The 44,162-nt window shown below is 55.3% G+C and carries 65 protein-coding genes and 1 pseudogene; 54 read left to right on the top strand and 12 right to left on the bottom strand.

What is annotated here, in order from left to right; translation table 11 throughout:
* Positions 1 to 137: 137 nt before the first annotated feature.
* The 5 genes and pseudogenes from ACN08Y_RS10485 to ACN08Y_RS10465 form a co-directional block, all read right to left on the bottom strand.
* Positions 138 to 1,274, bottom strand: coding sequence for a tyrosine-type recombinase/integrase (locus ACN08Y_RS10485; protein ID WP_419112670.1), 1,137 nt, complete (start codon positions 1,272 to 1,274; stop codon positions 138 to 140).
* 14 nt (positions 1,275 to 1,288) lie between these two features.
* The gene (locus ACN08Y_RS10480; protein WP_419112669.1) at positions 1,289 to 2,383 is read right to left on the bottom strand and encodes a hypothetical protein; all 1,095 of its coding nucleotides are present in this window, start codon (positions 2,381 to 2,383) and stop codon (positions 1,289 to 1,291) included.
* 68 nt (positions 2,384 to 2,451) lie between these two features.
* Positions 2,452 to 2,859 carry an ImmA/IrrE family metallo-endopeptidase gene (locus tag ACN08Y_RS10475; RefSeq protein WP_419112668.1) on the bottom strand — a complete coding sequence of 136 codons (408 nt, stop codon included), beginning with the start codon at positions 2,857 to 2,859 and terminating at the stop codon, positions 2,452 to 2,454.
* On the bottom strand, positions 2,843 to 2,995 hold the full coding sequence (locus ACN08Y_RS10470) for a hypothetical protein (RefSeq protein ID WP_419112671.1): 153 nt from the start codon (positions 2,993 to 2,995) through the stop codon (positions 2,843 to 2,845). Before ACN08Y_RS10470 ends, ACN08Y_RS10475 begins: the two co-directional genes overlap by 17 nt.
* A gap of 21 nt (positions 2,996 to 3,016) precedes the next feature.
* Positions 3,017 to 3,232, bottom strand: a pseudogene (locus tag ACN08Y_RS10465) (helix-turn-helix domain-containing protein); the annotation flags it as partial.
* Between the two features lie 101 nt (positions 3,233 to 3,333).
* Between ACN08Y_RS10465 and ACN08Y_RS10460 the strand changes: the two are divergent.
* The gene (locus tag ACN08Y_RS10460; protein WP_419112667.1) at positions 3,334 to 3,567 is read left to right on the top strand and encodes a helix-turn-helix domain-containing protein; all 234 of its coding nucleotides are present in this window, start codon (positions 3,334 to 3,336) and stop codon (positions 3,565 to 3,567) included.
* 148 nt (positions 3,568 to 3,715) lie between these two features.
* On the opposite strand, the gene ACN08Y_RS10455 is transcribed toward ACN08Y_RS10460, so the two are convergent.
* Positions 3,716 to 4,066, bottom strand: coding sequence for a hypothetical protein (locus ACN08Y_RS10455; RefSeq protein WP_419112666.1), 351 nt, complete (start codon positions 4,064 to 4,066; stop codon positions 3,716 to 3,718).
* A 152-nt stretch (positions 4,067 to 4,218) separates the two neighbouring features.
* Between ACN08Y_RS10455 and ACN08Y_RS10450 the strand changes: the two genes are divergently transcribed.
* The gene (locus tag ACN08Y_RS10450; RefSeq protein ID WP_419112665.1) at positions 4,219 to 4,452 is read left to right on the top strand and encodes a hypothetical protein; all 234 of its coding nucleotides are present in this window, start codon (positions 4,219 to 4,221) and stop codon (positions 4,450 to 4,452) included.
* Between the two features lie 200 nt (positions 4,453 to 4,652).
* Here ACN08Y_RS10450 and ACN08Y_RS10445 read toward each other — a convergent pair whose 3' ends face one another.
* Positions 4,653 to 5,030: a hypothetical protein gene (locus tag ACN08Y_RS10445; protein WP_419112664.1), complete on the bottom strand. Its 378-nt coding sequence runs from the start codon at positions 5,028 to 5,030 to the stop codon at positions 4,653 to 4,655.
* A 151-nt stretch (positions 5,031 to 5,181) separates the two neighbouring features.
* Between ACN08Y_RS10445 and ACN08Y_RS10440 the strand changes: the two genes are divergently transcribed.
* Both ACN08Y_RS10440 and ACN08Y_RS10435 read left to right on the top strand, forming a co-directional pair.
* Positions 5,182 to 6,039, top strand: coding sequence for an SPFH domain-containing protein (locus ACN08Y_RS10440; protein WP_419112663.1), 858 nt, complete (start codon positions 5,182 to 5,184; stop codon positions 6,037 to 6,039).
* A gap of 73 nt (positions 6,040 to 6,112) precedes the next feature.
* Positions 6,113 to 6,325 (top strand): hypothetical protein, encoded by a 213-nt coding sequence (locus ACN08Y_RS10435; RefSeq protein ID WP_419112662.1) that lies wholly within the window; start codon positions 6,113 to 6,115, stop codon positions 6,323 to 6,325.
* Between the two features lie 473 nt (positions 6,326 to 6,798).
* On the opposite strand, the gene ACN08Y_RS10430 is transcribed toward ACN08Y_RS10435, so the two are convergent.
* A complete protein-coding gene (locus ACN08Y_RS10430; RefSeq protein ID WP_419112661.1) occupies positions 6,799 to 7,518 on the bottom strand; it encodes a hypothetical protein in 720 nt (239 codons plus the stop codon).
* A 101-nt stretch (positions 7,519 to 7,619) separates the two neighbouring features.
* Here ACN08Y_RS10430 and ACN08Y_RS10425 point away from each other — a divergent pair, with 101 nt between their 5' ends.
* The 46 genes from ACN08Y_RS10425 (at position 7,620) to ACN08Y_RS10200 (ending at position 40,284) form a co-directional block, all read left to right on the top strand.
* Positions 7,620 to 8,366, top strand: coding sequence for a BRO family protein (locus ACN08Y_RS10425; RefSeq protein WP_419112660.1), 747 nt, complete (start codon positions 7,620 to 7,622; stop codon positions 8,364 to 8,366).
* A gap of 30 nt (positions 8,367 to 8,396) precedes the next feature.
* Positions 8,397 to 8,612 carry a hypothetical protein gene (locus tag ACN08Y_RS10420; protein ID WP_419112659.1) on the top strand — a complete coding sequence of 72 codons (216 nt, stop codon included), beginning with the start codon at positions 8,397 to 8,399 and terminating at the stop codon, positions 8,610 to 8,612.
* Positions 8,613 to 8,643: 31 nt separating this feature from the next.
* Positions 8,644 to 9,360 (top strand): hypothetical protein, encoded by a 717-nt coding sequence (locus ACN08Y_RS10415; protein WP_419112658.1) that lies wholly within the window; start codon positions 8,644 to 8,646, stop codon positions 9,358 to 9,360.
* 284 nt (positions 9,361 to 9,644) lie between these two features.
* A complete protein-coding gene (locus ACN08Y_RS10410) occupies positions 9,645 to 9,848 on the top strand; it encodes a hypothetical protein (RefSeq protein WP_419112657.1) in 204 nt (67 codons plus the stop codon).
* Between the two features lie 7 nt (positions 9,849 to 9,855).
* The gene (locus tag ACN08Y_RS10405) at positions 9,856 to 10,050 is read left to right on the top strand and encodes a hypothetical protein (RefSeq protein WP_419112656.1); all 195 of its coding nucleotides are present in this window, start codon (positions 9,856 to 9,858) and stop codon (positions 10,048 to 10,050) included.
* On the top strand, positions 10,047 to 10,868 hold the full coding sequence (locus ACN08Y_RS10400) for a hypothetical protein (RefSeq protein ID WP_419112655.1): 822 nt from the start codon (positions 10,047 to 10,049) through the stop codon (positions 10,866 to 10,868). The genes ACN08Y_RS10405 and ACN08Y_RS10400 overlap by 4 nt, the downstream gene beginning before the upstream one ends.
* A gap of 18 nt (positions 10,869 to 10,886) precedes the next feature.
* A complete protein-coding gene (locus ACN08Y_RS10395) occupies positions 10,887 to 11,234 on the top strand; it encodes a hypothetical protein (protein ID WP_419100700.1) in 348 nt (115 codons plus the stop codon).
* Positions 11,235 to 11,247: 13 nt separating this feature from the next.
* Positions 11,248 to 12,252: a hypothetical protein gene (locus tag ACN08Y_RS10390; RefSeq protein ID WP_419112654.1), complete on the top strand. Its 1,005-nt coding sequence runs from the start codon at positions 11,248 to 11,250 to the stop codon at positions 12,250 to 12,252.
* A gap of 72 nt (positions 12,253 to 12,324) precedes the next feature.
* On the top strand, positions 12,325 to 12,618 hold the full coding sequence (locus ACN08Y_RS10385; RefSeq protein WP_419112652.1) for a helix-turn-helix domain-containing protein: 294 nt from the start codon (positions 12,325 to 12,327) through the stop codon (positions 12,616 to 12,618).
* 619 nt (positions 12,619 to 13,237) lie between these two features.
* Positions 13,238 to 13,669, top strand: a complete 432-nt coding sequence (locus ACN08Y_RS10380) for a hypothetical protein (RefSeq protein ID WP_419112651.1) — start codon at positions 13,238 to 13,240, stop codon at positions 13,667 to 13,669.
* Between the two features lie 269 nt (positions 13,670 to 13,938).
* On the top strand, positions 13,939 to 14,382 hold the full coding sequence (locus ACN08Y_RS10375; RefSeq protein ID WP_419112650.1) for a DUF3310 domain-containing protein: 444 nt from the start codon (positions 13,939 to 13,941) through the stop codon (positions 14,380 to 14,382).
* Complete coding sequence (locus ACN08Y_RS10370; RefSeq protein ID WP_419112649.1) at positions 14,382 to 15,008, top strand: hypothetical protein; 627 nt, start codon at positions 14,382 to 14,384, stop codon at positions 15,006 to 15,008. Before ACN08Y_RS10375 ends, ACN08Y_RS10370 begins: the two co-directional genes overlap by 1 nt.
* Positions 15,008 to 15,529, top strand: coding sequence for a single-stranded DNA-binding protein (locus tag ACN08Y_RS10365; RefSeq protein WP_419112648.1), 522 nt, complete (start codon positions 15,008 to 15,010; stop codon positions 15,527 to 15,529). The genes ACN08Y_RS10370 and ACN08Y_RS10365 overlap by 1 nt, the downstream gene beginning before the upstream one ends.
* A 79-nt stretch (positions 15,530 to 15,608) precedes the next feature.
* Positions 15,609 to 16,250 carry a hypothetical protein gene (locus ACN08Y_RS10360; RefSeq protein ID WP_419112647.1) on the top strand — a complete coding sequence of 214 codons (642 nt, stop codon included), beginning with the start codon at positions 15,609 to 15,611 and terminating at the stop codon, positions 16,248 to 16,250.
* Between the two features lie 72 nt (positions 16,251 to 16,322).
* Complete coding sequence (locus tag ACN08Y_RS10355) at positions 16,323 to 16,673, top strand: hypothetical protein (protein ID WP_419112646.1); 351 nt, start codon at positions 16,323 to 16,325, stop codon at positions 16,671 to 16,673.
* A complete protein-coding gene (locus tag ACN08Y_RS10350; protein ID WP_419100695.1) occupies positions 16,674 to 16,889 on the top strand; it encodes a hypothetical protein in 216 nt (71 codons plus the stop codon).
* A 16-nt stretch (positions 16,890 to 16,905) separates the two neighbouring features.
* Positions 16,906 to 17,115: a hypothetical protein gene (locus ACN08Y_RS10345; RefSeq protein WP_419100694.1), complete on the top strand. Its 210-nt coding sequence runs from the start codon at positions 16,906 to 16,908 to the stop codon at positions 17,113 to 17,115.
* A 181-nt stretch (positions 17,116 to 17,296) separates the two neighbouring features.
* Positions 17,297 to 17,503, top strand: coding sequence for a hypothetical protein (locus ACN08Y_RS10340; RefSeq protein ID WP_419100693.1), 207 nt, complete (start codon positions 17,297 to 17,299; stop codon positions 17,501 to 17,503).
* 332 nt (positions 17,504 to 17,835) lie between these two features.
* Positions 17,836 to 18,210, top strand: coding sequence for a hypothetical protein (locus tag ACN08Y_RS10335; RefSeq protein ID WP_419112645.1), 375 nt, complete (start codon positions 17,836 to 17,838; stop codon positions 18,208 to 18,210).
* Complete coding sequence (locus tag ACN08Y_RS10330) at positions 18,207 to 18,359, top strand: hypothetical protein (RefSeq protein WP_419100691.1); 153 nt, start codon at positions 18,207 to 18,209, stop codon at positions 18,357 to 18,359. The genes ACN08Y_RS10335 and ACN08Y_RS10330 overlap by 4 nt, the downstream gene beginning before the upstream one ends.
* 72 nt (positions 18,360 to 18,431) lie before the next feature.
* The gene (locus tag ACN08Y_RS10325; protein WP_419112644.1) at positions 18,432 to 19,205 is read left to right on the top strand and encodes a hypothetical protein; all 774 of its coding nucleotides are present in this window, start codon (positions 18,432 to 18,434) and stop codon (positions 19,203 to 19,205) included.
* 203 nt (positions 19,206 to 19,408) lie between these two features.
* On the top strand, positions 19,409 to 19,597 hold the full coding sequence (locus ACN08Y_RS10320) for a hypothetical protein (RefSeq protein WP_419112643.1): 189 nt from the start codon (positions 19,409 to 19,411) through the stop codon (positions 19,595 to 19,597).
* A 492-nt stretch (positions 19,598 to 20,089) separates the two neighbouring features.
* Positions 20,090 to 20,491 carry a hypothetical protein gene (locus ACN08Y_RS10315; protein ID WP_419112642.1) on the top strand — a complete coding sequence of 134 codons (402 nt, stop codon included), beginning with the start codon at positions 20,090 to 20,092 and terminating at the stop codon, positions 20,489 to 20,491.
* 3 nt (positions 20,492 to 20,494) lie between these two features.
* Positions 20,495 to 22,027 carry a hypothetical protein gene (locus ACN08Y_RS10310; protein WP_419112641.1) on the top strand — a complete coding sequence of 511 codons (1,533 nt, stop codon included), beginning with the start codon at positions 20,495 to 20,497 and terminating at the stop codon, positions 22,025 to 22,027.
* 28 nt (positions 22,028 to 22,055) lie between these two features.
* Entirely contained in the window at positions 22,056 to 23,471 is a 1,416-nt protein-coding gene (locus ACN08Y_RS10305) for a hypothetical protein (RefSeq protein ID WP_419112640.1), read from the top strand.
* Positions 23,471 to 24,199: a hypothetical protein gene (locus ACN08Y_RS10300; protein WP_419112639.1), complete on the top strand. Its 729-nt coding sequence runs from the start codon at positions 23,471 to 23,473 to the stop codon at positions 24,197 to 24,199. The genes ACN08Y_RS10305 and ACN08Y_RS10300 overlap by 1 nt, the downstream gene beginning before the upstream one ends.
* An 81-nt stretch (positions 24,200 to 24,280) precedes the next feature.
* The gene (locus ACN08Y_RS10295) at positions 24,281 to 24,799 is read left to right on the top strand and encodes a hypothetical protein (RefSeq protein ID WP_419112638.1); all 519 of its coding nucleotides are present in this window, start codon (positions 24,281 to 24,283) and stop codon (positions 24,797 to 24,799) included.
* 20 nt (positions 24,800 to 24,819) lie between these two features.
* Positions 24,820 to 25,197 carry a head decoration protein gene (locus tag ACN08Y_RS10290; RefSeq protein ID WP_419112637.1) on the top strand — a complete coding sequence of 126 codons (378 nt, stop codon included), beginning with the start codon at positions 24,820 to 24,822 and terminating at the stop codon, positions 25,195 to 25,197.
* Positions 25,198 to 25,212: 15 nt separating this feature from the next.
* Complete coding sequence (locus ACN08Y_RS10285; RefSeq protein ID WP_419112636.1) at positions 25,213 to 26,241, top strand: major capsid protein; 1,029 nt, start codon at positions 25,213 to 25,215, stop codon at positions 26,239 to 26,241.
* Between the two features lie 79 nt (positions 26,242 to 26,320).
* The gene (locus ACN08Y_RS10280; RefSeq protein ID WP_419112635.1) at positions 26,321 to 26,572 is read left to right on the top strand and encodes a hypothetical protein; all 252 of its coding nucleotides are present in this window, start codon (positions 26,321 to 26,323) and stop codon (positions 26,570 to 26,572) included.
* Positions 26,573 to 26,649: 77 nt separating this feature from the next.
* Positions 26,650 to 26,961, top strand: coding sequence for a hypothetical protein (locus tag ACN08Y_RS10275; RefSeq protein WP_419112634.1), 312 nt, complete (start codon positions 26,650 to 26,652; stop codon positions 26,959 to 26,961).
* Complete coding sequence (locus tag ACN08Y_RS10270) at positions 26,961 to 27,314, top strand: hypothetical protein (protein ID WP_419112633.1); 354 nt, start codon at positions 26,961 to 26,963, stop codon at positions 27,312 to 27,314. The genes ACN08Y_RS10275 and ACN08Y_RS10270 overlap by 1 nt, the downstream gene beginning before the upstream one ends.
* A 7-nt stretch (positions 27,315 to 27,321) precedes the next feature.
* Complete coding sequence (locus ACN08Y_RS10265; RefSeq protein WP_419112632.1) at positions 27,322 to 27,558, top strand: hypothetical protein; 237 nt, start codon at positions 27,322 to 27,324, stop codon at positions 27,556 to 27,558.
* A 3-nt stretch (positions 27,559 to 27,561) separates the two neighbouring features.
* Positions 27,562 to 27,984 (top strand): hypothetical protein, encoded by a 423-nt coding sequence (locus ACN08Y_RS10260; protein WP_419112631.1) that lies wholly within the window; start codon positions 27,562 to 27,564, stop codon positions 27,982 to 27,984.
* Positions 27,985 to 27,988: 4 nt separating this feature from the next.
* On the top strand, positions 27,989 to 28,189 hold the full coding sequence (locus ACN08Y_RS10255; RefSeq protein ID WP_419112630.1) for a hypothetical protein: 201 nt from the start codon (positions 27,989 to 27,991) through the stop codon (positions 28,187 to 28,189).
* A gap of 96 nt (positions 28,190 to 28,285) precedes the next feature.
* Positions 28,286 to 28,852 carry a hypothetical protein gene (locus tag ACN08Y_RS10250; protein ID WP_419112629.1) on the top strand — a complete coding sequence of 189 codons (567 nt, stop codon included), beginning with the start codon at positions 28,286 to 28,288 and terminating at the stop codon, positions 28,850 to 28,852.
* 110 nt (positions 28,853 to 28,962) lie between these two features.
* Positions 28,963 to 29,256, top strand: coding sequence for a hypothetical protein (locus ACN08Y_RS10245; RefSeq protein ID WP_419112628.1), 294 nt, complete (start codon positions 28,963 to 28,965; stop codon positions 29,254 to 29,256).
* The gene (locus ACN08Y_RS10240) at positions 29,220 to 29,675 is read left to right on the top strand and encodes a DUF5361 domain-containing protein (protein WP_419112627.1); all 456 of its coding nucleotides are present in this window, start codon (positions 29,220 to 29,222) and stop codon (positions 29,673 to 29,675) included. Before ACN08Y_RS10245 ends, ACN08Y_RS10240 begins: the two co-directional genes overlap by 37 nt.
* A 56-nt stretch (positions 29,676 to 29,731) precedes the next feature.
* Positions 29,732 to 33,778: a peptidoglycan DD-metalloendopeptidase family protein gene (locus ACN08Y_RS10235; RefSeq protein ID WP_419112626.1), complete on the top strand. Its 4,047-nt coding sequence runs from the start codon at positions 29,732 to 29,734 to the stop codon at positions 33,776 to 33,778.
* A 10-nt stretch (positions 33,779 to 33,788) separates the two neighbouring features.
* The gene (locus tag ACN08Y_RS10230; protein ID WP_419112625.1) at positions 33,789 to 34,658 is read left to right on the top strand and encodes a phage distal tail protein; all 870 of its coding nucleotides are present in this window, start codon (positions 33,789 to 33,791) and stop codon (positions 34,656 to 34,658) included.
* Positions 34,658 to 35,743: a Gp37-like protein gene (locus tag ACN08Y_RS10225; protein ID WP_419112624.1), complete on the top strand. Its 1,086-nt coding sequence runs from the start codon at positions 34,658 to 34,660 to the stop codon at positions 35,741 to 35,743. The genes ACN08Y_RS10230 and ACN08Y_RS10225 overlap by 1 nt, the downstream gene beginning before the upstream one ends.
* A 2-nt stretch (positions 35,744 to 35,745) precedes the next feature.
* Positions 35,746 to 36,669: a hypothetical protein gene (locus ACN08Y_RS10220; protein ID WP_419112623.1), complete on the top strand. Its 924-nt coding sequence runs from the start codon at positions 35,746 to 35,748 to the stop codon at positions 36,667 to 36,669.
* 15 nt (positions 36,670 to 36,684) lie between these two features.
* Positions 36,685 to 37,107, top strand: a complete 423-nt coding sequence (locus tag ACN08Y_RS10215; RefSeq protein WP_419112622.1) for a hypothetical protein — start codon at positions 36,685 to 36,687, stop codon at positions 37,105 to 37,107.
* Positions 37,100 to 37,537, top strand: coding sequence for a hypothetical protein (locus ACN08Y_RS10210; RefSeq protein ID WP_419112621.1), 438 nt, complete (start codon positions 37,100 to 37,102; stop codon positions 37,535 to 37,537). The genes ACN08Y_RS10215 and ACN08Y_RS10210 overlap by 8 nt, the downstream gene beginning before the upstream one ends.
* Before the next feature lie 15 nt (positions 37,538 to 37,552).
* Positions 37,553 to 38,902, top strand: coding sequence for a hypothetical protein (locus tag ACN08Y_RS10205; RefSeq protein ID WP_419112620.1), 1,350 nt, complete (start codon positions 37,553 to 37,555; stop codon positions 38,900 to 38,902).
* The gene (locus ACN08Y_RS10200) at positions 38,899 to 40,284 is read left to right on the top strand and encodes an SGNH/GDSL hydrolase family protein (protein ID WP_419112619.1); all 1,386 of its coding nucleotides are present in this window, start codon (positions 38,899 to 38,901) and stop codon (positions 40,282 to 40,284) included. Before ACN08Y_RS10205 ends, ACN08Y_RS10200 begins: the two co-directional genes overlap by 4 nt.
* Here the strand turns inward: ACN08Y_RS10200 and ACN08Y_RS10195 are convergent.
* Complete coding sequence (locus ACN08Y_RS10195) at positions 40,281 to 40,955, bottom strand: SGNH/GDSL hydrolase family protein (RefSeq protein ID WP_419112618.1); 675 nt, start codon at positions 40,953 to 40,955, stop codon at positions 40,281 to 40,283. The two genes, ACN08Y_RS10200 and ACN08Y_RS10195, sit on opposite strands and share 4 nt — an antisense overlap.
* A 114-nt stretch (positions 40,956 to 41,069) precedes the next feature.
* Between ACN08Y_RS10195 and ACN08Y_RS10190 the strand changes: the two genes are divergently transcribed.
* From ACN08Y_RS10190 to ACN08Y_RS10175, 4 genes are all read left to right on the top strand, one after another.
* Positions 41,070 to 41,468, top strand: a complete 399-nt coding sequence (locus ACN08Y_RS10190; protein ID WP_419112617.1) for a hypothetical protein — start codon at positions 41,070 to 41,072, stop codon at positions 41,466 to 41,468.
* Positions 41,469 to 41,547: 79 nt separating this feature from the next.
* A complete protein-coding gene (locus tag ACN08Y_RS10185) occupies positions 41,548 to 42,510 on the top strand; it encodes a LysM peptidoglycan-binding domain-containing protein (protein WP_419112616.1) in 963 nt (320 codons plus the stop codon).
* A 1-nt stretch (position 42,511) separates the two neighbouring features.
* Positions 42,512 to 42,802: a hypothetical protein gene (locus ACN08Y_RS10180; protein WP_419112615.1), complete on the top strand. Its 291-nt coding sequence runs from the start codon at positions 42,512 to 42,514 to the stop codon at positions 42,800 to 42,802.
* A gap of 12 nt (positions 42,803 to 42,814) precedes the next feature.
* Positions 42,815 to 42,967 (top strand): hypothetical protein, encoded by a 153-nt coding sequence (locus ACN08Y_RS10175; protein ID WP_419112614.1) that lies wholly within the window; start codon positions 42,815 to 42,817, stop codon positions 42,965 to 42,967.
* Positions 42,968 to 43,055: 88 nt separating this feature from the next.
* On the opposite strand, the gene ACN08Y_RS10170 is transcribed toward ACN08Y_RS10175, so the two are convergent.
* From ACN08Y_RS10170 to ACN08Y_RS10160, 3 genes are all read right to left on the bottom strand, one after another.
* Complete coding sequence (locus tag ACN08Y_RS10170; protein WP_419112613.1) at positions 43,056 to 43,277, bottom strand: hypothetical protein; 222 nt, start codon at positions 43,275 to 43,277, stop codon at positions 43,056 to 43,058.
* A 118-nt stretch (positions 43,278 to 43,395) separates the two neighbouring features.
* Complete coding sequence (locus tag ACN08Y_RS10165; protein WP_419112612.1) at positions 43,396 to 43,635, bottom strand: hypothetical protein; 240 nt, start codon at positions 43,633 to 43,635, stop codon at positions 43,396 to 43,398.
* Positions 43,636 to 43,647: 12 nt separating this feature from the next.
* Positions 43,648 to 43,938, bottom strand: a complete 291-nt coding sequence (locus tag ACN08Y_RS10160) for a hypothetical protein (protein ID WP_419112611.1) — start codon at positions 43,936 to 43,938, stop codon at positions 43,648 to 43,650.
* Positions 43,939 to 44,162 lie beyond the last annotated feature (224 nt).

Here is a 44,162-nt window from a genome sequence, read left to right as displayed (position 1 = left end):
TAATCGCGTGTTCCCCTGACTCCATAGAACTCCCGGTAAGTCCATATGACTAGGCGAACCGCATAATCCAAACTTCCCAGAACTCCATAGAACACCACTACATTCCACGCCCAAAGTAGTGAGTTTATAGTGACCGACTACAAACCACCCAAAACCCCAACAGCATCAGAAACACCACGCCGCTCAATATAAGACTTCTTCGTAGTCTTAAAATCATCATGCCCCAGCTGCAACCCAGCCGCCTCAAGCCCAAGCTCACGCTCAATCATCGTTGCCACCGAAGCACGAATAATCTTCGGCGTAATCTTCCCAAACTTCCCACCCAGGGAGTTCTTAAAATTATGGGTCAGCACCGAATACTTCACCATCCCCCCACCCTTTGCGGTGAAAACAAAACCCTCCCCGCCCGATCGCCTCTCGCGCTCGCGGAGCACAGCAATGAGCCACCCAGGAAGAGTAATAGCCCGGTCGTTTTTGGTCTTGGTATAAGGCTGATAAACAGACGCGCCGGAGTCAATAATTGCGGTAGACCTAATCGTGCACAGCCCAGATTCGAGGTCTAGATCATCCCATTTGAGAGAGACCGCTTCCCCTACACGGCAACCTGTGCCCACCAGGAAATCTATGAAGTCAGGCATCCATTCTTTGGCCCGCGTCCAGTGGGGGTAGGACAGATAAAAATCTCGCACTGTCTTTCTTAGCTCGGTCATTTGCTCCGGTGACAGCGCTTTGACCGCCTCTCGCTCAATCTTTACAGCACGGGTTTGCTCCGCAGGGTTCACTGGTAAGGCGCCAAGTCTCACTGCCTCACCTAGAATCATCTTGTACATGATGCGTAGGCGGGTGGCCGATGATGGGCCGCCAATGGTGCGTCCATCACGGGTACGCTTTTCGCCTGCTGCGGCTATCTGCTTTTCAAGCCAGGGGACGGTGATCTCGTTAAGCCTTATCTGACCTACTGGCTCGATGAAGTTCTTGATAATGAGGCTTGTCTGCCGAAAGGTGTTGAAGGTGACGGTTTTTTTGTAGTCTTTGAGCCAAATTTGGGTGAAGTCTTTGAGCCGCATAGTTGCGGTAGTTTCTTCGACTGGCTGATAGGCCGCTATCTTTTCACGGAGCTTATTTACAGCAGCGGCTTTGCTGGTCGCGTTAGCGGTAATGTCCCTGCGCTTGCCGGTGGTGTCGCGGTAGTATGCTCGTGCTCGCCATTTACCGTTGGCGATTTTGACAGCGCTTATCTCGCCGTGGGAGCCGATAGGTAAAGGCGGGCGCATCTTCTTCCTTCTTTCTAGTTTATTTCTGCTCTGTCGATGATTTGCCCGCCGCCCATGTACCGGCCAACGGTGGCGGTATCAGCGCCCATCATTGCGACTGGGTCGTCGGACATTACCAGGGCGCAATTATGCCCGGTTTCCATGCTTTGCGCGCTCGCCGCATCTAGTACACCGTTGATGGCCTGCATATCCTCGCCTGCTCCGAGCCTTTCAGGGCCAGCATATTTGATAGACCGCCAGGCGTAGGTGTCACCGGTCGCCTTGTTGGTTGTTTCCACACCGGTTTCTTTGAGCTGGTCCACTACCGCCATTTGTGAGCAGAGTACGCCCCAGGAGCCTTCAAAGCTGACGCCTTTCATCTGCTCATTGAGCGAAATCTGTTCTGCTGGGTCCAGAATCGCAAAGCCAATATCGTTGCCCTTAAGCGTGGTGCCGGTAAACGCTCTACGCAGTTTTGATGATGGGGCACTAGCTGAGGCGGCGGGGGAAGATGATGCCTGGGGAACCATGATTTCGGCATCTAGCTTGTCGTTGGTAAGTTTTACGACGAAGGTGTTGCCTACCCCGTTTATTTCTGCGTCAGAGACGTTCTGAGGGATTTCGGAGAGTGAAGCTACCTCTAGCTCGGCTACTTCTCCGGGCTTGATTTCAAAGCTCCCATACTTTGAGTAAAGGGCCTGTTTCTCATCGTGGCCCTCGTCGCCGTATTTAGAGTTGCCGTACCAGCCTGCGGTTACACTGTAGATATCGGTCATCTCGTATTTGGATCCGTCAGGGTCGATGAAAGTTATCGTGATTGGGCTAATCGAGTTTGACCCGTTCCGGTTATCAATTTTCAGCTTCCCCCAGGTCTTGATGGGCTGCCCGAAGCGGGTCGCCGCATCACCGATTTCAGTATTGGGGGTAGTGCCGAGGGTTAGTTCACCTACTGCCCCGTTGTCAGCTTTGAAGGTCATGGTCTGGGTCGTGTTGACGGGGGAGAGCGCAGGTTTGCTCGATGCTGAAGCTACGGCAGAGGAGGATGGAGCCTCTGCTGGGTTGTTTTGGGCAGCTCCGCACCCGGTGAGCAGGATGGCGGAGAGTGAGATGTAGGCTAGAGATTTTTTCATGGGGGAGGGCTTTCTCTGAAAAGGGTTTTATGTGCGTAGGGGTTTAGGGTTGTAAACCTTGGGCCGGCTTAGGCTGGTAATGCTACTGCTTGTCTGTAAGGGTGCGCTGATAGGTATGCTTTGAGGATTCTTTGAGTTACTCCTAATTCGTAGGCTATACGCTCTGAGTCGTCTGGATAGATTCTCGCAAGAATTTCTAAATCGCGCTGGTTAATGAGGTGTTCTGCGGCGTAGCAGTCGCATTTATATTCCAGCCTTGAGGACAGATGTGAAGGTACGTGGGTGAGCCCGTAATGGTGGTGTCCAAGCTCGTGCCATAGAGTGCTAATTTCAAATCTGTTTGGCAGGTGCGGGCGTACAAGGAGTCTGTCCCCAGTGTAGAGACCGTCTATGCCTGTAGGTAGTGTGTTGGTGTGGCAGATTTCTAGCCCTAGTTTTTCTGCTTCTAGGTATGGGTCTTTATTCGTAGTACTCAACGCCTTCCTCCATATCTGGGTGACGCTCGCTCTCCATCGCAGCCAGGGTATAACCGTCTTGGGGTTTTAGGGCTTTGAGGATTTCCTGGTAGGTCGGTTCGTTGTTCTTTCGCGCCTGTTGCTTTAGAGCGTTCACAGCGGAATCTACTAGGTCTTTGGGGCTAATTTCCAATGCCTGACAGATAGCGTCTATCTCGTCAGTATCTAGAGCTGCTTGGTCAGAGCTAATAGTGCGCTGTATTTTGCTTCGGTTTACCCCCGACTGCTCGGCGAGCTGTCTGAGGCTTAAGCCCCGGCGCCCAGTCCAGGCTCTTAGCTCAGTGTGGAGGGCTAGAGTGAACGCTTCTGGCTTAGGATTCTTTACTTGTGCCATAAGTCAACAGTACAACATTTTGAAAAAAAGTTTCAAGATGGCTTGCATTTGACTCAATATAGTGTCATGCTGATGTTGTAGCAATCGGAAGGAGATTAAGGATGGCAAGCACTACCGCCACCATCTCGGATAACTTAAGGGCACTGATGGGTATTAGGCAAGCTACTGTTACTGCCCTAGCTAGAGAGCTGGGGGTTGCAAGGAATACTGCCAGTCTCTATGTCAATGGGAAGCAACCCATGAATACAGACCAGTTAGCAGCCGCTGCGCGGTGGTTGGGTGTTGAGGTCCACGAATTTTTCCGGGAAGAGGTATATAAGCTGTCGGCGGCGTAAAACTCTGGAAGGGTGACACATTATAGAGTCGCAAAGTGGATGGAAAGCCATCGGATAACAACCAAGAAAGGAACCCATCGTGGAGCTTACGAATAATAAGAAGAACCCGGCTACTGATAGTAGCCGGGCAACAAGAATCATGAGTCGTCTACCAGGACAAGAGACGCCCCTCTTCATCAAAGTAAAGACTCAGGCTGTCATTCAGCGTATTAGTCAGCTTTTCAACAACCAAGCGATTTTCTGCTGTATCAATCTCAAAAACTTCGTCATGGGAAACACTAAAGGCAGTGTTAACGGGCATAACATGCCGCGTTTTATCCCCGATGCTGACTCTAAAGAAGTTTCCGGGGTTGGTTGTTGCGTAGTTGGGCAGGATAACAGTCATGGCCTCAGCAACGAGGTAGCTGGTTTTGACGCTGACAGTATTGCCCGGCAAATAGAACTTAACGTGGCTCGTGAGCGCACGCTTCGGCGCGTCAGGTAGGTCTGTCTTAGACAAGATAACTCCATTCATCAGGTGGCTACAGCTTTTGTAGCTCGGTTTAACTATCCCGTTAATTCGGGGAATTTACCCAAAAACAGGTGGCTGTCTTCCGAGACTTCACCCAGGACCCTAAAGAACAAGGGCTCTAAAACCGAAAGGATGTAACCATGCCTACAAAGAATCAGATAAGAGATGCCCTGCTGGCCTTTTACGCCGGTAGCGCCTCACCGATATCACGAGCCGCCGCTGACAAGCTAGCCCAAAAAATCAAGCGGAACCGCTTCGTCACCCCTGAGTTCGTGAAGGTACTAGCTCACGATGACCCAACAGGGGAGCAGGCTGTGAACAACATTCTGCGATCTCTGGGTATCAATATCCGTACCGGCGTTCAAATGGCCTAAAGAAAGAAAAGGAATGATGAAATCTATTAGCTCAGCCCTCATCACTGCAAGCATCATCTACAGCACACGCCAACTAGTCTCAGTCATTGAGTACCATGCTGAGCGAACTCACCCCTACCCTAATACCTTTAACCCGGACCCAAATCGGGGAGCCTTCCCCACACGGGAAGAATTTGAGAAGTACAAGGTGAAAGCTCGTGCTATGCAGAAGTCTTACTGCCCTCCTGAAAATGAATTTTCTCTTGGGCTTCTTCAGTATCCACTGCTGGAGTCAAGCCAAACTGCGGAGACTCTGAAAGAGTTATCGAGCCTTTTGCCTCAAGTTCTGTGCGTATCCTATCAAGCTGCTTCGCAAGGATTTTTGCGTCTGTTTTTCCGGCGCGAAAGATCATAGGCAAGGCGGGGGAGAGCTTGTATGCTTCGTTCCCGTTAAGCAAGAAGATAATAGCCTTATGATTCGCATGGTAGGTCTCTTGAATGATCTGTTGTGCTGCTAGGGCTTCTTCTGCTGTCGTATTGATGGTTCCAAGTCTGTACTCACCGTTAGCTTGGTAGATTTGGATATTTCCGTTGCTCATATTCTGAGTATCTCATTAAATTTTCTGGCCTTTCCTCGATGTGGAAGGGCTTTTGTTTTTCTCGACTTGGTGCAAGACCAAGGACGGGCACTGAATGGCTCCTTCCAGGAAACATTCGTCCATACACAACTTCAAATACTAGGAGATAATTATGCTCTTCATTCTCGGCCTTATCGCCTTGGCTTTTATTATTGGAGCCATTGCTTTTTTGGGCGGTGAGGCTTCTGGCAACCGTGAGATATCTGCTGGTGGTGCCCTCGTTGCCGCCGGCGCTCTTGTTATCACTGCGTTCATGTGTGTTACTCAGGTTCCCCCACGTTCTGTTGGCGTGGCAACCAGCTTCGGAAAACCGGTTCATTCCTACGAGAACGGGCTTCATTTTAAGGCCCCTTGGTGGAGCGTTCATGACATGGACGGCACAATCCAGAATGACATTTACAACGGTGATAACCAGATTGATGTACGCCTGGCAAACAATGCTAAAGCCAAGGTTGATGCCTCGGTCCAATGGCAGTTGCGTATCGAGGGCGCGGAAGAAGCGTTCATGTCCTATAAAGACGCTGATATTTCTAAGATCCAGTCGAATGTTATTGACCGCAATTTGAAGGCGGCCATCAACGAGGCTATGGCTGGCTACGATCCACTCAACGCGGTTGACCCTGCGAAGGGTGGCTCTGACCTTGCTGCTATTCAGGCAGATGTTCTTAAACGTATGCAGGAGAAGACGCGGGGGCAGGTTGATGTTATTTCGGTGACTTTGCCGGTTATTTCTTTTGACCAGGCTACTCAGTCACGCATTGATTCTCTGCAAGAGGAAGTGGCTAAGACTCGTAAGGCTGAGCAGGCTAAGAGCACTGCTGAGCAGGAAGCGCAGGCGGCTGAGGTTTTTGATCAGTCAGTTTCCGAAGAGTATCTGACAAATAAGTGCCTGGAAATTGTTGAGAAAACTGGACAGTCACCGTTGGGTTGTTTCCCCACTGACGTTACTCCGGTGACGAATACCAAATAACTAGTTGGTAGCCCGTGGTGAGCGTACCGGGTGCCAGCCCCCACCAAGCCACAGACAAGCGAAAGGAAAAAGAATGGACATAGAAGAGATCGTAAAACTCGGAAAGGTCAGAGGCTGGCTACGAGTCAAAGAAACAGCCCTACTGCTGGGCCGCTCAGTAAAAGGGTTGCAAAACGCACACTCAGCCCGCTCAGGGCTCATGGCCTTCGCTTACAAGGTTGAGGGGGATAACCAGCTTAGGGTTCCCTTTGATGATGTGATGCGAGAAATCAACAGAAAAAAATAAGAGCCGAGTAGCAACGAAAAGTAACTACCCGGCTCTTTGGTTATGCGTCATAGGGAGTAACTACAGGTTTTACACCGGTAAACTCACTGTATTCAATCTCTACATACTGGGATTCGTCAATCCTTAGCAGATGGTCGCTAACGGTTATTTCAGTTGCGGCCGCAGGGTTGAATACAGAATATCTGCTTGCCACATAGATGGTTTCTCTCTTTTTTACAAGATTGCGAACACGGTCAAGTGCTTCGCTAACGTCTAAGCCTTGTACTTTGAACCCAATCCAACTATCTGCACTGACTCTCAGTGATATGTACACCATATTTTGACCTCATTTCTGCACGGCGTATAAAGCGACACTGTGCATGTGGATTAAATCATTTCACAGATTAAAGACATACCACCGAATGGGCTATAGGCAAAGTGGGTAGAAGATTATATCGGCATTGGGCTTATAGGAGTGAAAGACAGAACTCAAGCTATGAGCCAACTCCTAGGAAGCTAGAAGTAATATTCTCAAGCATTCCTCCTGCGGCTCCTGCCGTCATATTTCCAACCCATACACCTGAGATATTCATCAGATTTTTAAAGAAACTTTTACGCTTTTCTTCTGGAAGGAGAATGACAGCATGAAGGCTCTCCCCGACGAGTTCGAGGCTCTTCTCTCTGGCCTCCCTGAGCCGCCCCGGCGGCACATCATCAGTACTAAGGATGAAGAGGCAATCGTCCAGCTTACTGGTGATACTGTCCGTGAGCTTTTGGTAGCGCTGGGGGATAGCCCCTATTTGCTCTTTCACTTCTTGAAGGGTTTTTACGAGGGCCGCGATTTCATCATCGGTGAGGTCCGTATTGATGGAAACATCGGGGCTCTTGGAGCTGATGGTAGAGCTCGCTCCCCGCAGCCCAGTCCGAACGAGGCCAGGAACGGTAATTCCAGTTGAAGATGTGTTGGTGCACCAATCTGTACGTGGAGCGTACAGGTGCTTCCAGGTAGCTTCAATGAATTCTCGCCAATCATCGATATCATCGCTTGCTTCAAGTAGCTTGATGACTTCTTGGAATAGTGATGTGGCGTATGTGATTTCTTTAGCAAGATCATACGTTATTCCGTTTTGGGGGCCTCTGGCTAGGAAAATTGTCGCACCTTTGTTAGCTTCCCATCTTTTGAATATGTCGAGCAGTTCTTCGGCGGGGTTCATGGTTGTGGGTCCTGTCGGTCAATCAAATGTATAAATGTTGCCCCCCTGGCGTGTACAGCACACAGGGGGGCTTTGATTTCCCATGAAAGGGGATTAATCCAATGGAAATTCTAGCAAATAACAGCGCACATGATGGTGTGCAGACTTTCAACTTCAACGGGCTGGCCCTGCGGGCGCTTCTCCTGGACGGTGAACCTTGGTTCGTGTTGTCGGACTTGGTGAAGGCTCTCGGGCTAACCAGCACCACTAGGGTGGCTGAACGGCTCCGCGAAAAGGGGGTGAGTAAAACTCATACCCTTACAGCCGGTGGCCGCCAAGAGGTGACCATCATCGACGAGGGCAACTTGTACCGAGTCATCATGCGTTCTAATTCCCCAGCTGCGGAGCCGTTCGAGTCGTGGGTGACTGATGAAGTCCTGCCTGCTATTCGCAAGACCGGCTCCTATGATGCTCCTAAGACTCTTGAAGAGCGCTCCCTAGCGCTTATTGGTGAGCTGACCGGTGTGGTGCAGGAGCAGAAAGCGCGCCTTGAAATTGCGGAACCCAAGGCTGCTACCTATGACAAGGTGTTGACCCCTGAGCATACTTTCGGGTTCCGTGACCTCTGCAAGACCATTCGTGACCGTTTCCCGGTGACTGAGGCGGATGTGAAGCGTGTTCTGCGGGAGAAGAAGATTCTTATGCCTGGGTTCCGGCTTGATGTGTACTCTGCGGCTATTGATGCGGGTTGGGCGGTTCGTCGGCCTGCTGGTAAGTGGGGCGGTAAGGAGCGTTTCCAACCGCGGTTTACGACTAAGACTTTGGAGTGGTTGCTTGCTGAGCTTGCCCCGCTAGAGGAGGTGGCCTAGATACCTTTCCCCAAACATTGGACACCAGCCATGCACGCCCAAAACATGACCATTTACCAGAAAGAGCTACGCTCTTTTGAACCTATTGACCTGACAGAGATACGTACTGAGCACTCTCAGCATGATCCGCGCCGGGTAGCTCTGAACCTGGCTTACCTTACCCGAGATAGATCCCTACATGAGAGGCGTGAGCTGTTTGCCATGTTGGGGTTCAAGACTACAGATAATTTTCTTGCACCCCAGTAGGGGTGCTTTCGTACATGAAAGGAAAAACAAAATGACTGGTTTACATTATGAGTTTACCGGCGAGACGAGGATTATTTTAGACAACTTCACCCTTCGCCGAATCCGTGCTACGAGGAACATCCCGGAACTTGGTGTGCGTGCAGGTGACGAGGGCGGCTGGATTGAGGGCACTAAGAACCTGTCCGGTAACGCTTGGGTGTCAGGTGAAGCTCGGGTGTTCGGTGAAGCTCGGGTGTCAGGTGATGCTTGGGTGTCAGGTGATGCTTGGGTGTCAGGTGATGCTTGGGTGTCAGGTGATGCTTGGGTGTTCGGTGAAGCTCGGGTGTCAGGTGATGCTTGGGTGTTCGGTGAAGCTCGGGTGTCAGGTGATGCTCGGGTGTCAGGTGAAGCTCGGGTGTTCGGTGAAGCTCGGGTGTTCGGTGAAGCTCGGGTGTCAGGTGAAGCTCGGGTGTCAGGTGAAGCTCGGGTTTCAGGTAACGCTCAGATTTCAAGTAACGCTGACTATCTACATCTCATGGTCTTCACTTCTAGGCCGCTAAATACCACGCTCTTTAAAGAAAGTGACGGAAACTACCGATTAGCGATGGGCTGTTGGGAAGGGACAATCGACCAGCTCGAAGAACTTTTTAAAAGGGAGAGATGGGTAGAAACTGATGCCCCGGAGTCGGGGGAGGCACGCGAAGAAATGCTCGCCTTGTGTCAGGTATTCCGCGCCCGCGTCAAGAGGTTAAAACATGCTGAGCCCTGATCACTCGATGTTTGCTGTGCCCCCTGATGACCAGGGGCGGTGCGCCGGTTGCGGTGGGTCTACCAGATACCCCTGCATCTGCGATTACTTCGCGGACCCTGAAGATGATTTTTGGGAGGCCGCATGAGTGCCCCGGTTTGTGATTGCCGTGAGTGCTTCGTTTTCTGGCGGGTCACTGGGCGCAGGCTAACACCTAGAACTTCAGAGAAAAGTATTGCCCTGGCAAATGCCTGCCTGCGTGAGCAGGCCGACTATATCAGGGTGAATCCCCATAAGGAGGCCGCATGAGCACCAGAACTAGGGCCCTGCTTTTGTGGGGTCTTTTTCTTACCCTCACCATTTTTAACCCTGCCCCTACCGGGGGAGCCATGCTACTGGCCGCACCGGTCGGGGTTTTTCTATATCGCACAACAAAGGACTGGATCAATGAAAGCCAACAAGAAAGCCGCGAAGCGGCAGAGGAAGCTAGAGAAGCTGCAGGCATTTGAAGCGGCCGTGAGGATTGATGAGCGGCGGCGCTTTGAGGAGGCCGCTCGTGAGCGCGCCGAGGACTTGGAGAATCGGCATATGTACGCGCAGAACGTGTTGTCTCATGCTCACCTGGCGCGCCTCCAAATGGAGTCAGCTAATCCGAATACCCCGCCCTTGGGCAGGGCTATAGCTGACCTGCTAGGAGGTGAGAGCCAGTGAGCCTGACTTTCAATGCAGGTTCTCACCGGTACCGGCTGGACGGTAGGGCAGTGACCGGCGTGACGACCCTGCTAGGTGGGGGAGTGCCCAAGCCTTCCCTGATGGGCTGGTACGCACGGATGGTGGCTGAGTATGTGGAGGCTAATCCGCTAGAGATTGAGCGGCTCAGGGGTGAGCCTACACCCACGGAGAAGAACCCTCACGGGCGCTCCGCGCTGGTGCAGGCGCTCTGCAAGGTGCCGGAGGGTCTGAGGGATAGCGCGGGGGAGCGAGGCACCCTGATACACGATCTCGGCCAGCGCTACCTAGAGGGCGCGGAGGTGGTTATCCCGCCGCTTTACGAGCCGGAGGTGATGGGCCTGGTCACTCTGATTGAGGCCCTGGAGCTTACGCCCCTCATCGTGGAGAAGTCCCTTGCCAACCGTGCCCACTGGTACGCGGGGCGGGTCGATTTTATCGGCACCAGCCCCTACCTCAACGACGGGCAACCTGTCCTTATCGATTGGAAAACCTCCAATGGCGTGTACGGGGAGACTGCGCTGCAGGCAGCCGCCTACGCAAAAGCTGAGTTCTGGGTTGAGGATTATGATCCGCACACTGAGCACCCTCTCCCTGAAATCACAGCCACCTATGTGGCGCATATCAGGCCAGGTTTTACGGAGCTTCACCCGCTGGCAGAGAGCGCAGAAGAGATTGACGCCCACTTCTTGCAATTCCAGTATGCGGCGGAGATAGCCCGCAAAGCCAAAGACCGCGCCGGGTACGTCAAGCCCGCGCTGAACATCGAAGAACTAACCGCCGCCACCCTGGCGGCCTAACCCCGAATGGAGAAACTCGTGACTGAGATTGACCCCACCTTGAACCTGGAAGAAATGACCCCCGAACAGGTAGACGAAGTCCTTGAACAACTCGAATACCACCGGGCGGAGGTAGCCCGCATTGAGGCTGCCTTGAAAGAGAACCCGGCGCTGACTGTGGAGACCGGAACCTGGCGCGTGAATGTTGCTACCGGGTCGCGCTTTGACGCGGCGGCTTTTGAGCGGGAATACCCGGTTGAGGAGCACCCTGATTTTTATATCCCTCAGCCTCCGAAGCTGGACGCTAAGAAGGTAGACCCGCAGGTCAAGGCGCAGTACACCAAGGAGACCGCGCCCCGCCTGACCATCAAGAAACTCACCAACTAAAGGAGAACCCAAAATGACTGAAATCACCGCATACCAGCAGGCCCCCGCCATGCAGGCACCACAAGCCGCAGGCGTAGCCTTCAACACCGTCACCACCACCGCCACCCAGAACACCGTAGACCTGGTGGCATGGGCGAACGAGCTAGGAGCAGCGCATACCATCGCCTCCGCAATCAGCCAGACCGAGTTCGTTCCCAAGGACTTCCGCGGTGATGCCGCTAAGACCGCTACCGGCATTCTCTACGGCAAGAGCGTTGGGCTTGACCCGCTAGCTGCCCTATCGAACATCTTTGTGGTGCATGGCCGACCCGCCATGTATTCCCGCACGATGGTTGCCCTAGCCCAACGGGCCGGGGTTGAGTTCGAGCGTATCGAGGCAACCGAACAGCAGGTGACCGTGAAAGCCCGCCGCAGGGGGGCACCCAACTGGCAGAGCTTCACCTGGTCAATCGCCCGAGCTGAGCGTGCCGGGTACACCTCAAACGCCAAATATAAGACCGACCCGATTGGCATGCTGACTGCCAAGGCTTTTACTGAGGCGGTCCGCGTGATTGCCCCCGATGTGCTGATGGGTATATCGGTGAGCGAGGAAGTGGAGCTGGGCGACTACGAGGACTCCCCGGCACCCGATGCTAAGGCTGTTACGGCTGGCGCGAAGAAGGTTCAGCGTAAGGCCCCCGCTAAGACCAAGGCGGAGCCTGCAACCCCGCCAGCGCCGGTGGTGACCCCACCCGCTGAGAGCGAGCAGGCCGACCCCGAGACCGGGGAGCTACCCGCTGAGGCACGGGCTGAGGTCAAGTACGCTTCCAAGGCTGATCAAGGCCGTATCAAGGCAGGCTTCGGGGAGCTAGGGGTGACCGATGCCAAGGAAATCCTGGGCATCGTCCGTGACTGGGTCAATGACCCCAGCCTGCGCGGGGCTGCCTCACTGACTCATGACCAGGCGCAGGCAGTTTTGACGCGCCTGGCGCGTGAAATTGAGATTGAGAAAGCCAACGCTGAGGCACCCGCCCAGTAGCCCGGTTTATCTGCCCGTGTAGGTGCCCCCAGAGCATATGTTTTGGGGGCACCGTTCTTTGAAAGTTATTACATGAATGACCATGCCTACAGGTGGGCTTGGGGGCTTGATTTACCGGCTACTCGCAAGATTATTTTGCTGGCTTTGGTGGAGTATTCCAACGCGGCTGGTGAGTGTCACCCTACCCATAAGCAGATAGCTGAGCGGTGTGGGGTGAAGCGGGTGAATACGGTTCGTGAGCATCTTTTGGCTCTTGAGCGGTTTGGGCTTATTGAGCGGCGTGAGCATTTTATGGGTGGCCGTAGGACGGCTAACACGTACTTTTTGAGGGTAGGTGAAAGCCCTAGTCAAGGTACTACACGCTAAACGGGTACTACCCGCTAAACGGGTAGGGGGTACTACCCGCTAAACGGGTAGGGGGTACTACCCGCTAAACGGGTAGGGGGTACTACCCGCTAAACGGGTAGAGAACAACACCCCATATACAACACCCCATAAACAAGTAGAGCACCCACCTCCCAGCCTCATCTTAAGTTCCCTGCCATTAAAGAAACGCGGGGTTGAGCCGGTGCCCGTGCGTTGAGTACTTAAACGCGGGAAGCTCCGCAACGAACAGGCACCGGCCAAAAACACGCGAAAGGAAAGAAAATGAGCTTACTCGAAAGAACCTGGTTCAAATGCCGAACCTGCGGCATCGAATGTTCAAAAGCAGTACTAGTAAGCTATACCGAACCAGGTAGCGCCACCAATGAAACCTGGGGAGAATGCACAACCTGCGCCACTCAGTGCCCTGAATGCCTAGAGCCGGTCGATATCCGAAACCTGCGGTTTGGGCACAGCGGTCACCGCATATGCACCCTCATTTGGTGTAAAGACCTCAACGATTGGGTAGACCGTTGCGACTTGTGCGACTTGTGCTACAGCTGCGACCACTGCGACATCTGCGATAGTTGCGACGGCTTCGCATGCACTTGCTACAGGGGTGATGAGTGAGGTGGGCCTGAATCATAAGCAAGCGGAGTTCTACGCCCCTCAAATTCACCACTACACAAAAGCCGTTGAACCGCGCCTGGAAATTGGCGGGATCATCAATGAGCTAAAGAACGTACCCAATGATGACCCTGTGGTTATTTTGGCGGCGGCCTGGGCTACCGTCCGCAAGATGCGCTCAGGGGAGTACCGGGCCTTTAGCAAGCTGGGCGAGGAAATCGTAAATCAGTACCTCCCAACAGAGACTCCCGCCCCCGCCCCTGCTATCCGACCCTACGACACCCCAGGCAACCACCAGCCTGTGAACCCACGCCTCGAACCCGAATGCCCCAAACACACCGGGCAAAGAGCCACCAACTGCGGCGGATGCAGAGCAGACCAGCTAGCCACCAACCCCACCGAATACCCCGAACTCAAAGCCGCCTGAGAAAGACAAAAACAAGGCTCATAGCGCCTAAAACACAAAAACAAGCCGGGAACCCACCCCGGCTATTTTCAACCCCACAGAAAGGAAAAAATGAGCTTCACAGCAGACGACATACCCAGAAGAGGCCCCTGGCATACCTGGTTTGCGTGGAAACCCGTAAAAACTGACTGGCATGGCTGGCGCTGGCTAGTCACCGTAGACCGGCGCATGTGGCGCGGCGGCGGAACACCAGGCTGGGATTACCAACCCCACAGAAAGGAAAACAAGAAATGACCGACCTGATCAACCACCCGCCCCACTACACACAGCACCCCTCCGGCATCGAATCAATCAAAATAGCCCAAATGGGCGGGTTCAACCTCGGAAACGCCATCAAATACCTCTACAGGCACGAACACAAAGGCGACCCCATATCAGACCTCAAAAAAGCCCGATTCTACCTACAGCGCCTCACCGAACTAGACGCTATCCAAATCGAACTCATCAACTCCCACGACACCCAAGGAGCAATCAACCAAATCCAAGAAGTCCTCAAACACGAACCAGCCAACACGCCCCTGCACCATGCCCTAAGACTCCTGCAAACAATCATCTTTTCCGCAGGATCACCCAGCATACAAATCCACGGGCCCAAAGCAGTGCAAGCAATCAACCAGAAGCTCACCGACCTAGAACCCGAAACTCACACCCCCAAAATCTACGAGGAACAGTAATGACCACCCAGTACAGCCCCGAGCTACACGCACGCCTCCGCGAACTCCACCGACAAGCAAGCCCAGCGCCGTGGGTAGTGGACGAGAATGATGACCAGCGTTATGTGTGTCCAGACGGGTACGAGGTAATCAACACCGATGCCGCCCACATCTATACCATCGACACCAAAATCAGTGTTGGAGCGCGCAACGCCCTCCCCGCCCTCCTAGACGAAATCGAACGGCTCACGGAAGCGGTAAAAGCCGCTAAGGCGGAGAGCTTCGAGACCGGCAAAAAAGAAGCCGTCACTAGCATCATCTACATTCTCGAAGAAATGCAAGACTCTAGAGAAATAGCCGAAACCGCAGCCACCGTACCAGGCGAAACAGGCCGACAAAAAGTAATCGACGCATGGGAGGAACTCCTCGACGACCCAGCAACCTACATCTCAGAGAAAATCGCCCCCACCCTAATTGGCCACACCTACGAAGAAGTCATGGCCGAATCCGCCACATACATCAAAAAGAAAAAATCCAAAGCATGGCAAGAGGGCTACGCAGACGGGTACTCAGACCACATCAACGTATCAATGATCGAGGCCGGTCTCCGCAAAACAACCACCAACCCCTACCAGGAGAACAACTAATGGCTAACGACACCACCATCACCATCGTAGGAAACCTGGTCGCCGACCCGGAATTGAGGTTCACCCCCAACGGGGCAGCCGTAACCAACCTAACCATCGCCTCCACACCCCGCACCTACGACCGCGCAACCGGCGAATGGAAAGAAGGCGCAACCCTCTTCCTCCGCGCCAGCGCATGGAAAGACCACGCCGAAAACATCGCCAACTCCCTCAAAAAAGGCATGCGCGTCATCGCACAAGGCAACCTCAAAGCCCGCACCTACGAAACCAAAGAAGGGCAACAGCGCACCGCCTACGAACTCGAACTACTAGAGATCGGGCCCTCACTGCGATACGCCACCGCACAAACCACCCGCAACCAACAAGGCGGCGGGAACTTCCAAAGCGGATATTCCGGCGGCTTCGGGCAACCCCAAGCACCAGCGGCACCCCAAGGAAAACCCCAACCGGACCCGTGGGCACAACAAGCCCAAGGCAACTACGACTGGGGTATCGGCGCTAACGAGGAAGCGCCTTTCTAGCCACCTGCCCCCGATAACCACATCAACCCCCGCCCTGCCCGAAATAATCGGGTGGGGCTTTTTCATGGAAGGAAAAACAATGACCGAAAAGAATTACCCCGAAGAGATTTACCTGACCCCCTCTGGGGCAGCTATTACCTCGCAGAAGAAGCGCCGCATGGTTGAGAAAGCCTACAACATGGGCCTCGCTAACGGGCGTGACCCGCTGGCTGGGTTCTCGAACCTGACCGAGGCTATCCAGGACGGCGCCCAGATTGACTGGTCAAAGCTAGATGGGCGTAAGGCGAAGTGCTTTCATTTTCTGCTAGGCACGCTGACTTTCCGTTTGGATAGGAACCCAGAATTCCAAGAGAATTATCCCCTTGGGTGGGTCAAAGGGGTCTCAACAATAGCCCCTGCTTGGAAGTTTATTCTGGAGGACGCTTGGGAAGGCTGTGGTGGCTGGTCGCTGTGGGTTGAGGGCGAGATCCCCCTCAAGCTCCGCACCGCAGACGAACTGGAGCCGGGAACCGGGTTTCTAGGCAAAGACCTTGATAGCGGGGCCGAGGGTAACTGGATTACCTACAAGGTAGATGCTGACCCTATCCGCGCCAAGCTCATTAACCCGAAGCGACAAGAGATTGACGCGCCAGCCGATGAAATCGAAGTTATCCAGGCATACGGCCCCGGCACCTTCCAGACCACCAGCGAGGGGGGAAGCGTGAGCGCCTGTGGCTACTAACACCAACTCATAAACCGCCCCTTGTGCCCCCGGCCCACCAGCCGGGGGCACACCCACACCCAAGGAGAAACAATGACCCCCGATATGCAGGCCACCATCAACCGGCTCAAAGAGCTAGAGAAGCAAGCAAGCAGTGAGCCGTGGATTTGTAAGACTATCCAATATTCAAACGAAGAGATCTACTACGAGCTAGTAAATGGGCGCGGAAAAGTTCTTTTGGACGTTCTGGAAGCCAGCAATATACCTGAAAAAGATTTATTCCTGATTGTAGACCTACGCAACGCCGTCCCTGCGCTCATAGCCCACCATGAGGCCACCTCCCGCAAGCTCGCTATCTACGAGAAACGCCTCGCCTACATCGCCAAAAACTACCCGCTCGTCCACGCAGACGTATTAGAGCACGCACCCGAACAGGAGAACTAAGTGACCGCCCTCGTGACTTCAAAAAACGAAACACTACCCAAAGCCCGACTAGACAAAGAAGGGCTACACCTAGCGGGGGTGACCATACCCGCCAGGTATCTCACCCCAAACATCAGAGCCAAACCCACAGGCCCCGGCGGAGCAATAGTGGAGCTGACCGTCACCCTCACGGTCTCAGAAGCCGAAATCAACGTACCAAACGCCAACCTCCACTAGAACAGGAGAGTAAGAAATGAGCGACCGTGTCCCAGACCGCGTAAAAGCCGCCGTCTTTACCAGCATTGCCAAAGCAATCGACCTTAACCCAATTCTCTGGGAAGACCACGACCATCTCACCGAAGATGAATACTTCCAAGCCGGAGAAGAAATGAAGAGATGGGAAGAGATATTTGACGGCTTGGCAGAATCCCACAAGCACGCACCAGCAGAGGGGGCAGAATGAGGTTCCTAAAGCTCATTTTCCCTGACCCCACACCCCGTTGCCTGGAGGTGAACAAGGTACCCGACCCGACACCCTCCCAACAGCCCCGGCGGACCCTGCTAGAGAAAGTCGCAGAACGGCAAAGAACCGCCTCGGCCAAACACTGCCACTGCTGTTGTTGTAAGCGTAAGGGCAACAATACATGACTCTTGCCCTGCTCGCCTGGGCTTCTTTCACGGCGGTCGTCATGCTGGCTCTAGCCGGTGTGGGGGCCGCCGCCCTGATACCCCTCACAGCCCTCTACCTCACAACAAAGGCCCTGCAACCACTGGTTCAGGGCCTCACCTATGCCCGCGACTATCTCGGCCTCACCCCCGCCTGGTGGTGGGGAATCGAAAGGAAACCATGACAAAAAAAGCGAAAGTCTACAGAACAAGCCTCGGCATCTGGATCCACCGCTGCCCCAAATGCCCCAGCCTGTACATAGTCGCCCATGACAGCCACGCTGAGGCTGTGCAAGACGCGCATAAGCACATGCTTAGCGCTCACGCCCCTGCGCGTGAGGTCACCCGGCTACGCCAAAACCGACCCAACAACTGGCGGACACAATGAGCGCGAACCTGACTTTCTACGGCGGCGCATGGTGGGCGACCTGCCCCCACAACTGCGGGTGGGGAGCAGTCCTAGACGAAAAACAAGAAGCTCTCGAAGCACTTGAAAGACACCTTTTTTGGAGGCACCGTGGCGCGTGAATGGGAGCTGAAACTGACCGTTGAGGGAGACCGCAAATGGCTCTCCCTCAACCAGCGAGAACACTATATGACCCGCGCCAAAAAAATACGCGCATGGCGCTCCTACGCCGAACAAACCGCCCGCACTGTAGGTGTCCCCACCCTGGGCAGGGCAACCATCACCGGGCACATCTACAAAAATCGGGTAGGGCGCTACGACCCCCACAACCTCTTCCCCACACTGAAAGCAATCATTGACGGCATCGTAGACGCAGGCGTACTCGCCGATGATGACCACACCCACCTGCGGGCGGCGCTTGAACACGGCGGTATCAACCGGCAGGAACCCCCACATTTGATCATCACCATCAAGGAGGAACCATGATTCACCAAACAACTATCTCCCGGCACTGGGGCAACAACGGCAAGCCATTTTTCTGGGTGCGCTGCACCTGCGCCCGGTATGAGGCTGCCTGCCCTACCCGCGCTAAGGCTGAGGCTAAGGCCCGTCAGCATGAAAGGAGCGCGCACTAAATGGCCGCCCAAGCCGAAGCCACCTGCCACATCTAACCCCCCTGCACGCTCGCACCCTGAGAGAGGCACACCATGCACCCATGCCAAATCTGCTCCCAACCCACTCACGCCCGTACCTGCTCCGCCTGCATTGAATACACCAACGCCCAACTCACCCGCGCCATAACCCTCATACCCGAACTAAGGGTAGAAGCCGCCAAAACAACAGCCAAAGCGCCAGGAGGATACTCGACCGCGGCAGAAGGAAAGCCCGCAGGAATAAACATTGGCGCGCTTGCTCTCATCGACAGGCTCACCCGCGCCATAGGCGACCTAGGCGCAAGGGTAGGGGTGGGTTCAACCGACCCGTACGCGGTCCGGGAAAGCACCTACAAACTAGCCTGGGAACAAGACAACGACCCAGCCTATGAACTAATCACTGAACTGGCAGAAGCTATCAACGCCGCTAACCGTATGGTAGACCTCGCACCCGCAATCGTCTCACATGGGCACTGCCCAACATGCGGGACATCAATCAAAGCCCCATCAGATAGAAAAGTACAATTTTGTACAGCATGCGGTGAGAAAGTAGACCTGGCTGCCGCACGGGAAACCCGCCGTGAGATTATCCTAGATAGCCTGGGAGGACAATGGCTCAACACCTCAGAGATGGTGGCGGCATTAGAGATGTGCGGGTACACCATCAGCGATGTTGATGTCAGGAACTGGTATAAGCGTGACAGGCTTCCCGCCGGTCGGAAGAGCTTCAAGCGAGGAGCCTGGACTTACCTATTTGATGATGTTCTTGACTGTGCTGAACGGAGGGAACTGAAGAAACTTTCTGAGGCTCTTGACAAAGTCGCATAAAGTGACCGATAATATTTGATAGGTTCGGAAGTCCTGTAGCTAGGGACACCGGGCTTTTTTTGTGCCCTCCTGCCTCCGAGGGGGTTGGGGGTGGCGGGCACTTTTTCCTTTCTAAAGTGTGTGTTCAGCGACCAGGAGGGGGGCGGGCTTGTACCTGCCCCCCTCCTTTTTGCACCCAAAAAACCAGGGGGGTGGTGGGGATCATGCGGAAACCAGACCTCACCGACCTACTGCGCGCGCAAACAGCACGCGAACAGCAAAAACCCCGAGCACAACTCCCACCCTGGCTACGCGGCGACCTACCCGAACGCACGCGCGACCCGCAACCAACCTACGCCGACCCCACCGCCAGAAAGGCCCTCAGTGACCGAAAAAGAACCAGACGCCGCTGAAACCTGCAACCTTGACTGCTTCGCAACCGGAAAATGCACCTGTACAACAACAGACACCCAAGGGCAACAATGAGCCGCACCTCAACAGCCCACTGGAAAAAAACCAGACAAAAAGAACTCCGCAAAGCACAACGCAACGGAATAACCCACTGCAAATACTGCAACAACAAACTCAACTACCACCAAGCCCAAACCCCCACCAGCGCAGAAGTAGACCACGTCAACGGCTACACAAACACCGGCAACGACGGCCACTACCAAGTAATCTGCCGCCGATGCAACCAATCCAAAGGAAACCGCAAAACCCCCAAAACCACAACCCTACAAACCCACAAACCCCTAACCACAAGCCGAAACTGGTAACCCAGGGGGTAACACCCCCACCCCCACAACAAGGCTCCCACCCCTCGGCATAGGGAAATCTCCCCCCGGCATTTTTCAAACCCAGCTTCCTGGGGTTGACAAGTAAAAACACAATGAGGTGGTGCTGCTATGTCAAACTCTAGTGTTTTTGGGCTGGGGGAGCGCGGGCAGGCTCTTTTTGAAGAGCTTTCTGATGGGAGCGCGGCCCGTGATGCATTGGCTCTTGAAGCGGCGCGTTTGGCTGATCGCCTTGATGAGCTTGACCGGATTATTCACGGCGACGGGGTTCTGAATCTGATGCAGTTTAGGCTGGATTTCCCAGAGGGTGATGATGAGCCGTTTGTTGTTGAGGTGAAGTTTCAGAATGTTTTGGCTGAGGCTCGGCAACAGGCGCTTGCATTGAATCAGATTGTTCAGAAGCTTGGTGTATCTGAGAGCAATCAACCGGCTCCCGCCACGGCAGATGAAGGCAGCAACGTTTTGAGCCTGAAGGATTTGCGTGCGCGGGCTGAGGCTCGGAAGGGGGCGTAATTTATGTCTGGGGTTATTGGTTGTCAGGTTCCCCGGTTTAACACTGCGCCTACTCCTGCTGGTTATTCGACTGAGGACGCTGAGCTTGCGATTGAGTATATTCGGGGGCTTAATTATTTTCCTGATGAATGGCAGGAAACTGTCATGCGGGCGTGGCTCCGACGTGATAAGCATGGGGCCTGGTGCGCTTCAACATGGGCTGTGACTTGTGCGCGGCAGAACGGCAAAAATGGTTCACTTGAACCTACGGTCGTATACCTCATGGCTGGTCTTAAGCTGAACGTTCTTTACACGGCTCACCATCTTGGCACAGCCCGTAAGGTCTTCAAGCGTCTGATGCACTTTTTTGGGTCTCAGGTGAATGATCCTGGGGCTAAATTCCCTGAACTGAACGCTCTTGTGTCTGAGGTTCGCAAGACGAACGGCCAAGAGGCCATTTATCTTGAGGGTGGTGGGTGCATCGAGGTTTCGGCTCGTACTGGTGCTGCTGGGCGTGGTTCGTCTTTTGACGTGCTAATTATTGATGAGGCTCAGGAGTATGAGGAAGATGAGCAGGAGGCTTTGGAGCCTACTATTTCTGCTTCGCCCTCTGGCGACCCGGTGACAATTTTTCTGGGTACTCCACCTGCTGATATTTCAGAGAAAGGTGAGCCGTTCGTTCGCCTGCGGAACTCTGCAATCCTGGGTGAGGATAAATCCTGCGCCTGGGTGGAATGGTCACCGCAGGGAGATGTGGACAAAATGTCTGAAGCCGAGCTAGTGGCTTTTACTGCTGACCGCCAGAATTGGGCGGCTGGTAACCCAGCATTGGGTGGCCGATTGAAGGTTAAGACGGTCGAGGGTGAGCGGTCACGCTGGTCGCCTCGGTCTTTTGCCCGTGAGCGCCTGAATATGTGGCCGTCCCCCGTGTCTAATACTTCTGCGGCCTTTGAATTTGGGAAGTGGATAGAGCGCACTGACCCGGAGCCTGATGCGGCGGCTCCTATCCGTGCTTTTGGGCTTGATATGAACCCAGAGAAAACCCATGTGGCCATCTCGATTGTGACTGACGGGAAAGCTGAGGGCTCCTACCATGTAGAGCTGGCCGCTGACACGAGTTTCAGCGTCTATGGTATAAGCGCCCTGGTTGAATGGCTGTGGGAGCGCGCCAAGCGCCGCCACCCGGTGGTGATGGACGCTTTCTCTCAGGCTCGTGAGCTTCTTGAGGTGCCTTTGAAAAAGAAGGGCATGAAGGTCTTTATCCTGAGCGCACATGAGCTTTCGCAAGGGTATGCGATGTTCAAGCGGGCTATCGAGGTGGAGGGAACGGTTTCTCATTTTGGTCAGGATCAGCTGAATTTTTCTGTTGAGCATGCTATTCGTGAGCCGATGAAGAATTACCCTGGCTCATATCGTATTTCCCGTGCGTCTTTGGAGGTTCCGTTGCAACCGGTTCTTGCGTCTGTTTGTGCGTTTTATGGGGCGAATAAGTTCGCTAAAGCCCCGTCTAAGCGCGGCTCTGGCGGGCGTAAGGCTCGGGCGGCTATCGCTGGGTAGTAACTACTTTTTGTTGGGAGGTGAAAGCATGCATAGCTTTCTGCTATGGGATTTATCGCCGGTCGAGTCTGAAACCCTGGCGCGGTTGCTGGGGCGCATCAAAAAGACTCAGAAGAATAACGCACTTCGTACGGAATACCATGACTCGAAAAAGCGGCTAGACCAGATTGGTTTTTCTATCCCGCCGTCGATGCGTGATTTTGAGGTGTCAATCGGCTGGGCTGAGAAGGCTGTTACTGTGCCGGCGGCTAGGGTGCGCCCTGATGGTTTCACCTCCCGTGCTGGTGGCTCTTTGCTGGACGAGATTAACGACTTCTCTCAGGCTGAGGATTACGTTCGCAAGGAGCGTTTCGCTATCCGGGCGGCGCTGCAGCATGGGTGCTCTTTTGCTTTTGTGACCCCCGGCCCTGCCGACCCGGAAGATTTATCCGGCGATGTTGAACCTCGGGTGACTATTCGTTCTGCTCTGGAAGCCACGGCTGAGGTTGACCCTCGCACTGGCGAAGTGACTGCTGCCCTTGAGATTACCGGGTTGGGTGAGTATCTGCTGTACATGCCTGGCTATTATGTGGCTATCCGTAAGGAAGATGACGGCAAGTACCATGCTGTACGTTCTCGTTTTGCCGCCGATGGGATTGTCACCTGCACCCCTTATACCTGGGCCCCGACCTTGCAGAACCCCTATGGGTGCTCGCGCATCACTCGCCCATTGATGGGCTACATCGATACCGGTGTGCGTACCCTGCTGAGGCAGGAGACGAGCGCGGAGCATTTTTCGGCCCCGCAACGCGCGCTACTTGGTGCCGTCCCTGAGCATTTTACGGATGCTAACGGTAACCGTATTAGCCCGCTCAAAGCCCTTGTCGGCGGTGTCTGGGGCCTACCTGACACCTACGATGAAGACGAGGACAAGCTGGTTAGGCCGGAGCTGGTTCAGCTCTCGCAGGCTAGCATGACCCCTCACTCTGAGATGATGCGCTCTATTGCCGCTATGGTCTCCTCCGAGACGACAATCCCTCTTGGGTATCTCGGTGTTGTTCACGATAATCCTTCTTCGGCTGATGCTATTTTGGCTTCAGAATCGGATATGGTCGCCATGATTGAGGCGGAACTCCCCAACATCGGAGCGTCCCGCGTTGATCTAGCTCGTAAGGTCATGGCTGTGAAGTATCGTGCTTTTGATTCTTCGGCTATGGCCCGTGACCTACGGTATTTGCGGTCGTATTTCCGTGACCCTGGCACCCCGACTCGTGCTCAGCAGGCTGATGCGGCGCTCAAATTCACTACTGCTTTCCCCAATGCTGACCCTGTGGTTGCAATGCAGATGTATGGGCTTTCAAGTGAGCAGATTGAGCGTAATCTTGCTTATCAGCGTAAGGTCTCGGCTTCTGCCAGCGTTGGGGAGCTGATGGCGCTGGTTTCTTCACAGAAAAGTGAGGCCTGATGCTTGAGCATTTGGAGTCTTACCGTGACAAGCAGACCGTGCTTGATGCGTCGGTGCGGGTTGCTGTTGCTGCTGTCTTTGACGAGCTTCGCGGCATGGCCCCGGAGCGTATGCGCGATGAGCTTATCGTGCTTGTGCCTGCTCTGGTGGAGCGTTATGGGGCTGTTGCTGCTGAGCTTGCTACTGAGTTCTACGAGTCTATGTTGCCTGCCGGTTCACGGTTTATTCCTTTGCCCTCCTCGGTGGTTGCAGGTTCCTCTGCAACTGTTCTTGAGGAAGGCGTGAGGTATCAGGCCGGGAAGCTTTTCGCTGGCGATATCGCTGGTGGGCAGGCTGGGATTTCCTCGATGGTCGCCCGGCATGTGCGTCTCTATGGTCGGCAGACCATGATGGATAATGCTCACCGTGAGGGCGTTGGGTGGGCGCGCGTCCCGCGCGGCCCTAAGACCTGTGCTTTCTGCATGGTTATGGCTGGGCGCGGGGTCGTGTACACGAGTGAGAGATCGGCCTCAGCCACCAACGCCGGGGGCGAATATCACAATGACTGTGATTGCGAAGTTATCCGCATAGGCCACGGTGAAGCATACCCACCCGGTTATCTTCCTGATGAGTACGAGGCAATTTATCAGCAAGCCCGCGACCAGGCTGATGAACCCGGCGATATCAAGAGTGTGCTGGCGCAGATGCGCCGCATGCACCCGGACACTGTCACAGACGGTATCAAATAGTTTTCCCCCGCTTAGCGCGACGCTGGGCGGGTTTTTTATATGCGCGACGCATATTCCTATGTCAAAGAATGGAGCATCCTAATGGCTGATGAAAAAGCAACCGAGAACCCCGCAGAGGTCGAGTCCGTAAAGACGGACGAGCCCCTAGGGGAACCCGGTCTCAAGGCTTTGCAGGCTGAGCGCGAAGCTCGGGCCGAAGCCGAAAAGCAGGCCAAAGAACTGGCCGAAAAGGTAGCCGCTTTCGAGAAAGCCGAGCAGGAAAAGAAAGATGCAGAGCTGAGCGAGGTGGAGCGTGCCCGTAAAGAGGCCGCAGAAGCCACCGCCGAGCTTGAGCGCGTCCGCCTAGAATCCGCCCGGCTCGGGGCGCTGGCGAAGTACCCCGTCCCCGAGGAATACCAAGACCTCGTGACCGGTACCGACGCTGAGACCTTTGAAGCATCAGCTAAGAAGCTCCACGAACTTCACACCAAAGCCACCGCAGGCGGTGGTAAAGAACTCTTTGACCATTCGATGCCTTCCACCGGTAAGACCCCGCCCATCACGGACGGCTCTTACGAAGCCGGTGCGGAGAAGGCTCGAAAGAAAATCGCTAAAAAATAATCTTTGAAAGGGGAATCCTTATGGATCTCTCAATTACCCGTAAGGGCTTTACTGGGGATAATCTTTCCTGGCTTGGTTCCGCGCATGGAACTAACGCCGCGCGAACCATCACCCTTGACCTTACCTCTGGTTTCTCTGAGGCTGATTTTTACAAGAAGGGTTTTATCCCTTCTGGTGTGCCGGTGACCAAGCTGAGTTCTGGCCTGTACGGGCTGTATAAGGAGTCCTCCGATACTCCTTTGGCTGGGTTTATTCTGACCCCGCAGTCCGTGCCTTCTGCGCCCACTGTCCGTATTTCTGCGCCTCTGCTTGACCATGGGCGCGTTATTGAGTCCAAGCTCCCGGTCACTCTCCCTGCTAAGGGCAAGACCGAGGCCACTCACATTATCTTCGTCTAAGGAGCATGACCGCTTATGGCACTTACTTACACTGACTCTTACGGGTCTGCTGCGACCCTCACTGGTTTCGTCCGCACTGTGCTGGACCAGCCTACCGATGCTTTTTCTCTGGCTCGCTTTCTGCCCGATGAGGGTATCGATGACATTGATTTCCGCGCTCAGGTTGGCGGTGACGCGCTGTCTCGCGCGGCGGTTTTCCGCACCTACGATGCTGAGTCACCGATTACTGGTGTCAGCCAGGCTCAGACCGTTCAGGGTTCTCTGCCGCCCATTTCGCTCAAGACCCGCGTAAGCGAGTACGACCGCATCAAGTGGGCTAACCGTGGCAATCAGCAGGCGCTTCTTGAGGACAAGACCGAGACGGCTGGCCTTGAGCTGGCTAAGGCTATCCGTACCCGCCTTGAGGTTGCTCGTGGGCAGGCGCTTATGGATGGCAAGGTCACTATCTCCGAGAATGGCCTTTCCCTGAGCGTTGATTTTGGTCGCAAGGCTGAGCATACCCAGACTGCTTCACAGCTTTGGGGCACTTCGCAGGCAACCCCGCTGGCTAACCTCATCGCATGGCGCGATATCTACTCTGATACTAACGGCGCTGACCCGACCTCGCTGGTCATGTCGCGTAAGGCGCTCACCGCTCTTCTGAACTCAGACGATACCCGCCACCAGGTTTACGGCACCAGCAACGACACCCGCATGGTAACCGTTGATGACCTCAACCGCCTGCTCAACTCCCACGGCCTGCCTTCGGTCACCGTTTACGGCGCTAAGTACACCGCTGAGAACGGCAAGGCCGCCGAATTCATTGACTCCAAGAAGATTCTCTTCGCAGGTGGCGTCACCGATGAGGTTGGTAAGACCTTCTGGGGCGTTACCGCCGAGGCACTTGAAGCTAAGTACGAGATTGATGAGGCTCTACAGCCTGGTATCGTCGTCTCTTCCTTCATTGATAACGACCCTGTGGCGCTGTGGGTGAAGGCTTCTGCTGTTGCTCTGCCGGTCTTGCAGGCTCCTAACCAGACTTTCGCAGCGACTGTGCTCGCATAGGTCTTTCGGTTTTGGGTGCGCGGTTACTTGTCGAGGCCGCGCACCCTATCTCATATTCTCTATTTGATTGGAGGGCATGATGCCTAAGCTGATTGCTAATACCACGGTTCTTGATGGGTTCGTGGCGAAGGTCCTGCTTGCTGGTGAGGAGCTTCCTGAGTGGGCTGTTGGCCTGGTGGGTGAGCACCTGCTTGACGAGGCCCCTGCCCCCGAGCCTGCGCATGTTGAAGATGATGATGAGCAGGATAATGAGCCTGCCGCTGTTTCTTCTGGGGAGCCTGATTTCACGAAGCCTGCCCCGAAGCGTGGCCGTCCCCGTAAGCAGCGCTAATGGGGGGTCCGTTCTCAACCCTGGGCGATCTAAAAGCGCATTGGCCGGGTCTGCCTGAGCATCTTGAAGATGAGGCAGTGCAGAAGCTGTCTGAGGCGAGTATCGAGATTAGGGGCCTGTACCCGGATATTGATGCGCGCCTGCAAGCTGGTGTTATCGGTACCGATGTTGTTGGTCTGGTGGTTAATCGCATGGTCAAGCGTGCCCTAGAGCAACCTGCTGATGAGATGCCAGCCGGTTTGACCCAGTTTCAGACCACGGTGGGCCCGTTTGCTCAGTCTATGAGCTTTTCTGGGCGTGACGGCGCGGTCTACCTAACAAGGGCAGATAAGAACCTGTTGGCTCCTAAGAAGGTTGAGCGTAAAGCCTGGACGATTGAGGTGGTCTGATGCTTTTTACTGGCACCTTTGATATCCAGGTGCGCCGGGTGGTCTGGTCTGCCCCGAACGCCCACGGTAACCGGTCGCGGTCGCTGGGGGAGGCTGAGCCATTACCCGTGTACGCGGTCGCCCCTACCTCGCAGGAGGAACCTGGGGTGCAGGGCCGTAGGTTCTCTACTGAAACCGGGTGGGACGTTTACGCCCCAGCAGGCACCCAGGTTAGCGCCCATGACGTTGTTATTCTCCCGAACGTGGGGGAGTGCGAGGTGATTGGTGAGCCTGAGATTTGGGCTCAGCGGGTTTTCGGTCTCGGTAAAAATGTTGGTGGGGTTCGCTTCACCGCCCAAAAGAATAAGGGGTGACCGTTTTTTGTCGAAGATGAGAATTGAACTCAACAGCCCGGGCATACGCAAGTACCTACAAGGCGAGAGCGTACAGGGAGCACTTAGGCGTGAAGCTGAGCGTATCGCGCAGGCATCTGGTGAAGGGTACGAGGCCAACGTCAAAGTAGGTCGAACCCGCGCCCTCGCGAACGTCCGAGCAAACACCGTTGAAGCCCGCTTAGACAACTCTAAGCGCAACACAATCCTACGGAACGCGAGGTAAAACATGGCCGAATACGAAGTTCCTGTTCCCCGCGATATTGAGGCAGATATCGTAGCTTCTTTCGCTGAGGCCGGTATCAACGCCTCAACCATCGTACCCGCCGACCGTAAAGCAGGAACCATTCGTGTTTCCCGCACCGGTGGCACCGACGATGAGTATGAGGGGCAACGCGATGTTGCCGATCTGCTCGTTGAGGTGTGGGCCGATGACTCTGTGGAAGCTTATGCTACCGCGCAGAGGTGCTACGCGGCGCTTATGGCTCTTGCTTTGCGTGGTAGAACCGCGCAGGGGGAGGCTATCTATTCAGTAGAGGTAGCCCCGCCACGTACTTATGACGACCCGCTGACACCTGACCTTTACCGCGTCACTTTCACCGCGCAGATTTCCACGACTCTTGAAAATATCTCTATCCACTTGGAGGATTAACCCCATGGCAACAGAAACCTACACCCCCGTGACCCTTTTCCACCCTACTATCCCCGACGTTATTCACGTCTGTGAGTCTGCTGATGAGCAGACCGCGTGGGCGAACCAGGGGTGGCTCACCGAGGAAGAACTCAAGCAACGCCCGCAGGCCCCAGACGTAACCGTCGAGGTTGTCCACAAGACCCCGGCCAAGGCTAAGGTTTAGCCCCTCCGCTGTTACTTTTTGCCCCCAAGCACAAGTAAATCTTCCCAATTTTCAAGGCTCCACATGGGGGCCTTTGCTATTTAAGGAGCAAAAATTATGGCGACAGTCATTAACCAGACCCGTGTGGGTGCGCCCGCGAAGGCAACTGGCGGTATCAGTATTGCACCGCTCGGCACCGCGCTGCCCACCGACGCTAAGACCCCGCTTGACCCAGCGTTCAAGCTCTCCGGTCTTATCAGCGAGGACGGCCTGAACGAGTCACCCAAGCGCGACACCGAAGATATCAAAGCGTGGGGCGGGCATCTGGCCCGTGTTCTACAGGCCGACTACGCGATTGAAGTGTCCCTGACTTACATCGAGCGGACTGAGGAGACCCTCAAGGAAGTCCACGGCGACTCGAACGTGAACGTTCAGACCTCTGGCGCTGAGCGCAACGTCTCTATCACCAAGAACGCCACCCAGCTTGAAACCAAGGCCCGTATCGCAGACATGCTTGACGGCAAGACCAAGGTGCGCCTGGTCTACCCCCGCTCACAGATTACGAGCGTTGGCGAGTCCAGCTACAACCACAAGGGCCTTATCACCTACCCGGTCACGCTCAAGTGCTACCCGGACGAAAACGGTAACTACGGTTACGAGTATGAGTCCACCGCTCTGGCCTAGGTCACAGTTTTCCCGGTGGGCAGGCTTTTTCTTGGGGGCTCGCCTGCCTGCCGGGTTACCAACCCCATGCCCCCACACCTTTTACTGATTCTTTCTAAGGAGCACCCCGAATGTCCTCAAACCGCAACCGCAACCGTAAGCGCCCCACCGACCGTCTGCCCGCAAACGGCGACACCGTCGCAGTACACACCCCTAAGGGCGTAATCAAAATCAAGAAATTCAACCCCACTGCCGGGTTCCTCCGCAAGCATCGAAACGCATCAGAAATAGACACCATGATGAGCCTGGTAGAAAACCACGCCAGCGAAAAGGCTCTAGCGGTATTCGATGAGCTCAGCATCAAGGAGATGAAGAGCTTCTTCGAGGAATGGCAGGAAATCTCCGGGGTAAACCTGGGGGAATAACTGCCGTCCTTGATCTTATCGAGGACGGTCATGGTGAAGCCCTAGAGGCTGACCTTCTTACTCACGGTATGCGGCTTGACCAGGCAGGGGGTTCCCTGCCCTGGCGGGCCGTATTCGTTTTTGCCCGTCGTATGCTCGACACCCCCGGCACCGCGCTCGCCGTCTCTGTGCACGGGCCGGGGGCACGCTGGACCGTGCAAGAGCAACTACTCACCGCGCTGAATAACCGGGCTACCTGGCTTGCATGGTCTAAGAGCAAAGACGCAGAAAAGGGCGGGAAACCACCTAAACCTGTCTATCTTCCTGGTCTTGAACCAGAAGAAGAAAAGGGTAAACACTATGGGTCTGCCGCTCCTATGGCTGATGTGCTCGAAATGCTGGGCCCCGAAGCTAAGGCACTCTACGGAGACCTCATATAGCCCCAAAGAAGTAAACAGACCAAAAAATCTTATCTACCTCTAAAGGGGGTGCGCGTGTGGCTATTGAGCTAGCAAAAGCCTACCTCCCCATCATTCCCTCACTAGGTAAAGGATTCAAAGCCAACCTAGAGAAAGAAATCGGTGGGGCAGTTGAGCAAGCCGCTGATAACGCTGGATCGGGTTTCGGAGACCGGATTTTTAAGGGTCTAAAGGTGGGCGCGGTAGCTGTAGGAACCGCCGCAGGCGGTCTACTAGCAACCTCCCTGGTTAAGGGTTTCGGTCGTCTCTCTGCTATTGAGAGCGCAGAGAAAAAGCTTGAAGGGCTAGGCCATACCGCTGAAGGCGTTTCAACCATCATGGACAGTGCCCTAGCGTCGGTCAAGGGCACAGCCTTTGGCCTGGACGAAGCCGCCACAACTGCTTCTGCGGCAGTCGCCGCGGGTGTAGAACCTGGTAAAGAACTAACCCGGTACCTCGGGCTAGTCGGTGACGCGGCCACTATCGCGGGCACTGATATGGCCTCGATGGGGTCAATCTTCAACAAGGTCATGACCTCCGGCAAGGTTCAAGGCGATGTTTTCGCTCAGCTCTCTGACGCAGGTATTCCCGTTGTCCAGATGCTTGCCAAGGAAATGGGCATCACCGCCGAGGAAGTCTACAAGCTAGGCTCCGAGGGCAAAATCAGCTCAGATACTTTCATCGAGGCGATGTCCTCGATGGAAGGCGCAGCGCTCAAGGGCGGCGAGACCACCACCGGCGCTTACAAAAACACTATAGCGGCGCTGAGCCGCTTTGGCGCTGCCGTGCTAGAGGACATTTTCCCTCTCATCGGCCCTGCCCTGAACCAGGTTACAGAATGGCTCGACGAAGCCACTAATGCTGTTGGGCCGTTCATGGACGAGGTTGTGGGCGGGTTCCGTGCTTTCGGGGCGGCATGGACCGCGAATGACGGGGATATAACCTCTAGCGGGTTCCCCGGCTTCATGGAGGAAGTGGCTTACTGGCTTCACCAGGGCTACGATGCCATGAATAAGTGGTACCCGGTGTGGATGCCATTTGCCTCCGGCGTTGCCGCTGTCACCGGCACCTTCGTCGCCTACAAGGTAGCCCTGCAAGCTGTAGCAACTGCCCAAGGCATCATGACAGCGGTAACTACCGCCTGGCAGGTCATTACCGGTGTGCAGACTGGCACACTGTGGGGCCTTACTGCTGCGCAGTGGGCGGCTCTTGCTCCTATTGCTCTGACTGTTGGTGCGCTTGTAGCTCTAGCCGTCGGTATCAAAATGGCCTATGAGCGCGTTGGGTGGTTCCGCGACCTCGTAGACACCGCCTGGGCCTGGATCAAGTCAGTTATCTCAGGTGTCGTTGATTGGTTCACCGGCACAGCTGTCCCGGCCTTCCAGGGCGCGCTGGCCGCTATTGGAGACTGGTTCACGGGTCTTTACCACGATTACATTGCGCCTGTCTGGGGCTGGGTGAAGCAGTCGGTCTCTGACGTGGTCGGCTGGTTTACTGATGTTGCGGCTCCTGCTATTGGTGGGGCGCTCGCCACTGTTGGCGGATGGTTCGCTCGGATGAATTCCGAGTACGTTCAGCCAGCCATGCAGGCTGTCAAGGATATTTTTGGCGGCGTTGTCTCATGGCTTGGTGAGGTTGTTGGTTGGCTAGGCGAAAAATTTAGCTGGCTTTACGAGAATGTCATTCACCCGGTGTGGTATGCGGTGATGGCGACCATTACGATGGTGGCCGCTATCCTCCTTACCATTTTCCAGGGTATTGCCTGGGTAGTAACCACCCTGCTGGGGCCGGTATTCACTTGGCTTTATGAGAGCGTTATCAAGCCGGTATGGGGCTTTATCCAGGGCGCTATCGCTGGGTTTATGGGCTGGTGGCAGGACACTGCGGTGCCGTTCATTCAGGCGGCGGTGTGGGTTCTGCAGCAGGTCTGGGAAACCTACAAAGACCAGCTGGTCGCCGTCTGGAATTTTGTAACCTCGGCTATTCAGGGCTTCCTGGACTGGTGGAACGGTGTTGCCGTTCCCTTCATCCAGGCCGCTATCGCCGTGGTTACGCTAGCGTGGCAGGCTTTCTCCACCGCGGTTGGCTTGGTCTGGGATTGGATTAGCTCGAAGATTTCAGCTGTCTGGTCATGGGTCCAGAACAGAGTGCTCATCCCGGCTAAGGCCTTCCTTGAGAATGTCCTCGTCCCGGCATTTATATTCTTGTGGAATCAGGTCAGCAACGTCTGGACTTGGATCTCGGACAAAATTTCATTTACGTGGAATTTTATCCGTGGCAATATCCTTGACCCGCTGGTGACTTTCCTCGACAGGACCGTTGGGGAAGCCTTCCGCACGCTCTGGCGCACGGTTGAGCAGGTCTGGACTTGGATTTCAGACAAGATTGCTGCGGTCTGGGATTGGCTGAAAAACTCGGTTCTCAAGCCCCTAGGTGAATATATCACCACCACTTTTGTTGGCTTCTTTGAAGCCGCGAAAGATGGCATCGGTAGGGCCTGGTCGGCCTTGAAAGACTTGGTGCGTGAGCCTGTCAGGTTCGTGATTGACACCGTTATCAATGGCGGCGTTATCAAGAACTACAATAACCTGGCCAAGCTCTGGGGCGGAGACCCGCTGGACGAGATGAAGTTCCCCGAGGGCTTCGCTCGTGGCGGTGTCCTCCCCGGCTACCAAAGCGCTAAGAAAGATGAACTGCTTGTGCCCATGCGCAAGGGCGAAGGCGTTATCGTGCCCGAAGCCACCCGAGCTCTTGGGCATAGCTTCATCTACGGCATCAACGCCGCCGCGAATAACGGTGGTATCTCAGGTGCCTCTAGCTGGCTTTCCCAGAACTTCGGTGGGGGCTACGCGACGGGTGGTGTTATTTCACCTCTGAAGCAGCGCTATCCGCTATCTCAGGGCTATAACCGAGTCCACAAGGGAATCGACATCGCCGCTCCCATCGGTACACCCATTTACGCAACAGCCGATGGCATTATCACCCATGCTGGTGCCGGTGCCCGCGCTCCTGGTGTTTGGGGCGGCAACGAGATTCACGTCAAGTCTGGCGGTCTCGAAAGGTGGTTCGCCCATCTCTCTGAGATTGCCGTGCGAGTCGGACATATGGTCCGACAAGGTGATTACTTGGGAAAGACCGGTAACACTGGTATCTCATCTGGGCCTCACCTGCACTTTGGCGTGTTCAACGGCGGCTGGCCTAACGATATCGACCCTCTGAGCTATCTCGGAGGTGCCGTCAACTTCGATGCCAGTGACCTTAGCGGAACAGGCGGTGGAGGCGGAGGCTCCTCAATCATTGGGATTCTCGCTGAGAAGCTCACGGCGCCAGTACGTGCCCTTTTGGACACTGCCAAGCAGAAATTTGGCGGGAATGTCTTTGCGAATATCCCGTTCAATATCGCCCAGAAAACCCTTGACTCTGTAGTCACCTGGGTCAGTAGCAAATTTGGCGGGAGCGAAAGCTCTGGCATGAGCACGAACTGGGAGCCTACAGTCCGCGACGCCTTGGCCCGCGCTGGGTTGCCTGTCCGAGATGACTATGTTGGGGCTTGGCTCCGCCAAATTCAGTCTGAATCTGGCGGCAACCCGAGGGCTGTCCAGAATGGTTACACCGATATCAACACCATTACTGGCGACTTGGCGCAAGGCCTTGTCCAGGTTATTGGCTCAACCTTCCAGGCCTATCGTGATCCTAGCTTGCCTAATGACCGTTTCGACCCTCTGGCGAATCTGGTTGCAGGTATGCGCTATGCAAAAGCTAGGTACGGGGCGTCGATGCTCAATGTTATCGGGCAGGGGCATGGGTATGCCCTTGGCGGTATTGTCGGTGAACCCCCTGCTCTTTACGATAAGGGCGGTCTTATTAATCGTGGTGTTCAGCTGATTGATCATCAGCGGTCTACCCCCGATTATGTGCTGACTGACCAGCAGTGGGCGGCGATGTACGAAATCGCTCAGTCCACAGCTTCGGCAAAGCCGAGTCAGCCTGCTATCCAAATCGGCAATGTCTACGCGCAAAACGCCGAGATGATGTTTGACCAGGTTGACAGGCTAAACCGTCAGCGCATGGCTCTAGCACTCTAAGGAGAAGAACATGGCTCTTGAAAACTCTTCCCCGCTGGTCTCTTTCCAGCGGGGTGAGCGAGTATTCTCCTTGGGAATCAGTGATGAGGATATTCTTCATCTGTATGGGTCCCAGGGGCTAGGGCTTCCGCCGGTTGATATTCAGCTGGTGGATCGTATAGGCACTGATGGGGCTAGAGAGAATGGTGTGAAGTATAAGGAGCGGGAGATTTTTATTCCGCTCCTTATCCACAAGCGCACCCTGGCCGAATGCACCGAGGTGCGCCGTGAGCTCTACAGCTTCCTAGCCCCGCATCATGGGCCGGTTGAAATCGTTGTTGAGGACCCGGCTACTGGTACCGTCCGCAGGATTAGCGGGCGCTATAAGGGCGGCCTTGAGGGTGATTTTGATAGTGGCTTTCACGGCTCATGGCAGACCCTTGGACTGAAGTTTGTTTGCCCTGACCCTTGGTGGCGGGGCGAACAAAACCTCATCTCGCTAAGCGTGGCCCCCGGTGTGAAGCCTTTTCTGTCGGAGACATCTCCGTTCTTCCCAGTGATTCTCTCTCAATCAGCTGTCCAGGACCGCTTTACGGTGGAGATCATTGGTGCTGGCGAGGTCGCCCCAACTTGGCAGGTCACTGGCCCCGGCGAGTATTTAATGATCAGCAACGGGGTTGAAACCTTCCGTGTGAATCATCAGCTCCGCGCCGGTGAAACCCTGATTATTGATACCGCTAGGCGGCGCCTAACCCCCGATGTATGGGAGAAAGTTCCGCTTTCTTCGAGGCTTTTTACTCTCAAGCCGGGGGCTAACCACCTGCATATCACAATGACGGGGGCTACCCCCGAAACTCGTGTGAACTTGGTTTACGCCGAGCGTTTCTTGGAGGCTATCTGATGTTATCGCTTTGGGCCCTCGACCCTACCGGGGTACCCAGGGGTCTACTCGAACCGCTTACCGCTAAGGCCGTCACCCGCTACAACAACCTGACCACTTTCCTCTTTGAGCTGGGGCTAGATGATGATTTGGTTCGCCGGCTTTCCCCTGGTTGGTCGGTCATGGCCACGGACGGCCCGTTGCACTTCTCCGGCGCTATCCGCGAATTTGTCACCCAGGTAGATGGGTCAGGCGGCACTCTCACCATCTCCGGCAGGTGCGAGCTTCACCGGCTAGCTGACCGGGTGGTCTATCCAGACCCCACCAAAGAACCAGGTGCGCAGGGCCGGGCCCGCTATGATCTGCGCGGCCCAGCCGAGACCATCATCAAAACCCTGGTGAACCTGAACGCTGGGCCGGCTGCTCTATCTGCTCGGCGCTCTCCTGCGCTGGTGGTTGCTGAATCACGCGGGCTCGGCGGTAACACCTCCTGCTCGGAGCGGTTCAGTAGCCTGCTTGAGGCCTGCCAGAAGGTAGCTAATCCTGCGGGCTTGCGTTTCATCGCGACCCGGAATGATGAGCGCCAGATTGTCTTTGATGTGGAGCCTACCCGTGACCTGACCCGTCAGGTACGGCTGGTCGCTTCCGGTGATGTGAAGAATGCTGCCCCCACTGGGAATGTTGTCATTGTCGGCGGGCAGGGCGAGGGCGCTGACCGAAAACTCAAAGAGTACACCAGCGCCCCCGGCACCTGGGGTCACCGCATAGAGACCTTCAAAGACCGGCGCGACACCAACGATGATACTGACCTTGATAAGGCCGGGGCTGAGGCACTCGCTGAGGCAGGCCCCAGGAACTCCGCCAGCTTCACGCTCGAAGAAGATGATGGCACCACCTTCGGTATCGACTTCGACCTGGGCGACACCATCACTTTGGAGGTTGGCCCGGTGGAGTACACAGAGCAGGTCACGAGCGCTGAAATCACCTGGACCGGTACGGGGCGCACCGTGAAACTCGGGGTCGGCCCCGATGCAGAGAATATCCCTGCATGGTCGCCCCGTGTAAATGACTTGGCCGGAAGGCTACAAAGATTGGAGGCCCAATAAATATGACTGAAACATCATTCCCTATCCTTGAAGCTCCGCTGAATGTGGAGCAGTGGAAGTCAGTTGCCCGTGGCTTTGGCACCGGCGTGCTCGATGAGGGCGGAAACCCTTACAACCTGACGAGCTTGAACAACGTGAACAATACGGCAGTCATCGCCGTGGACACCAAGACCCATTTCAATCACGCGGTCGTATCGGGCTTCTATCACAAGATGGATGCGCCAATTAGCGTGGAGCTTCCTGCCGTGGCGCGGGCGACCACCTACCGGGTTGCACTCATGTATAACCCTTTGGATAAGGCCATGCCCGTCAAGCTGACCGTAGTCACCAGCCTAGATACCACCGGAGGCAAAGAATACCTGGTGCTCTGGGAAGTCACCCGCCAACCTAATCAGCTTCTGACCGACAGCGCTCGCGTCAAAAAGCGTCCGATTATCTCGCCGACGATCGTTGTGGACTCCAGGGAATCCCTGCCCGATGCATCAACGGTGCTTTGGGGGACCAGGGCTTTCATCCAGCAAACCGGCGTCGAAGTGCGCTCCTCATACACGAGCTGGGTAACGATCAGCCCCCACAGGGTAGGGCTTTCCCAACCTAGCGGGTGGGAAATACGCTCACCCACTGGTGGTATCCAGGTGACCCCGGCAGAAGGCGGCTTCTTCTGTACTGCGGGCATAAACCCGATTCGTCGAGCTTTTGGGTACACCATGCCTGGGACCTTCCATTCTATCGGTGAGGTTATTCCAGCTGGATATAGGCCAAGCTCCGAGATCTACACCTTGGTAAACCAAGGAAACGCGGTGCATGAAGCCTACCTAGCTACTAACGGACACCTTCATATCCGCTCCCGCACAGGAAACTTTTCGCTCAAAACCGGCGATTCGATGGGGATGACTTTCAGCTGGTTCACCCCTAGAACCTACTAACCAGAAAGGCAGGCAATGGCTAAGGAAATATCTGCCATGACCGATCAGGAGCTAGAAGCTCTTTACGTCGACGTTGCGCGTGAAAGAAACCGCCGTGAGAGTAGGGAAAGCGCAACCAAAGCCCTTGTGGAGGCTGTGGCCACTATACGCCCGACCCTTGAAGCCTATGCTGAAGCGTATTCCGCAAGTGATGCTGATTTAGCTTCTAGGATTTGTGATGCCCTTACCCAGGTGAGGGAAGCCGGAAAACCAGATGAAGCCACGCTCGCTCCCGCTCCGTCTGTAATGGAGTGGGTGCAGCCTGCGGGCTCACATGATGCTTACCAGGCGGGGGACATCGTGTTTTTCCAGGGGAAGAAATGGAAGTCTAGCCAGGACGGAAATGTCTGGTCTCCGGCAGCCTACCCTCAAGGCTGGGAGGAAGTAAGCAATGGCTAAGACGGTTAAACTGACTGGCGCTTTTTTGACCACTGAGGGTACGCCCCTTGCTGGCCGGGTTATCGTGGGCCCTGCCCCGGCGATGGTGGTCGCTCCCGACGAAGACGTTATCTACGCTGGGCCGACTGTTCTTCCGCTTGATGATAAGGGCAAAATCGAGGGCGAGATTATAGCCACCGAAGGGTGGGCCTACGAAGCAGTTTTCGAGCTGAAAACCACTGATGGGCGGTGCGTGCCTCAGAGGAACGCATACTTCCAGCTAACCGCGGACGCAGACCTCTCCGACATTCTCGAAGCCCAGATCCAGAACGGAACCCGCCGCCCCGTCCTCACATACTCAAGCTACCTGCCCGGCGAGATTACCGCTGCCGGAGCGACCCCTGACCCCGAAGATACCGGCGCAATCCTGGTGCCCGTGGCTTCGGCCTAGAAAAGGAGAAAAAATATGTCTAGCAAGGTTTCCCTTCCTATCCTTTCGGAAGGAAAGTTTACGGGCCGGGCGCTTGCCCATATCAACGAGCTAGCCGATGGGAAGGTTGGCGAGCTTGAGACCAAGACTTTTGAGGCTATCGGCCAGAAAGCTGATCAATCCACCTTCGACACCTTCCTTAATACCGTCTCCAACCAGATTTCTGATTCAGAAGCGCGTACTGCTCTGGCCGGGGCGCAGGCGGCTATTTCCGCGGAGCGGACGGCCCGTGAAGAGGCTGACGCCCGGCTTGCTGGGCGCTTAACCGCCATCGAAGAAGCTGAGCCTGACCTAAATGGTCTCGCTTCTGCAGAAGATTTAGCTCTTACTGATGCCAGAGTCTCCGCCCTTGAAAAAAAGCCAGCAGCTGGAATCTACATCGATGCCTACGGGCGAGAGCAAAAATACGTTTTCGTAACCTCTGACGTTGAGCCAGAAAAGACGAAGATAATCGATGGCGTTACCTACGAAGTCTGGTGGGTCCAAACCACCCCACCCGACCCCTCCCAGCATGTCCCGGCGCAGATCAAAATGGACGCGGCGACCCGCTCGTATGTGGTCCCGAAAGATGCGGGCGCTACTTATCAAATCGATGGGGTGCCGAAGTCGGCAGGGACATACACGGTTCCCGGGATGGGCGAGGCCACGGTTCAATGGGCCGCTGTTCCTAAGCCCGGGTTCTCATTTAAAGCAGGAGCCACAGTCTCCGGGACTTTGCGCTTCCCCGTAAAAACATTCGTCCCGGGCGATGTGATGATGTCGGATAGCTTTGACCGAGCTGATGGGCCTTTAGGCGGATCATCGTCAGACTCATTTGCCGGAGGTATACCCTACGCATGGAAATCCACGGGCTCAGTGCCTGCGATGATCGTTTCGGGGTATGTCACCCCCGGGTCAAGTATGGTCGCAGGTCTCCAGACCTACGCAGAGTACACCCTCCCGGCGGAACAGCAAAAACTATATATCGAATACACCCCGCGACCAGTCGCGTCCAAGCCTTGTACCTATACGATTACGCTGTACACGGCAGACGGGAATGTGCAGCTTCGAGGAGACAATAAAGGGGTCTCGGTCGTAACTCTGGTTACAGGCTCCACCCAGCTTACGGCGCTGACAACCGTCTCTGTCGCAGTGGGTGATAAGGTCCGATTCACCTACGACACGTCTGCCCCGAAGCTCGTCAATCTCACTACCGGACAAGAAGCCACATACGTGGGCTCAGACCCCTCACGCTTCCGACTCACGGGCAAAGCATCAAGCATTAAGCTTGATCTACGCCATGAGCTCTCCGCGATTGGAGATATAAAGGTGGGCATACCAGCATGAAGCTAGAAAATATTGCTATTACCCAAAGCGGCTCATGGAGCACAATATCAGTGTTCAAGCCTCATGAAGGCGGATGGGTAAAAGTCTCCGGTGCAAATTCAGAGTCTCCACTTTTTGTCCCCGATGAGGGGCCACTTCTCAACATCGCAACTGGGTGCGGAGTGATGGGAAATAATAATGGCACTGCCAATGGGCAAGGAGCTGGGGCAGGAACCCGCCACCTATTGCACGCGAACGTCGCATCATTCAGCCTGCTCTTCAGCATCAGGCCCAATCCCCAGTTCGGCGCAAACCAGCCCGGATCTATGAGATGCTCAATCCGTAGACCACAGTCTAGCCAGTGGGAGCCACTGACTTTCAGCGGAAAATCAGTGGTATCTGTGCACGGGTACACTGATGCGGAGTCAACCCCGCCTGCCCAGGATGTACTGAGCGACCCTGTATCTGGGCCTTTCTATGCTGGTGACATCATTGAGGTCATGACGTGGATGGTAAATACTGGGGAACAGTCAAAGGGGACGATGGGAACCTCAATAACGATAGACCCTAGCTACGATTTAGGAATCTCCCCAGGCGCTTATCAAGAGGTCGTGGCAGGAGGCGATGGCGGTTTTACCGGCAGACCAGGTAAATCTGCGCGCCCTGCTGGCTTTATAGCCCCATCTAAGCAGAAAGCCTCATGGGCTACTATCGGTGACTCGAACTCCGTAAACCCAGATAGAAACTACTTCTATCAAGCCTTACGAAGGCGAGGCCAGGCCGCCGTTATCCATGGTAAGCATGGTGAGTCGCTCGCGAAGATGCTCCATAAGGGCTGGTGGGATTTCCACATGGGCACTATGTTGCGCTACGCAGACTCGGTGTACTGTGCGCTGGGTACGAATGACTGTATTTTCGGTGCTTCGGCGCAAGCAGTAATGGAAGATATGGTGATTGCCTGGGCGAAAGCAGGTGCTAAGCGGTGGGTCCAGGGCACCGTCCCGCCTATGGCTACGACCTCAGATAATTGGGCTACCGTCGCTGGACAGGCTCCCACGGTACCCGGGCTACGGGCTATGGAAGTAAATCTCTGGCTTCGAGATGGGGCGCCCGTGAGAGGAGGGAAACCAGCTCCTGCAGGCGCTACAGGCTCTGACGTGTCGCGGGCCACCGTCATCGCTTATGATGGGGCCATCAAGCGAGGGTCAGGTACCCACCCTATGGGCTTAGGCTGGGTATCTGATACTGGAGGGGCGATTGAATCTACGCCTGGTTCAGGGGTCTACATGGCGGGCTTTCCTGCATCTGAGCATGGCGGAAATGACCCCACACATTACTATCAGGGTCTACATGATATCCAGGCTAAGCACCTTGAGCGCGATTTGAAACTGATGGGCTTCTAGCCCATCTCCTGCTTTATTTGCTGACCGAGAAGCACATACCCCTGGCCTTTGACGTGCACGCCGTCATTTACCAGGTACCCGGATAGCGTAGCCTCTGTAGGGATGAAGGTAGCTTCTTTTTGCTGTGATGCGACCGCAAGTGCCTGATTCACTTCATCGAGGTAGGCCTTATCGGCTGGGACTAGCGGCACCCCCAAGGTATAGACCTTTGCTTGTGGTGCGATACGGCGGGCTTCTGATATAAGCGATTCCATGGCCTGCTGGATCTGCTCGGGAGTACGACCTGCTATAGCGTCGTTAGTGCCAGCCCAGATAATCAGCTCGCTGGTATCAGAGTCCAGGTCGGTGCTGAGGCCTGCCTGGACTTCACTGATGGTCTTTCCTGATTGGCCTCGGTTAGCTACTGGCTTCCCGAGTACTTCGCTCCATGGGCCGCGCTCTGCTTGGGAATCGCCTAGCACCGTAATTTCTGCGCCTGGCAGGCCTGAAAAGCGTTCTTCCCCGTAGAAGTTATAGGCAGGGCGTCGCTCTTCCACAATCCCTAATTTTTGGGCTATCTCCCGGTAGCCTTCCTTACCTGGCGATAGCTGGTGAGCGTAAAGCATCCCTGTGCCGATCAAAAAAAGGTTTAAGAGAATTGAGACAGTCAGTAGTAGCTTGAGCTTTTTCATCGTGCTTCCAGGTAAGGATGTGGGGTGGTAAGCCTATTTTACCCGCTTTTTGTGACAGCTTTTAGGAGAAATAATTTTTCCTTATCCTACTCGCCAGCGTAAGGAGGTGAAAATATGGGACCAACTTTTTTCCCTTCCGAGGCATGGTCGCTCTTTAGCGTGGCTATCACCGCAGGCGGAGCACTAGTCGGGGCGCTGGTGACCGCCTGGGTTCAGCGGGGCAAGAACCGCGCCGATGCCTCCTTGGCGCTAGTGGATAACCTCCAAGAGGAAGTCAAGCGCCTACGCGCTGAGGTGGACGAGCTCCGCGAAAAGACCGGGCAAGCCTATAAGGAGATGTATCAAGCGCAGTCAGAGGCTTTCGCCATGAAAGATATAGCGCGCCTGCATATCTCGCTCTCTACCGCCTACATCTACCAGCTCAGGGCACACATCGATACCGGGCAAGGGCCACCGGCACCTGCCATTCCTGATGATTTGGCCGAGCTCATGACCCCCAAGCCCCCAGCGTAAATGAGGGCTTTTTCTTTACCCAAAAACACCTGCCCCGGCGCAGCAAGCGCCCGGGGCTTACCTATTTAAGGAGACACAAGTGTTTCTCACTGACCTAGCAGATAAACTGCGCGACTACACCGCACCTGACGGCTCAAAGCTCACCATCATCGAAACTGCCGGCTGGAAGCTACGAGGCTACGCAGGGCAGGGCATGGAAGGCGTCGAGGGCGTGCTCTGGCATCACACTGCCACCGCAGAAGCAGCATACGCCCGCTCAAACGCCCCCACCTTGAACATCCTTATCAATGGGCATTCCTTCTTACCCGGCCCTCTGTGCCAGCTGGGCCTGGCCCGTGATGGGTCCGTGTACGTGGTAGCCGCTGGCCTGTGTAATCATGCTGGCACCGGCAGTGCCTCCGGACTCTACCGCAACGTCGGCAACTCCTATTTCATCGGTATCGAGATGGAATCCTCCGGCGTGCGTGACGATTGGACGGAGGCTCAGCGCCGGGTCATGCCTCACCTGGGCGCCGCCCTGGAGCTCGGCTACGGCAAGGGCAAGGACTTCATCCAGATTGGGCACAAGGAATACTCCGACCAGGGCAAAATCGACCCGGCCTACATCGACATGGACTCCCTGCGCCTGGCCATCAACGACCTGCTTTACGGCGGAACCACGCATGTGGCTCCCGCTGCGCAGAACGCCGCCCCTGCACCTGGCTTCCAGACCGCCGTGGGCGATAACGAGTCGGCCCCGCACTGGGTGGTGACCCCTGGTGATACCCTGGCCAAGGTTGCCCGCTATTACTTCGGTAGCTCCTCGGCTGAGGATGTCAAGAAGCTGGCTGATTACAACGGTCTCAAGGACCCGAACCGCTTGGCTGTGGGTCAGCGTATCTTTATCCCCGGCCCGCTGGTGTGGACTGTGGAGCCTGGTGATTCTTGGGAGAAGATTGCAACCTACTACGGTTACAGTGTGGAGGCTGTCAAAGACCGCAACCCCGGTAAGTGCCTGACTCCGGGTACTGTGCTGACTCTGTGGAAGGCTGGTGAGCGCTAAAATGTCTATCCCAGGTTTCCGTGAAGAGCTGATCGAGGTTCCCCATGAAGGGGGAGAGCCGGGCCCTGTTGCTGAGGCTAAGGAAGCGGTGGCCGAGCTGGTTTCAGCCCGCGCCCGCCGCTGGGTCTACGCCCTCTACGCTCTGGGCTCGGTCATTCTCGGCGCGATCCAAGTCGGCTACAGCGCTGGGGGTTTCACACACCCAATCTGGCTGACCATCGCAACCGCAGTCTGGGTATTCTTAGGAGGCTCCCAGGGGCTACTGGCACTACTGAAGACCCCTTTGACCTAGTAGTCTGGTGGCATGGATAAAGCCCTGATTGTAGCTCAGTTCCTCTACGCCAATGACGGCAACCGCAACCTCCCCAAGCAGCGCGTTTGGGGTGAGCTGGCCCCGTATTGGAGAGAACGCTATCTGCAAAATGCCCGTGAGCTTCTTACTCTGATTGAAGAGTAAAAACGGGCTGGCCCCCTACCTCACCCCCGCTAAGGGGGCAGGTAGGGGGCCTTTCTTTTTATGCCCGAAATTTTTGTCTAAAAGTTTCCTAAGATGTTTCCTGCTTGCCAGCCCACCCCGGCGCGGGTACCGTAGCCCGCCAGTCCAGCAAGTGCTCCCGGGTCCAAGCAGGCTTACCGTTATGCTGGTAGCCCTGGTCAGGTATCGGGTAGCGCTTATGGGCATAAGCGAAAGCCTGATAGGAGTCATACCCTGCCGCCTCCGCCGCGCCCTTGCCGCTGTAAAGCTCTACTAGCTTCTGCTCTCCCATAATCCGGAGCCTTTCTTGTAGAATGATAGTATGCGCCTTTCCTTTGGCGCGTTGTTCCCCAGGCTACTGGGGCTAGCCCCCGGCATCTGCTTTCCGCATTGAGATGCCGGGGCATCTTTTAAGGCTCAGTGGGTGAGGTAAAAACATTGACGCTGAAACCATGCCCCGCTAACTGGTCGGCGATATGTTCGACCATCTGGGTGTGTTCTTCGAGGCTGAGCTCAAAGACCCCTGCCTTACGCAGTGAAGCTTCATTCTCGTAAATGGGAAGATCTATAGCTTCGGGTTCACCCTTGGTTGCGCGAAGGTGCAGGGCTTGGTCTATAGCTTTTTGCGCGGCTTGCTCAAAGGTGCTCATGTTGGCCTTTCTTTAGCGTAGGTGGCGTGGTGTTAGCCCGCCCTGGGTGTTGCCCAGCTCAGGGGTTCGTCCTGATTCGGAGCGGGCCTGTTCCCATGCTTGGCAGAAGCGGCTATCGATGTCTGCCTTGGTGGATGGATTTATGCGATTGCCAAGAATGTGTTTAGCGTAGAGCTTGCGGAGGCGACGGAGGTCCTTGCCGTGGCGTGCCGATTCTGCCAGAGCTTCCATGTAGGTGGGGGAGTCGGTGATTGCTTTGTAGGCTACGGCGTTGTCTGCGTGGATTTTGGTGTATGTGCTCATTTGGTTGTTCCTTTGTTTGTTGTTCTCTTGGTCGGCTTGCTTCTGGGTGAGGGGGCTTTCCGTTCCCCTTCATGACTCTACTTTATCATAGGTAAAGTAGAGTGTGCAAGGTTTTTCGTTAACTTTTTTTAGATTTCAAAGTGGTGAGTTTGTGGTGACTTTTTGGGTTTGTGTCGGCGCTTTGCCTTGAAAATAAAGAGGATTGAAGTGATTACCATGATGAC

It is taken from the genome of Rothia sp. P5764 (genome assembly GCF_048512965.1).
In the GTDB taxonomy this organism is placed as follows: domain Bacteria; phylum Actinomycetota; class Actinomycetes; order Actinomycetales; family Micrococcaceae; genus Rothia.
This window is presented reverse-complemented; position numbering and strand designations above follow the sequence as displayed.

What these genes read in the sequence shown, in the direction of transcription:
- ACN08Y_RS10415 (WP_419112658.1), top strand. Translation starts at nt 8,644, where the DNA reads ATGACTGGTTTACATTATGAGTTTACCGGCGAGACGAGGATTATTTTA.
- ACN08Y_RS10260 (WP_419112631.1), top strand. Translation starts at nt 27,562, where the DNA reads ATGGCCGAATACGAAGTTCCTGTTCCCCGCGATATTGAGGCAGATATC.
- ACN08Y_RS10345 (WP_419100694.1), top strand. Translation starts at nt 16,906, where the DNA reads ATGAGCGACCGTGTCCCAGACCGCGTAAAAGCCGCCGTCTTTACCAGC.
- ACN08Y_RS10210 (WP_419112621.1), top strand. Translation starts at nt 37,100, where the DNA reads ATGGCTAAGACGGTTAAACTGACTGGCGCTTTTTTGACCACTGAGGGT.
- ACN08Y_RS10215 (WP_419112622.1), top strand. Translation starts at nt 36,685, where the DNA reads ATGGCTAAGGAAATATCTGCCATGACCGATCAGGAGCTAGAAGCTCTT.
- ACN08Y_RS10195 (WP_419112618.1), bottom strand. Translation starts at nt 40,955, where the DNA reads ATGAAAAAGCTCAAGCTACTACTGACTGTCTCAATTCTCTTAAACCTT.
- ACN08Y_RS10440 (WP_419112663.1), top strand. Translation starts at nt 5,182, where the DNA reads ATGCTCTTCATTCTCGGCCTTATCGCCTTGGCTTTTATTATTGGAGCC.
- ACN08Y_RS10225 (WP_419112624.1), top strand. Translation starts at nt 34,658, where the DNA reads ATGTTATCGCTTTGGGCCCTCGACCCTACCGGGGTACCCAGGGGTCTA.
- ACN08Y_RS10375 (WP_419112650.1), top strand. Translation starts at nt 13,939, where the DNA reads ATGACCGACCTGATCAACCACCCGCCCCACTACACACAGCACCCCTCC.
- ACN08Y_RS10240 (WP_419112627.1), top strand. Translation starts at nt 29,220, where the DNA reads ATGGCAGGAAATCTCCGGGGTAAACCTGGGGGAATAACTGCCGTCCTT.
- ACN08Y_RS10270 (WP_419112633.1), top strand. Translation starts at nt 26,961, where the DNA reads ATGCTTTTTACTGGCACCTTTGATATCCAGGTGCGCCGGGTGGTCTGG.
- ACN08Y_RS10385 (WP_419112652.1), top strand. Translation starts at nt 12,325, where the DNA reads ATGAATGACCATGCCTACAGGTGGGCTTGGGGGCTTGATTTACCGGCT.
- ACN08Y_RS10180 (WP_419112615.1), top strand. Translation starts at nt 42,512, where the DNA reads ATGTCTATCCCAGGTTTCCGTGAAGAGCTGATCGAGGTTCCCCATGAA.
- ACN08Y_RS10325 (WP_419112644.1), top strand. Translation starts at nt 18,432, where the DNA reads ATGCACCCATGCCAAATCTGCTCCCAACCCACTCACGCCCGTACCTGC.
- ACN08Y_RS10430 (WP_419112661.1), bottom strand. Translation starts at nt 7,518, where the DNA reads ATGAACCCCGCCGAAGAACTGCTCGACATATTCAAAAGATGGGAAGCT.
- ACN08Y_RS10305 (WP_419112640.1), top strand. Translation starts at nt 22,056, where the DNA reads ATGCATAGCTTTCTGCTATGGGATTTATCGCCGGTCGAGTCTGAAACC.
- ACN08Y_RS10320 (WP_419112643.1), top strand. Translation starts at nt 19,409, where the DNA reads ATGCGGAAACCAGACCTCACCGACCTACTGCGCGCGCAAACAGCACGC.
- ACN08Y_RS10460 (WP_419112667.1), top strand. Translation starts at nt 3,334, where the DNA reads ATGGCAAGCACTACCGCCACCATCTCGGATAACTTAAGGGCACTGATG.
- ACN08Y_RS10160 (WP_419112611.1), bottom strand. Translation starts at nt 43,938, where the DNA reads ATGAGCACATACACCAAAATCCACGCAGACAACGCCGTAGCCTACAAA.
- ACN08Y_RS10420 (WP_419112659.1), top strand. Translation starts at nt 8,397, where the DNA reads ATGCACGCCCAAAACATGACCATTTACCAGAAAGAGCTACGCTCTTTT.
- ACN08Y_RS10340 (WP_419100693.1), top strand. Translation starts at nt 17,297, where the DNA reads ATGACTCTTGCCCTGCTCGCCTGGGCTTCTTTCACGGCGGTCGTCATG.
- ACN08Y_RS10310 (WP_419112641.1), top strand. Translation starts at nt 20,495, where the DNA reads ATGTCTGGGGTTATTGGTTGTCAGGTTCCCCGGTTTAACACTGCGCCT.
- ACN08Y_RS10175 (WP_419112614.1), top strand. Translation starts at nt 42,815, where the DNA reads ATGGATAAAGCCCTGATTGTAGCTCAGTTCCTCTACGCCAATGACGGC.
- ACN08Y_RS10190 (WP_419112617.1), top strand. Translation starts at nt 41,070, where the DNA reads ATGGGACCAACTTTTTTCCCTTCCGAGGCATGGTCGCTCTTTAGCGTG.
- ACN08Y_RS10250 (WP_419112629.1), top strand. Translation starts at nt 28,286, where the DNA reads ATGGCGACAGTCATTAACCAGACCCGTGTGGGTGCGCCCGCGAAGGCA.
- ACN08Y_RS10200 (WP_419112619.1), top strand. Translation starts at nt 38,899, where the DNA reads ATGAAGCTAGAAAATATTGCTATTACCCAAAGCGGCTCATGGAGCACA.
- ACN08Y_RS10365 (WP_419112648.1), top strand. Translation starts at nt 15,008, where the DNA reads ATGGCTAACGACACCACCATCACCATCGTAGGAAACCTGGTCGCCGAC.
- ACN08Y_RS10245 (WP_419112628.1), top strand. Translation starts at nt 28,963, where the DNA reads ATGTCCTCAAACCGCAACCGCAACCGTAAGCGCCCCACCGACCGTCTG.
- ACN08Y_RS10390 (WP_419112654.1), top strand. Translation starts at nt 11,248, where the DNA reads ATGACTGAAATCACCGCATACCAGCAGGCCCCCGCCATGCAGGCACCA.
- ACN08Y_RS10220 (WP_419112623.1), top strand. Translation starts at nt 35,746, where the DNA reads ATGACTGAAACATCATTCCCTATCCTTGAAGCTCCGCTGAATGTGGAG.
- ACN08Y_RS10330 (WP_419100691.1), top strand. Translation starts at nt 18,207, where the DNA reads ATGATTCACCAAACAACTATCTCCCGGCACTGGGGCAACAACGGCAAG.
- ACN08Y_RS10300 (WP_419112639.1), top strand. Translation starts at nt 23,471, where the DNA reads ATGCTTGAGCATTTGGAGTCTTACCGTGACAAGCAGACCGTGCTTGAT.
- ACN08Y_RS10445 (WP_419112664.1), bottom strand. Translation starts at nt 5,030, where the DNA reads ATGAGCAACGGAAATATCCAAATCTACCAAGCTAACGGTGAGTACAGA.
- ACN08Y_RS10165 (WP_419112612.1), bottom strand. Translation starts at nt 43,635, where the DNA reads ATGAGCACCTTTGAGCAAGCCGCGCAAAAAGCTATAGACCAAGCCCTG.
- ACN08Y_RS10290 (WP_419112637.1), top strand. Translation starts at nt 24,820, where the DNA reads ATGGATCTCTCAATTACCCGTAAGGGCTTTACTGGGGATAATCTTTCC.
- ACN08Y_RS10295 (WP_419112638.1), top strand. Translation starts at nt 24,281, where the DNA reads ATGGCTGATGAAAAAGCAACCGAGAACCCCGCAGAGGTCGAGTCCGTA.
- ACN08Y_RS10255 (WP_419112630.1), top strand. Translation starts at nt 27,989, where the DNA reads ATGGCAACAGAAACCTACACCCCCGTGACCCTTTTCCACCCTACTATC.
- ACN08Y_RS10285 (WP_419112636.1), top strand. Translation starts at nt 25,213, where the DNA reads ATGGCACTTACTTACACTGACTCTTACGGGTCTGCTGCGACCCTCACT.
- ACN08Y_RS10450 (WP_419112665.1), top strand. Translation starts at nt 4,219, where the DNA reads ATGCCTACAAAGAATCAGATAAGAGATGCCCTGCTGGCCTTTTACGCC.
- ACN08Y_RS10280 (WP_419112635.1), top strand. Translation starts at nt 26,321, where the DNA reads ATGCCTAAGCTGATTGCTAATACCACGGTTCTTGATGGGTTCGTGGCG.
- ACN08Y_RS10480 (WP_419112669.1), bottom strand. Translation starts at nt 2,383, where the DNA reads ATGAAAAAATCTCTAGCCTACATCTCACTCTCCGCCATCCTGCTCACC.
- ACN08Y_RS10360 (WP_419112647.1), top strand. Translation starts at nt 15,609, where the DNA reads ATGACCGAAAAGAATTACCCCGAAGAGATTTACCTGACCCCCTCTGGG.
- ACN08Y_RS10410 (WP_419112657.1), top strand. Translation starts at nt 9,645, where the DNA reads ATGAGCACCAGAACTAGGGCCCTGCTTTTGTGGGGTCTTTTTCTTACC.
- ACN08Y_RS10435 (WP_419112662.1), top strand. Translation starts at nt 6,113, where the DNA reads ATGGACATAGAAGAGATCGTAAAACTCGGAAAGGTCAGAGGCTGGCTA.
- ACN08Y_RS10485 (WP_419112670.1), bottom strand. Translation starts at nt 1,274, where the DNA reads ATGCGCCCGCCTTTACCTATCGGCTCCCACGGCGAGATAAGCGCTGTC.
- ACN08Y_RS10370 (WP_419112649.1), top strand. Translation starts at nt 14,382, where the DNA reads ATGACCACCCAGTACAGCCCCGAGCTACACGCACGCCTCCGCGAACTC.
- ACN08Y_RS10355 (WP_419112646.1), top strand. Translation starts at nt 16,323, where the DNA reads ATGACCCCCGATATGCAGGCCACCATCAACCGGCTCAAAGAGCTAGAG.
- ACN08Y_RS10205 (WP_419112620.1), top strand. Translation starts at nt 37,553, where the DNA reads ATGTCTAGCAAGGTTTCCCTTCCTATCCTTTCGGAAGGAAAGTTTACG.
- ACN08Y_RS10170 (WP_419112613.1), bottom strand. Translation starts at nt 43,277, where the DNA reads ATGGGAGAGCAGAAGCTAGTAGAGCTTTACAGCGGCAAGGGCGCGGCG.
- ACN08Y_RS10315 (WP_419112642.1), top strand. Translation starts at nt 20,090, where the DNA reads ATGTCAAACTCTAGTGTTTTTGGGCTGGGGGAGCGCGGGCAGGCTCTT.
- ACN08Y_RS10425 (WP_419112660.1), top strand. Translation starts at nt 7,620, where the DNA reads ATGGAAATTCTAGCAAATAACAGCGCACATGATGGTGTGCAGACTTTC.
- ACN08Y_RS10380 (WP_419112651.1), top strand. Translation starts at nt 13,238, where the DNA reads ATGAGTGAGGTGGGCCTGAATCATAAGCAAGCGGAGTTCTACGCCCCT.
- ACN08Y_RS10230 (WP_419112625.1), top strand. Translation starts at nt 33,789, where the DNA reads ATGGCTCTTGAAAACTCTTCCCCGCTGGTCTCTTTCCAGCGGGGTGAG.